Origin of the sequence: Ewingella sp. S1.OA.A_B6 (genome assembly GCF_049889095.1) — a bacterium.
In the GTDB taxonomy this organism is placed as follows: domain Bacteria; phylum Pseudomonadota; class Gammaproteobacteria; order Enterobacterales; family Enterobacteriaceae; genus Ewingella.
Genome location: NZ_JBLJFK010000003.1, coordinates 1 through 57239 on the forward strand (window position 1 = coordinate 1; position 57239 = coordinate 57239).

Sequence of the window (57239 nt, forward strand, 5' to 3'; positions counted from 1 at the left end):
CACGCACGCCGTAGTGGATGTAGTTACCGGCCAGATCGTCGCCCAGTGACTTCGAGCCAGACCACATAGTCAGGTTACTTGGCGCGAGGTCAGCAGAGCCGCCGAGGAATTCTGGCAACACTTTGCCAAAGACTTCCAGCGCATTCTGCGACGCTTTGCGGCTGGCGATATTGGCAGGATTAGCCTGCAATTCTTCGATAAATTTCTGTGAGTCAGCTTGCCAGTTAGCAGGCAGTTCACCGTTAACGCGGCGTTTGAACTCTTTTGCCAGCTCAGGGTGAGCCTTGGCGTAGGCTGCGAACTTCTCATCCCATGCCGCTTCTTTGGCCTTACCGGCTTCTTTCGCGTCCCACTGGGCATAAATGTCCTGTGGAATTTCAAACGGAGGATAGTTCCAGCCCAGCTGTTTGCGGGTTGCTGCCACTTCAGCATCACCCAGCGGTGCGCCGTGTGCTTCATGGGAGCCGGCTTTGTTTGGTGAACCAAAACCGATCACGGTTTTGCACATCAGCAAAGAAGGTTTGTCGGTAACCTTATGGGATTCTTCGATGGCAGCTTTAATAGAAGCTGCATCGTGGCCGTCAATGCCACGGATCACATGCCAGCCGTAGGCTTCGAAACGTGCGGCAGTGTCATCGGTGAACCAGCCTTCAACGTGGCCGTCGATGGAGATGCCGTTGTCATCATAAAACGCGGTCAGTTTGCCGAGCTTCATGGTGCCGGCCAGTGAGCAGACTTCGTGGGAGATGCCTTCCATCATGCAGCCGTCGCCCATAAAGGCGTAGGTGTGATGGTCGACAATGTCGTGACCAGGCTGATTAAACTGCGCGGCCAGCGTGCGTTCTGCAATAGCAAAACCCACGGCGTTAGCAACACCCTGACCAAGCGGACCGGTGGTGGTTTCCACGCCAGCCGTGTAACCGTATTCCGGATGGCCTGGGGTTTTAGAATGCAGCTGACGGAAGTTAGCCAGTTCGCTCATCGGCAGATCATAGCCGGTGAGGTGCAGCAGGCTATAAATCAGCATAGAACCATGACCATTTGACAGCACGAAGCGGTCGCGGTCAGCCCAGTGTGGGTTAGTTGGGTTGTGGTTCATATAGTCACGCCACAGGACTTCGGCAATGTCAGCCATGCCCATCGGGGCGCCAGGGTGGCCGGATTTCGCTTTCTGCACGGCGTCCATACTCAGTGCACGGATAGCGTTCGCAAGCTCTTTACGAGAGGACATGTTCTACTCCAGGTCGGATTAAAAAAGCAGTCAAGAAAGTCATTTTCTCAGACTAGGCATTAAAACGGCAAACTCTATTCGTGCGCGTGATGAACTTCACAGAATTGGCTTTTAAATCAGTGCGATTTTTAGGAGATCAACTATAGATCGGCAGACGCAAAAAACCTACCTTAACGCTATCCTTACCTTTAACGCCTTTTTACGGCTTTTTTCTGTGTTTAGCTTTTAACTTTTGGGAATCAAAACTGATGAAATTTAACCCCACGCTGTTGAGTCTGAGCGTTGTCGCTCTGCTATCTGGTTGCGCCAATCTGAATACTGATACCTTAATGCAGTCCGGCGCGCAGGCTTATCAGGCAGCAACGCTGTCAGATGCAGATGTCAAAACACTTAGCGTGCAGTCATGCGAAGAGATGGACAAAAAAAACCAGATAGCACCGGATAACAGCCAATACGCACAACGTCTGAAGAAAATCTCCGCCGCGCTTGGCGATAACATCAATGGGCAACCGGCGAACTACAAGGTGTACATGACCAAAGACGTCAATGCCTGGGCGATGGCTAACGGCTGCATCCGCGTTTATAGCGGCCTGATGGACATGATGAACGATAATGAAGTCGAAGGCGTGCTGGGTCATGAAATGGGCCATGTGGCGCTGGGTCACACCCGCAAAGCGATGCAGGTGGCCTACAGTGCAACGGCTGCCCGTTCGGCGGCATCTTCTTTAGGTGGCATCAGCGCAACGCTTTCTCAGTCACAACTTGCTGATCTTGGAGAGAAATACGTTAATGCACAGTTCTCGCAAAAGCAGGAATCTCAGGCAGATGACTATTCGTTCGATTTACTGAAAAAACGCGGTATCGACCCGACCGGCCTGGCCACCAGTTTCGAAAAACTGGCAACGCTGGATAAAGGCGGCAGCATTGGTTGGTTTAATGACCATCCATCCTCCGAGGCCCGCGCTAAACACATTCGCGAGCGTATTGCCGCCGGCAAGTAATATCAAATACGAAAAATTAAGAACCCGATTTTTCAATACCTAAAAAATAGATACAAAAGCCCGACATAAAGTCGGGCGATTGTTTCCGCTAAGCAACGAAAAGTCGCGTCAGGCCGATCAGCCCTTTTTGTACGCCTGAACGTACAGCATTTCCAGAGCCAGAGTGGCCGCTGCCAGCGCGGTTATTTCAGACTGGTCATAAGCAGGGGCAACCTCAACGATGTCCATACCGACGATATCCAGATCCAGATCTTTCAGGCCGCGCACCAGTTTGAGCGCACGATCAGAAGTCAGGCCGCCGATCACCGGCGTGCCGGTGCCGGGCGCATGCGCCGGATCCAGACAGTCGATATCGAAGCTTAGATAAACAGGCAGAGAACCCACGATCTGCTTAACCTGCGCCAGAATATCGTCAACAGTGCGGTCATTAACCTGCGCTGCATCAAGCACGGTGAAGCCCAAAGTTTTGTCAAATTCGGTACGAATACCAATCTGCACAGAATGGTTAGGGTCAATCAGGCCTTCGTTCGGCGCATGGAAGAACATGGTGCCATGGTCGAATTTGCTGCCGTTGGAATAGGTGTCGGTGTGCGCATCGAAATGCACCAGCGCCATCTTACCGAAGTGCTTGGCGTGCGCACGCAGCAGCGGCAGGGTGACAAAGTGGTCGCCGCCAAAAGAGAGCATGCGTTTGCCGGAAGCCAGTACTTTTTCAGCATGCTGTTGCAGTTTGTCGGTCAAGTCCTGTGCATCACCAAAGTTGTACACCACATCGCCGCAGTCGATCACTTTCAGGCGATCACGCAGATCGAAATCCCACGGCCAGCGTTGACCTTCCCATGCCAGATTTACCGACACCTGACGAATAGCTGCCGGGCCCAGGCGCGCGCCTGAACGGCCAGACGTTGCCATGTCGAAAGGAATGCCGGTGATCACCCAGTCAGCATCTGCATCGTATGGCTGGAAATTCAGCGGGAAGCGCAGGAAACCAAAAGCGTTGGAAACCAGCGAATTATCAGGTTGATGGCCCAATGTGCTCATAAAACGATCCTCTTTTGACGTCAGCGCAAAGGCGACGCGATTATTTACCTTAATCCGACCAACTTTAGGCCGGATTATTGCGCGAAATTATTCGTCTTCTTCCAGATAGGTATAACCGTACAGGCCAGACTCAAACTCTTCGACAAACTGCGCCTGAAGGTCTGCATCCAGATCGGTTTCTTTTACCTGATCGCGGAAGCGGCTGAGCAGCACGTTAGGATCCAGCTGCACATATTCCAACATGTCGGCAACCGTGTCGCCTTCATCGGATTGCTGCACTTCGATACTGCCGTCAGGGAAGACGAATACGTCTACCGCAGCGGTATCACCGAACAAGTTGTGCATATTGCCGAGAATTTCCTGATACGCACCGACCATAAAGAAGCCTAGTACCGGCGGATCTTCAGGGTCATACGGAGGCATTGGCATGGTGGTCGCCACGCCGTCACCGTCGATATAGTGATCGATAGTGCCGTCAGAATCGCAGGTAATATCCAGTAGTACTGCGCGACCCACCGGCGGTTTATCAAGACCTTCCAGCGGCAGAACCGGGAACAGCTGGTCAATACCCCAGGCATCCGGCATCGACTGGAACAGCGAGAAGTTGACGTACAGTTTATCCGCCATGCGCTCTTGCAGTTCGTCGATGATCGGACGGTGCGCACGATTACTTGGATCCAGCTGATCCTGAATCTTATTACAGATATTCAGGTAGATATCTTCCGCCCAGGCGCGCTGCGTCAGGTCCAGAATACCGTGTGCGTATTGTGAATGGACGTCGTGCAGATCCATCTGGCTATCGTGCAGCCATTCCCGCAGCGAGCGGCGATTCTCTGGATCATGCATTTCGTTCCAGGTGTCCCACATGCTGCCGAGCGCGCGCGGCGCATCATCAGCCGGAGCAATCGGATCGCGGAATTCATTGCGTTCTACGCCAATGATATTAGAGACCAGTACGGTATGGTGCGCGGTCACGGCACGGCCAGATTCAGTGATCACTGTTGGATGTGGCAAGCCATGTTCATTACAGGCATCGCCGATCCCCCAGATCACGTTGTTGGCGTATTCGTTCAGGCCATAGTTCACCGAACAGTCAGACTGCGAACGTGTTCCTTCGTAGTCAACGCCCAAACCTCCGCCAACATCGAAGCACTGAATATTAACGCCCAGTTTGTGCAGCTCAACGTAGAAACGCGCAGACTCGCGCACGCCGGTGGAGATATCACGGATATTGGAGAGCTGCGAACCCAGGTGGAAGTGCAGCAGTTGCAAGCTATCCAGACGGTTCGCTTCACGCAGCATTTCCACCAGTTGCAGAACCTGCGAGGCCGCCAGACCAAATTTGGACTTTTCGCCGCCGCTGGACTGCCACTTGCCGGAGCCCTGAGACGAAAGACGCGCACGCACGCCGAGACGCGGAGTCACGTTCAAGCGTTCCGCCTCTTCCAGCACCAGTTTTATCTCCGTCATCTTCTCGATAACCAGGTAGACCTTATGGCCGAGCTTCTCGCCAATCAGCGCCAGACGGATGTATTCGCGGTCTTTATAGCCGTTACAGACAATCACCGAGCGGGTCATACCAGCATGCGCCAGTACGGCCATGAGTTCTGCTTTAGAACCGGCTTCCAGACCCAGTGGTTCACCGGATTCAACCAGTGACTCAATCACGCGGCGATGCTGGTTAACCTTAATAGGGTAGACCAGGAAGTAATCACCCTCGTAGCCAAACGACTCGCGCGCGCGTTTGAACGCGGCGTTAATCGAACGTAGACGGTGTTGCAGAATTTGTGGGAAGCAGAACAGCGCTGGCAGACGTTGACCGTCCTGCGCGCGCATGTCTTTCACCAGTTGCGCCAGATCCACGCGGGCCGACGGAACGTCAGGATCGGGGCAAACACTGATGTGGCCCAGTTCGTTGACGTCATAATAATTGTTACCCCAATAGGCAACGTTGTAAGTGCGCAGCATTTTGCTGGCATCACGATCGTTCACGGCAACCTCCTGCATGGAGCGCAAAGAAACCGAATCGCCCGCATGTGACGGACGGTGGGAATGGATGTTATCAGACATAGGTAAATCCTCTTTCTACACTGACAACATGGCCAGCCACTATCGCAGTAACAACAAGTGAGAACAACCCGAACGAATGGCTTTCAGACAGGATGAAATCCTGCGCACCATGGTTCGCAAACTGTTTTTCACTCATGTGATTATAAAATTCATCATTAGACTCCGTGGAACGGGTCAGGAGAAACCTATAGGAATAACGCTCTAAGGTTGCAGGCTACGTCAGTTTTACGGGGAAGGCGTTGTTAACCGGCCCGATGTGCCTGAGTAGCGCTCAGATGTTGCAGACTGAGCTGTCTATAGCCAAGCGGCATAAACGCGGCTGTCCGGCGGACAAGCTGTTTATAACATCGGATTGATGACAGAAATTTTTCAGAAAGGCGTGCAGCAGCAATTAACAATCTCTGCCGGGGATGCTGTTGAAATGTAACAATCGGTAAAAAGTGGGTCATTAACCTAACCACCTCCACACGTGCCACGCATCACCCGCGGGCATTCGAGCTGAGAAAACAGTAATTACTGGGATACGCTGGCGTAGATGTAAAAAAAGTACCGGGCGCGCGCCGTTTATACCGGCAACCTGCTGTAAATGCAAAATGAAAATGCGCCAGAGATTGTTTCCGAGCGTGGATATGACTGCAAAGTCGCACAATAACGCCATATTCATCACAGAAATGACTGGCTTTCGTAACACTTGCTATCCTAAAATAGCCGTCCAGATGTTAATCCGTCTATTTGGATTGACTGTCAAACTGCTTCAAGGCTTTGCCTTATGGGGACATGCAGGACGCAGTGCGACAATGACGAGCTCCGCTCATCATCTGCCAGTCTCCCCAGTGCTATGCAGTGATATCTAACCCGTTGTATAAAGGTAAAGAACATAATGGCTAAACATCTCTTCACATCCGAATCTGTTTCAGAAGGACATCCAGATAAAATCGCCGACCAGATTTCTGATGCCATACTGGACGCGATTTTAGAGCAAGACCCGAAAGCACGTGTTGCATGTGAAACTTATGTTAAAACCGGCATGGTCCTCGTTGGCGGTGAAATTACCACCAGTGCCTGGGTCGACGTAGAAGAAATCACTCGCCAGACTATTCGTGAGATTGGCTACGTCAACTCTCAAATGGGCTTCGACGCCAACTCTTGCGCCGTACTCAGCGCTATCGGTAAACAGTCCCCGGACATCAACCAAGGTGTTGACCGCCTTGACCCGCTGGAACAAGGCGCAGGCGACCAAGGCCTGATGTTTGGCTACGCAACCAATGAAACCGAGGTGCTGATGCCAGCACCGATCACCTACGCACACCGTCTGGTACAGCGTCAGGCAGAAGTTCGCAAAGCAGGTACCCTGTCGTGGTTGCGTCCTGATGCGAAAAGCCAGGTCACTTTCCAGTATGACGAAGGAAAAATCGTCGGTATTGATGCTGTCGTACTGTCAACTCAGCACGCTGAAGATATCGCGCTGAAAGATCTGCAGGAAGCGGTGATGGAAGAGATTATTAAACCTGTGCTACCCGCAGAATGGCTGCACGCCGGGACTAAATACCATATTAACCCGACTGGCCGTTTCGTGATCGGCGGTCCAATGGGTGACTGTGGTCTGACTGGCCGTAAAATCATCGTGGATACCTACGGCGGCATGGCCCGTCACGGCGGTGGTGCGTTCTCCGGTAAAGATCCTTCTAAAGTTGACCGTTCGGCGGCCTATGCAGCACGTTACGTGGCGAAAAACATTGTGGCAGCCGGTTTGGCCGATCGTTGTGAGATCCAGGTCTCTTATGCTATCGGCGTGGCTGAACCGACTTCTATCATGGTAGAAACCTTCGGTACCGGTAAAATCTCCAACGAGCAGTTAACTCTGCTGGTGCGCGAGTTCTTCGATCTGCGTCCTCACGGCCTGATTCAGATGATGGATCTGCTGCATCCAATCTACAAAGAAACCGCCGCATACGGCCACTTTGGTCGCGAACATTTCCCTTGGGAAAAAACCGACAAAGCCGCTCAGTTGCGTGAAGCTGCCGGCGTGTAATTTGCAGAACGAGGTTTATTAAACCCCCGCCATTTTATGGCGGGGGTTTTTATTCCTGGCTATTAAACAGCGAAACTCGAGTGAGAACAATCCGATTAGTGGGAACGATTACAAAAAATAATTCCTTTAAAATCAAAAAATTAAATCAATTAATGATTCTGACATGTCAACATTTGATTGATATAAGTCAAGTATTTGCGTATTACTCTGTGAAATCGTCCCCTTCCCGATTACCACGTCTCATAAAAGCCTCTCACACCTGATAAGAGATCGAACCAATAAGTGTAAGCGATTACAACACTGTGATCTGGCGCACTTTTAGTCAGGGCAAGGGCAAATAACATAACAAGCTAAGCATTATTGCTATCTTTTGGAGGCAGTATGAGTAACTCAACATATGGCAAAAAGAAGCGCTCGAATAAAAGCGTCACGTTCTTTGTCTGTTTTCTGGCCGCACTGGCAGGCCTGCTGTTCGGGCTTGATATCGGCGTCATCGCCGGTGCCCTTCCCTTCATCAGTAATGAATTCCAGATAACCAGCCATCAGCAAGAGTGGGTGGTCAGCTCAATGATGTTCGGTGCTGCGGTTGGGGCTATCGGTAGTGGTTGGCTCAACTTTCGTCTGGGGCGTAAATACAGTCTGATGATTGGCGCCGTTTTATTCGTGGTCGGCTCACTCTTTTCAGCCTTTGCGCCAAATACCGAAGTTCTGATCATCGCACGCATCCTGTTGGGTCTGGCCGTCGGTATCGCCTCTTACACCGCGCCTGTTTATCTGTCGGAAATTGCACCGGAGAAAATCCGCGGCAGTATGATTTCAATGTATCAGTTGATGATCACCATCGGTATTCTGGCTGCCTATCTTTCAGACACCGGCTTCAGTTACACCGGCGCATGGCGCTGGATGCTCGGGGTTATCACTATCCCTGCGCTGTTGCTGTTAGTTGGTGTGTTCTTCTTGCCTGATAGCCCACGCTGGCTGGCAGCCCGGGGCAACGACGATAAAGCGCGCCGGGTGTTGGAAAGATTGCGCGACTCTACGGCTCAGGCCAAAAAAGAGCTGGATGAGATACGCGAAAGTCTGAAAATTAAACAGAGTGGCTGGGGTCTGTTTACCAGCAACAAAAACTTCCGTCGCGCGGTCTACCTCGGCATCCTCTTACAGGTCATGCAGCAGTTCACCGGTATGAACGTCATCATGTATTACGCACCGAAAATCTTCGGTATTGCCGGGTTTGCCAGCACCTCGCAACAAATGTGGGGCACGGTCATTGTGGGTGTCGTCAACGTACTCGCCACTTTCATTGCCATTGGTCTGGTCGACCGTTGGGGTCGTAAACCAACCCTAAAACTAGGCTTCATGGTAATGGCTGTCGGTATGGGCGTATTAGGCACCATGCTGCACATTGGCGTTGAATCAGAAGTGGCGAAATACTTCTCCGTCGCCATGTTACTGATGTTCATCGTCGGTTTCGCCATGAGTGCCGGTCCGTTGATTTGGGTACTCTGTTCTGAAATTCAGCCGCTGCGCGGCCGTGATTTTGGTATCACCGTTTCCACAACAACTAACTGGATCGCCAACATGATTGTCGGCGCGACCTTCCTGACCATGCTCGACACGCTCGGCAACGCCAACACCTTCTGGGTCTATGCCGCACTGAACGTTGTGTTCATCTTCATCACTATTGCGTTGATTCCCGAGACCAAAAACGTCTCTCTGGAACACATTGAACGTAATCTGATGAGCGGTGAAGCCCTGCGTGACATCGGTAAGTAAAGCGTCTTTAGCTTCCTCCCCTGCGAAGGAGAGGAAGCTAAAAATTAGAACTATTTGCATCTCTCTCTTCCCAGATTTATCCTTCGCCAGATGAAAACCTCACGACTCCCAATCGCCCTGCAACAAGCTGTAATGCGCTGCCTGCGGGAAAAACTCCAATTGGCGAACACCCATTTCGGCACGGATCATCCTGAGCCAGAAATCAGTTATCTGCAGCGCGGCACCAGCGCGGGCAGTGCTTACCTGCAACACTGGCAGATCCGCCTGAATCAGGTGCTATTAGTCGAGAATCAACAGCCTTTTGTCGATGAGGTTGTACCTCACGAACTGGCGCACCTGCTGGTTTACCGGCATTTTGGCCGCACCGCAGCGCCGCACGGCAAGGAGTGGCGCTGGATGATGGAGCACGTGCTTGGTGTCAGTGCCAGCCGTACCCACAAATTCGAAACTGCCTCGGTACAAAGTAAAACATATCCCTATTTGTGCGCCTGCCAGGACCACCAACTCACCGTGCGCCGCCATAACCGGGTGATGCGTAAAGAGGCTGAATATCGCTGTCGTCATTGCGGTGAATTGTTACGATTCAACGTCAAAGGCAGCGGTTAATCGTTTGATTATTCAACAATAAAAATCATCATTCGCTGATTGTCAGCTCACCCTGTATCCGCTACCCTGCCCACTTTTCGCATCAGGTATTTTTGGAATATGTTTCGCAAAATTGTTGTAACTGTTGTTGTTCTCGCCGCGTTAGCCTCTTTTTCCACGCTCAGCAAAGGCATTAATAACTTCACTCAGGCCAAAGCCGAAGCGGTAAAAATCAATCAGGGTGCAGCGACATTTTACTGCGGCTGTGACATTAACTGGCAGGGCAAAAAGGGGACGCCGGATCTGCAATCCTGTGGCTATCAGGTACGGAAAAGTGAATTACGCGCGAATCGAATTGAGTGGGAACACGTGATGCCGGCCTGGCAGTTTGGTCATTTACGCCAGTGCTGGCAGGACGGCGGACGCAAAAGTTGTGCGAAGGATGAGGGCTATCGCCAGATTGAAACCGACCTCCACAACCTGCAGCCTTCGATTGGTGAAGTGAACGGCGACCGTAATAATTTCATGTACGGCCAGTGGAATGGCGGAGAAGGCCAGTACGGACGCTGCGAGATGAAAGTCGATTTTAAAGCCAAAGCAGCAGAGCCACCGGCCCGTGCGCGCGGCGCTATCGCGCGCACCTATTTTTATATGCGCGACCGCTATCAGCTGAATTTATCCCGCCAGCAGACGCAGTTATTTACCGCCTGGAGCAAGCAATATCCGGTCACTCGTTGGGAATGCGAACGCGACGAGCGTATTGCACAAGTTCAGGGGAATCATAATCCTTACGTTCAGCAGGCTTGCGTACAACGAAAAAGCTAACTTAGTATTAAACACGTCCCAAGAGCACATTAGCCCGCGACAACGCGGGCTAATGTCGCCAAAATAGCCCACTTAAACACTTTAAGGACAGCAGCCTCACATGCGCATACCTCGCATTTATCACCCGGAACCCCTGAACGCTCACAGCGAAATTGCGCTCTGCGAAGATGCTGCTAACCACGTTGGGCGCGTGCTGCGGATGCAACCCGGCCACTTGATTCAATTATTTGATGGCAGTAATCAGGTCTTTGAGGCCAGTATCACTCAGGTTGATAAAAAAAGTGTGCGTGTCAGCCTGAGCGAAGGCGTGTTGTCTGACAACGAATCTCCGCTCAATCTGCATCTCGGGCAGGTGATCTCACGCGGTGAGAAGATGGAGTTCACCATTCAGAAATCCATCGAGTTAGGTGCCAACACCATTACTCCGCTGTTTTCAGATCGTTGCGGCGTAAAGCTTGATGGCGAACGGCTGGAGAAGAAGTTGCAACAGTGGCAGAAAATCGCTATTGCCGCGTGCGAGCAGTGCGGCCGTAACCGTATTCCAACAATTCGCCCAGCGATGCAGCTGGAAGCCTGGTGTGCAGAGCAGGATGACAGCCTGAAGCTGAATCTGCATCCGCGCGCCAGCCACAGCATTAATACCCTGCCGCTGCCGGTGAACCACGTTCGCCTGCTGATCGGCCCCGAAGGCGGCCTGTCCGCCGAAGAAATTGCAATGACCTCCGGCTACGGATTTACTGATATCCTGCTGGGACCCCGTGTTCTGCGTACAGAAACTACAGCACTCACCGCGATAACGGCCTTACAGGTTCGTTTCGGCGATCTGGGTTAAGAGGAGACCAAATGATTAAGCTTGGCATCGTAATGGACCCTATTTCGTCCATTAACATCAAAAAAGACACCAGCTTCGCGATGTTGCTGGAAGCACAAAGCCGTGGTTATGAACTGCATTATATGGAGATGAACTCTCTGTATCTTCGCGGTGGTGAAGGCCGTGCCTTGACACGTAAACTAAATGTTAAGCAGGATTACGACGGCTGGTATGAATTCGGCACCGAGCAAGATATCGCCCTGCAGGAGCTCGACGTGATCCTGATGCGTAAGGATCCGCCGTTTGATACCGAATTTATCTATGCCACTTACATCCTTGAACGCGCTGAAGAAAAAGGCACGCTGATCGTTAACAAACCGCAGAGTCTGCGTGACTGTAACGAAAAACTGTTTACTGCCTGGTTCCCGGAACTGACCCCCGATACGCTGGTCACCCGCAATGCAGCGCAGTTAAAAGCTTTCCATCAGGAGCACACCGACGTCATCCTCAAGCCGCTCGACGGCATGGGAGGCGCATCGATTTTCCGCCTGAAACCGGAAGATGCTAACGTGTCAGTGATCATCGAAACACTGACTGAACACGGTAGCCGTTTCTGCATGGCGCAGAACTATTTGCCGGCGATCAAGGACGGCGACAAGCGCGTTTTGGTTGTCGATGGTGAACCGGTGCCCTACTGCCTGGCGCGCATTCCGGCTAAGGGTGAAACCCGTGGCAATCTGGCTGCCGGTGGTCGTGGTGAAGCACGTCCACTGACCGAGAGCGACTGGGCCATTGCCCGTAAAGTGGCTCCCGTGCTGAAAGAAAAAGGGCTGATTTTTGTCGGTCTGGACATCATTGGCGACCGCCTGACTGAAATCAACGTTACCAGCCCGACCTGTGCTCGTGAAATCGAAGCCGCCTTTCCGATTTCCGTCACCGGTATGCTGATGGACGCGATCGAAAAGCGCTTAGAAGCACAATGACATTACCCTTCATATACTCTAAATAATTCGAGTTGCAGGAAGGCGGCAAGTGAGGAAGTCCCGATGAGCTTACTCAAGTTAGTGATTCGGGTGACTGAACGTAGCGAACGCACCTGCAACTTGAAGTATGGCGGGTAAAATGGCGTAATTTACTTATGCCAACATTCTCTGAGGTTAACCATCCTGCATACCATGAATCTACAACATCACTTTCTTATTGCGATGCCTGGGCTGGATGAACCCCAGTTCAAACGTTCTGTTGTGTATATCTGCGAACACAATGAAGAAGGTGCAATGGGTCTGGTGATTAATAAGCTGGTCGAAGACTTCACCGTCGAAAACGTGCTCGATAAGTTGGAGATCTCCCCTACCCCACGCGATCCGGCTATCCGTCTCGATCGCCCGGTGTTTTCCGGCGGCCCGCTGTCAGACGACCGCGGCTTTATTTTGCACACACCGCGCAACGGCTTTGGCTCCAGCATTCAGATTTCTGACACCACCATGATCACGACATCCAAAGATGTGCTGGAAACGCTTGGCACCCCAGAACAGCCTAAAGACGTGCTGGTCGCGCTGGGCTATGCCGCATGGGAGCAAGGCCAGCTGGAAAGAGAGTTGCTGGATAACACCTGGCTGACCATCGAAGCCAACAGCGATATATTGTTCCGCACACCGATCGCTGACCGCTGGCGCGAAGCTGCAAAAATGATCGGCATCGATGTCGGCCAACTCGCCACCCACGCAGGTCACGCATAATGGCTAACCGCACCGTATTTGCCTTTGATTTTGGTACCAAGAGTATCGGTCTGGCCATCGGACAAGAGGTCACAGGCACCGCACGACCGCTGACATCCTTCAAAGCCCAGGACGGCACACCAGACTGGCAGAAGATAGAGAAACTACTCAAAGAGTGGCTGCCTGACGTAGTGGTGGTTGGCCTGCCGCTGAATATGGACGGCACTGAACAGCCGCTGACAGTCCGCGCACGCAAGTTTGCCAACCGTCTACATGGTCGCTTTGGTGTTCTGGTTGAATTGCATGATGAACGGCTGAGTACCGTCGAAGCACGCGCTGACCTGTTTGATCGCGGCGGTTTCCGCGCACTCGACAAAGGCAGCGTGGATGCAGCCTCTGCGGTGATCATTCTGGAAAGCTGGTTTGAGAAACAGTGGAGCCAGCCAGCGTCGGACTAATAAGCCCGCTGGCCATGCGCTGTAACCGGCTCTGTTCAAAGGTTTGCATGCCAACCTTTGAACAGGTTTGTAAAATATCCACCAACTGATGCGTCTTGCCTTCGCGGATCAAATTCCCCACCGCAGGCGTAGAGGTCAGAACTTCAAACAGCGCTACCCTGGCACCATTGCTTCCTGCCATCAGTTTCTGCGCAATGACACCGCGCAGGCTGCCTGCCAACTGTGCGCGGACAAACCCTTTCTCTTCAGCCGGAAATACGTCCACCAGACGGTCGACCGCCTGCGTCGCGTTACGCGTATGCAGCGTCGCCAGCACCAGATGTCCGGTTTCCGCGGCAGTCAGTGCCAGCCGGATGCTGTCGGCATCACGCAACTCGCCTAGCAGCAAAACATCCGGATCTTCGCGCAGTGCGCCGCGAACGGCGTCGGTGAAAGAGTGCGTATGGCGCCCAAGCTCCCGCTGCTGAATAAGGCACCGCTGGCTGCTGTGAATAAATTCAATCGGGTCTTCCAGCGTAATAATATGCCGGGCGCAGGTGTGGTTGAGGTGGTCAATCATCGCCGCCAGCGTGGTGGATTTCCCGCTGCCGGTGGCACCGGTCACCAGTATCAATCCGTCTTCACACTCAGTAAGGCTTGCTACTATCTCTGGCACATGAAGCTGCTGCAGCTTCGGACACCTTGCCGGCACACGGCGCAGTGCGGCGGAGAGTCCATGCAATTGTCTGAAGAAATTCACCCGCAGCCGTAAGCCATTCTCCAGTGTAATAGCGCCATCAGTCTGGCCTTTACTTTGTAATTCGGCGTGCTGTGAGGGTTCCAGCCACTTATTGCTTAGCCACTGCATATTTTCAACAGTGATTTTCGCCATATTTCCCAGTGGCCTTAATTCTCCGTGGCTTCGTAACATCGGCTGATGGCCGGCACAAAGGTGCAGATCGGAGGCATTTTGCTTTACACTACGCTCCACAAATTCATCGATATCCATTTTGAAATCTCCTGAGTCACTATGAGCCTTAGTCATCCACAAACGATTGGTCAAAACTTACAGGATGTTCGTGAGCAAATCGCTGCGGCTGTGCAGCGCTGCGAGCGGTCTCTGGAAGAAATTACGCTGCTTGCAGTAAGCAAAACCAAACCTGCGAGCGCGGTCGAAGAAGCGATCGCAGCCGGCCAGCTGACGTTCGGTGAAAACTACGTTCAGGAGGGTGTGGAGAAGATCGCGCACTTTGCCGGGCATCAACCTGCGCTGACCTGGCATTTCATCGGGCCGTTGCAGTCGAACAAAAGCCGCCTCGTTGCAGAGAATTTTGACTGGTGCCATACGGTTGATCGGCTGAAAATCGCTCAGCGCCTGAACGAACAGCGTCCGGCAGACTTACCGCCGTTACAGGTTTTGATTCAGGTAAACATCAGCGATGAGGCCAGTAAATCCGGCATTCCCGTGGGTGAAGTGGCTGAGCTGGCAACGCAAATCATGGCGATGCCCAACCTGATGCTGCGTGGCCTGATGGCGATCCCTGCCGCAGAAAAAGACCACACGCGGCAGTTGGCGGTTTTCAGCCAGATGCATGACGCACTGAAAACCTTGCAGGCGATCTGCCCGCAGGCAGATACGTTGTCGATGGGCATGACAGACGATATGCCCGCTGCCATTGCGGCAGGCAGTACGATGGTACGTATTGGTACCGCAATATTTGGTACACGTGATAACAGCGCAAAACAGTAACCGGTGTCGAGCAGGAAACTGTTTTAATACTCAAGAATCATCCCCTGTTTTTAATAGCGAGGAGCACCATGCAGCATCGCAAATTATGTTTTATTGGCGCCGGTAACATGGCGGGTGCGATCATTTCCGGCCTGGTCGACAGCGGCTATCCGGCAAATTTGATCAGCGTTTGTGCACCTTCAGGCAAGAATCGTGATTCGCTGGCATCCAAATATGGCGTGAAAAGCAGTGATGACAACATTACCTGTGCGCAGGAAGCGGATGTGGTGGTGCTGGCGGTGAAACCGCAACTGATGGCCGACGTATGTAAATCACTGCAAAAAGAGGTGGATTTCAGCGGTAAACTGGTACTGTCGATCGCCGCAGGTATCAACATCGCGCGTTTCCGCAGCCTGCTTGGTGAGCAGCTTAATATTGTACGCATCATGCCAAATACCCCGTCGTTAGTGGGTAAAGGCATGAGCGGTCTCTATGCGCCAAAAGAAGTGGGCCCGCAGGACAGAAAGTACAGTAGTGATTTGATGGGCGCAGTCGGCAAGGTATGCTGGGTTGATACCGAAGAAGGCATCAACCATATCATTGCCGCTGCAGGCAGCGCGCCTGCGTATTTCTTCCTCTTCATGGAAGCTATGCAAGCCGAAGCCGAACGTTTAGGATTCAGTGCAGAAACGGCGCGTATGCTGGTAGAGCAAGCCGCCAGCGGCGCTACGGCGCTGGTTGCCGCCAGCCCTGACACGCCACTGTCACAGCTGCGTGAGAACGTGACCTCCAAAGGAGGCACCACGTTTGAAGCGCTAAAAGTCTTTAACCAGCAGAAGTTACCGGAAATTGTCTCCGAAGCCATGCAAGCCGCCATTATTCGTGCGCAGGAAATGGAAAAACTTTTCTAATTTTTTAAAATTAAAAAAACACAACATTACCCAAAATCATTCGGGTTGCGTCAAGGCGGCAAGCGAGCGAATCTCCAGGAGCTTACATCAGTAAATGACTGGGGTGAACGAGTGCAGCCAACGCTGGAGCAGCCCGAAGGATGAAGGGAAAAGGGGATTTATGTTAACGCTGACTTTCCTGGTCAAAACACTGATTGACCTCTACGTCATGGTTTTACTGCTGCGTATCTGGATGCAGTGGGCGCGCACCGATTTTTACAATCCGTTCTCGCAGTTTGTGGTGAAAATCACTCAGCCAATTATCGGCCCATTGCGCCGGATTATTCCTCCGCTGGGGCCGGTTGATAGCGCATCGCTGTTGTTGGCCTTCCTGCTGATGACCGTCAAATATCCGCTGCTGCTGCTGATTCAGGGCGGAGGTGTATCGCTTAGTCCTTATAACCTGCTGTTCGGCCTGATTTCGCTGCTGAAGTCCGCAGGGTATCTGGTGTTCTGGCTAATTATTATCCGCTCGCTGATGAGCTGGGTGAGTCAGGGCCGCGGACCGATGGATTACGTTCTGATGCAGCTGACTGAGCCACTGATGTCACCTATCCGTCGTTTTTTGCCTGCGATGGGCGGTATCGACTTCTCGGCGATGGTGGTGATCCTTATCCTTTATATGCTGAATTATTTGGGCATGGATCTGCTGGGTGAGCTGTGGTTCCTGCTCTGAGTCCAGTTTTTTGGCAGGCTGACGCGCTGGTGTTGCGGCTGGTTATCCAGCCCAAGGCCAGCCGGGACAGTTTGGTGGGCTTGCATGGCGACGAATTTAAAGTCGCCATCACTGCACCGCCGGTGGACGGTCAGGCTAACTCGCATCTGGTGAAATATCTCGCCAAACAGTTTAAAGTCGCCAAAAGTCAGGTTTGTATTGAAAAGGGCGAGCTGGGCCGCCATAAACAAGTCCGCATTACGAATCCGCAAAATATCCCGACCGAGGTCGCGGTACTGCTCGCAGAATAAAAAAACACGCTCAATTCAATCAGGATTTTACCCCATGAATAAAGTCGTATTAGCTACCGGTAATGCTGGTAAAGTCCGTGAACTCGCCCATCTGCTGGCAGATTTCGGTCTGGACGTCGTGGCTCAAACGGAAATGGGCGTCGAATCTGCCGAAGAAACCGGCCTGACGTTTATTGAAAACGCCATTCTGAAAGCGCGTCATGCCGCAGCGATCACCGGCCTGCCCGCCATTGCCGATGACTCAGGTCTGGCCGTTGACGTGCTGGGTGGCGCACCGGGAATTTATTCCGCACGCTACGCCGGTGTCGATGCCAGCGACCAGCAGAACCTCGACAAATTGCTGGTGACGCTAAAAGATGTCCCGCAGGGCCAGCGCAGCGCGCAATTCCATTGTGTACTGGTCTATATGCGCCATGCTGAGGATCCGACGCCAATCGTCTGTCACGGTAGTTGGGACGGCGAAATTCTGTTTGCTGAAGCGGGAAAAGGCGGTTTTGGTTATGACCCTATCTTCCACGCTCCGGCGCTAGGTAAATCCGCCGCCGAACTGACGCGGGAAGAAAAAAGTGCCGTGTCGCATCGGGGCCAGGCCCTGAAATTATTGCTCGGCGCGATGAAAGAGAAAACACTGAAGAATGCGTGTCCTGAAAAATGAATAGCTTACCGCCGCTGAGCCTTTATATCCACATCCCGTGGTGCGTGCAGAAATGCCCGTACTGCGACTTCAATTCACATGCGCTAAAAGGCGAAGTGCCCCACGACGATTATGTCGCGCACTTGCTGGCCGATCTTGATGCTGACCTGCATCTGACCGCTGGCCGCGAGGTGAAGACGATTTTCATCGGCGGTGGTACTCCGAGTCTGCTCAGCGCAGCAGCGATGCAAAATCTGCTCGATGGCGTGCGTGCGCGCCTGCCGTTGGCGGCCGATGCTGAAATTACTATGGAAGCCAATCCAGGCACCGTCGAAGCAGACCGCTTCAGCGCTTATCAGCGCGCCGGCGTGAACCGTATCTCCATTGGTGTACAAAGTTTCAGTGCGCAGAAACTGGAGCGTCTGGGGCGTATTCACGGCCCGCAAGAAGCCAAACGTGCCGCGTATCTGGCGACCGGCCTAAATCTGCGCAGTTTTAATCTCGATTTAATGCACGGATTACCCGACCAGACGCTCGAAGAGGCGCTGGACGATTTGCGTCAGGCCATTGCGCTCAATCCGCCGCATCTGTCGTGGTATCAGCTGACCATTGAGCCCAATACGATGTATGCCTCGCGCCCGCCAAAATTACCAGATGACGATGCGCTGTGGGACATTTTCGAACAGGGCGACCAACTGCTAACCGCTGCCGGATACCAGCAATATGAAACCTCAGCCTATGCAAAGCCGGGTTACCAGTGCCAACACAATCTCAACTACTGGCGTTTCGGTGATTATCTTGGGATCGGCTGCGGCGCACACGGTAAGCTGACGCAGCCCGATGGGCCGATCCTGCGAACGGTGAAAACCAAGCACCCTCGCGGTTATATGCAGGGCCGCTACATGGACAAACAGCATGAGGTGGAAACCAGGGAGCTGCCGTTTGAGTTCTTTATGAACCGTTTCCGTCTGCTGGAAGCGGCGCCGCGTGAAGAGTTTGCGGTTTATACCGGTCTGGCTGAGTCGGTGATCCGTCCACAGCTGGATGACGCCATCGCGAAAAACTATTTGCTGGAAACGAATTTACACTGGCAGATAACCCAACATGGCAAGCTGTTCCTTAACTCCCTGCTGGAATTGTTTCTGGACGAATAGTGACAATAAAAAAAGCGCAGCCTTCACAAGCTGCGCCCTGCTCTATTTTGCATTCTGCGGAGATTTATTTAAGATCTGCCAGCAGCGTCTTATGCTGTTTATCAAGTTTTTTCACACGGTTGCAGACATCATCGCCGAAAACGTTGAACTCCTGCTCCTGTTTGCTCCATTCGTTCTGTACCGCCTGTTGCAGACCACCCAGATTACCCATTACCGCCTGTAGCGGGTTACCGCCGCTGGTCGCCTGTTTGATCCCCATTTCATTCAGGCTGTCTTGCATCACGCCGCCCATGCTTTGTTCCAGAATACGTCGGCCATCCTGTTTAACCTGCTCAACCGCCTGATGGTGGAAGGTCAGGCCATCTGTACGATGTTCGAGAATGCGATTCATCTGCTGCTTCAACTGCGTATTGAGCGTCGTCAGACGGTTACGTACGTTGCTTTCGCTACCGAGCTGCTGAACGATAACTCGGTCCATCGCCACGCGCCCCTTCTCAAGATGCGCCGTTGCCCCCTGATCGATCCACGGTAGATCACGGCGGAGTGAGGCCTGATAATCGATCGCTTCCTGACGCTGTTTGGCGCTCAGGCTGACATCTTTGCCATTTTTTGACACGTCTCCATTAGGGGTGATCAGCAAGCTCCCGCTGGCACCAATCACCTGAACATTTTGCGGTTTGATCACCACGTCGTCCTGCGGGTTCACGTCACACTGGTAATCCGCCTGTGCACTCCATGTCGTCATTGCCAGCAGTGCAGCAACGCCCAGTTTAGATACCGTTTTGAATTCCATGTTCTCTCCCTTGAGACAGCAAACAATTAAAATATTGAACGGCCAATTCGTTGCGCCAGTTTTTCTAAGGCAGCGGTTCCGGCCAAAGAGTTCCCTGCGGCGTCAAGTTCAGGTGACCAGACGGCGATACACATCTCGCCCGGTACGATGGCGATGATGCCACCACCCACCCCGGATTTACCCGGCATCCCGACGCGGTAGGCGAACTCACCGGCACCGTCGTACATGCCGCTGGTGACCATCAACGCGTTAATCTGCCGCGCCTGACGTGGCTCAAGCAGTGCGTCGTCGGTGTCAAGCGGCTGGCCTTTATTCGCCAAATAAACGAAGGTGCGGGCCAGCTCTGCACAACTCATCCGCAGCGCACAATAATGAAAATAAGTTTGGAGAACGGTGATAACGTCATTGTCGAAATTACCGAAAGATTTCATTAAATAGGCGATGGCCGCATTGCGGTCAGAATGCTCGAACTCTGAACGCGCTACGTCGCGATCGTAGTTGATATCTGGCATTCCAGCCAGTTGACGCACCACTTCCAGCATTCTTTGCCGCGGTGCCGTCAGGCGGGTTTGCAGTAAATCACACACCACCAACGCACCGGGATTGATAAAGGGGTTACGAGGCTTACCCTGCTCCAGCTCAAGCTGGACCAGTGAATTGAAAGGCTGGCCCGACGGCTCTTTGCCGACGCGCTGCCAAATTTCGCTCTCCTCATAACGGGTCAGCGCCAGCGTCAGGCTTAGCACTTTGGAGATCGACTGAATAGAAAAACGGCTGTCGGCATCACCGGCGCGGAACGTTTCACCCGACGTGGTGCATACCGCAATGCCCAGATTATCAGGGCTGACGTCAGCCAGTGCAGGAATGTATCCCGCGACTTTGCCGCAACCAATCAGCGGACGAACCTGGGTCAGAATATCTTCCAGTAAACTGTTATCGAGTTCAGTGCCCAACGTCCTGCCTCCGGATATAACAAAGGTGCCGGAAAGGCACCTTTGATTTTTTAGCGATCCTGCTGGATCTGCCTAAATCATTCGAGTTGTATTAAGGCGGCAACTTAACTTATCCCCGGGAGCTTACACAAGTAAGTGACTGGGGTAAGTTAACGCGGCCAACGCAGAGGTGGCTCGAAGGATGACAGCAGATTTAATCCCACCAGATGTCGAAGACATCAGAAACCTCAACATCTTCCATCTTATGGTCTTCCAACCATTTTTTAACCAGTGCACGGTGCTCATCGGTGCAATGACCGATATCTTGCAGGCAAATTAAACCTTCCCACTGCAGATAACCGCTGCCGTCAAAGGCCAGTTTGTTCGGCTCGATCGCGCCTTCGATGAACGCGTCCAGCTGCTCGTCGATGGTTTCAACCGGGGTACCTTCCGGGAAACGCCATTTTACCGAAAAGCCCAGTTCCTGGAACTCGGCAATGTGTAACTTCTTACGTAAACGACGACTACGATTCGTGGCCATTATTGCTTCCTCTCAAACATCAGATCCCATACACCGTGGCCTAAACGTTGGCCACGCATTTCGAACTTGGTTACCGGGCGCGACTCAGGGCGCGGTACATAATTATTTTCCTGCGACAGGTTATTCCAGTTTTCAAGGCTGGTCATCACCTCAAGCATATGTTCGGCGTAAGGTTCCCAGTCGGTTGCCATGTGGAATACACCGCCCACTTTCAATTTACTGCGCAGCAGCTCAACAAAGATCGGTTGAACGATACGGCGCTTATTATGACGCGCTTTGTGCCACGGGTCAGGAAAGAATAGCTGCACCATGTCCAGCGAGCCATCAGGGATCATCTTTTCCAGCACTTCCACCGCATCGTGACACATCACGCGCAGGTTGCTGACATCCTCTTCCTGCGCCGTTGCCAGACAAGCACCCACACCCGGCGAGTGAACCTCAATACCGATGAAGTTCTGCGCAGGCTTTTGTGCTGCCATGGTCACCAGCGACGCACCCATGCCAAAACCGATCTCCAGCACGACGGGCGCGGTACGGCCAAATAGCGCGTCAATGTCTAACGGTTGAGCCTGATATTCAACGCCCATCACCGGCCAGAGAGTGTCGAGCGCGTGTTGCTGACCTTTGGTCAGACGGCCCTGACGGCGAACAAAACTGCGGATACGACGCATAGCGCGACCGTTCTCATCGAACTCCGGGGAAACGACGTCGTTTTTCATAGGGCTTTCACTCTATTGGGCAGTGCTGTTCTCAGCATTGCGCGGTTGGGCAGTAGCGGTTAGGCAACAAATCAAGGAATGGCGCATTATCCAAACCTATGCCCGATAAGCAAGCCTTGCGGACAGAAACAGTCCGGAAAGTTCCGGTTTACACCCTCAGGCGTCTGTGATGTGATCCGCTCCTGACTTTTAACCCTGCCGGATTTGCCACTCACTCATGATACAGAACTTCGCGCCCCTGGTGCTGGACTGGTACCAACGCTATGGCCGTAAAACGCTGCCGTGGCAGCTCGAAAAAACGCCCTACAAAGTGTGGCTCTCTGAGGTGATGTTGCAACAAACGCAGGTTGCAACCGTCATTCCCTATTTTGAACGCTTTATGGCACGTTTTCCTACCGTCAATGATCTTGCCGTCGCCCCACAGGATGAAGTTCTGCATCTGTGGACCGGTCTCGGTTATTACGCCCGTGCGCGCAATTTGCATAAAGCTGCGCAGACCATTACCGCTGAGCATGGTGGCATTTTCCCGACCGATTTCGACGTGGTTAACGCCCTGCCAGGCATTGGCCGCTCTACGGCGGGCGCGGTGCTGTCGCTCTCTTTGGGGCAACATCATCCGATCCTCGACGGCAATGTAAAACGCGTGCTGTCACGCTGCTATGCCGTTGATGGTTGGCCAGGTGAAAAAAAGGTCGAGAACCGTCTGTGGCAAATCGCCGAACAGGTCACACCGGCCAAGGGCGTTGAGCAGTTTAATCAGGCGATGATGGATCTGGGGGCGATGGTGTGTACCCGTTCTAAACCCAAGTGTGCGCTTTGCCCACTGAATACCCAATGTGAAGCCTATGCGCACAACAGCTGGGAGAAATATCCGGGTAAAAAACCGAAGAAGACTTTACCGGAAAAAACCGCATTTATGCTGATGATTCAGCAAGATGATGGCGTCTGGCTGGAGCAGCGTCCGCCGGTCGGCCTGTGGGGTGGTTTATTCTGCTTCCCACAGTTTGCCAGTTTCGATGAGCTAGACCGTGGCGTGAAAAAATATGGCGTTACCCTTGATCAGTTGCAACAGCAGACTGCTTTTCGTCACACTTTCAGCCATTTTCATCTGGATATCGTCCCTATGTGGCTAAATCTGCGCTCAGCGCCGGGTTGCATGGATGAAGGTACGGGTCTCTGGTATAACTTAGCGCAGCCGCAATCCGTCGGGCTGGCAGCACCGGTTGAACGTTTATTAACTCAGTTGGCAAAAGAGCACTCCCTACCTAAAGAATAAGGAATTAGCATGAGCAGAACGATTTTTTGCACTTTTTTAAAGCGTGATGCGGAAGGTCAGGACTTCCAGCTTTATCCAGGCGAGATAGGCAAACGAATCTTTAATGAGATTTCGAAAGAAGCCTGGTCGCAGTGGATGAGCAAGCAAACAATGCTGATCAATGAGAAAAAACTCAGCATGATGAATCCCGATGACCGTAAGTTGCTGGAGCAGGAGATGGTGAATTTCCTATTTGAAGGTCAGGACGTGCATATCGAAGGCTATACGCCGCCGTCGAAATAATCATTTTTTAACTCTGCTGGCTGCGTTTTATGTCACGTTTGCCCGTCATCTTTCGTCACGATACGGTTTTAAGATGAAGAAAATTTTAGCTTTGCTGGTTATCGCCCCGATGTTGATCTCCTGCTCGGGCAGCAAGAAGAACTCGTTTGATGAAGCCTATGTCAAGGATACCAACGGCTTCGATATTTTGATGGGCCAATTCGCCCACAACATCGAGAACATCTGGGGGCTGAATGAAGTCCTGATCGCCGGACCTAAAGACTACGTAAAATACAGCGATCAATACTATACGCGCAGCCACATTAACTTTGATGCGGGTACCATCACCATCGAAACCATCGCCGGTACCAATCCGGCGGCGAACCTGCGTCAAGCGATCATCAGTACGTTGTTGATCGGTGAAGATCCGGGCAACGTTGACCTTTATTCAGACGCCAACGACATTGAGATCAGCCGTGAGCCAATGCTCTTCGGGCAAGTACTGGACAATACCGGGCAAGCTATCCGCTGGCAGGGCCGCGCCGCCAGCTTCGCCGATTATCTGGTACAGAACAAATTGCAGCGCCGTCAGTCAGGTCTGCACATTATCTATTCCGTCACGATTCAGATGGTGCCAAACCACCTGAACAAGCGTGCGCATAAATATTTGCCGATGGTGCGTGAAGCATCCGCCAAATATGGCGTGGATCAGTCACTGATACTGGCGATCATGCAGACCGAATCTGCCTTCAACCCCTATGCAGTGAGTAATGCAGATGCCCTGGGTTTGATGCAGGTCGTGCAGCATAGCGCCGGTGTTGACGTGTTTAAATCAGAAGGGAAATGGGGCAAGCCAAGCCGCAGCTATCTGTTTGATCCACAGAATAATATCAATACAGGTACCGCCTATCTGGCCATGTTGCAGAACGTTTATCTGGGCAATATTACTAACCCGACGTCTAAACGTTATGCGGTGATCACCGCCTACAATGGTGGCGCTGGCAGCGTATTACGCGTGTTTAATAGTAATAAAACGCAGGCGTTTAATATTATCAACAATATGGCACCAGGCGATGTTTACACTACGCTGACCACCAGGCATCCGTCTGGCGAATCACGGCGCTATCTGTATAAAGTGAATAATACCCAGAAGAGTTACCGTCGCATCGACTAACCCGCAACGGCGATGACCCGCAATTAAAAGCGGAGGCTCCTGAGCCTCCGCTTTTAATATGTTTACGCAAAACTTTTGTGCCGAAAATGACAGGCGTTATGCTGCAATCACATATCCCATAATACGTTTCCAGCCGACCATTTTTTTCTCAACGTAAACGCCCTGCAACTCTGGCGAAAATCCTGGCAACAGGTTGATGCCTTCTTCCAGCGCCATAAAGTAACGCTGTACCGCGCCGCCCCATACTTCACCCGGTACAACGCACAGGACTCCCGGAGGATATGGCAGAGCACCTTCAGCAGCAATGCGACCCTCGGCGTCGCCAATGGCCACCAACTCGACGTTGTCACGAATAAACTCGCTGTGGGCGTCCTGAGCATTCATCGCTACCTGTGGGAAGCTGGCCTGGCGGAACATCTCTTTCTGCAACTCTTTCACGTCAAAACTGACGTATAGATTATGCATCTCCTGACACAACTGACGGATGGTGTAATTGCGATATCTGTCTTCGTTTTTACGGTACACCGTCGGCAGGACTTCACTCAGTGGCGCATCTTCTTCGATATAGCGCTCAAAGCGAGCGATTTCTTCAATCAGTAACTGCATCTTCGCCGGCGTCTCGGCAGGCGTCAGCAGGAACAGAATCGAGTTGAGGTCGCACTTTTCAGGCACGATGCCGTTCTCACGCAGGAAGTTGGCAAGAATGGCAGCAGGGATGCCGAACTCGGTATACTTTCCGCTCTCTGCGTCGATGCCCGGCGTGGTCAGCAACAGTTTGCATGGATCGACAAAGTACTGCTTATCAGCGTAACCCTCAAAGGCATGCCAGCGTTCGCCAGGCACAAAATCGAAGAAGCGCACATCATTGGCCATTTTTTCGGTGTCATGATTCTGCCACGGCGCGCCATCAACTGCTGGCGGTACAAACGGCAGGATCATCGAGCACTGGTCGAGCAACATTTTGCGTGCTTCGATACCGAGCTTTACGCACTCCATCCACATATGCTTGCCGCTACCACCAGCATGAATACGCGCATTGACGTCCAGCGCAGCAAACAACGGATAAAACGGACTGGTTGAGGCATGCATCATAAAAGCGTTGTTAAGCTTCTTATGACTGCAATGACGCTTCTGCCCTTTGATGTGGTTGTCTTTTTTGTGGATTTGCGAGGTCTGCGAGAACCCGGCCTGCTGCTTGTGAACTGATTGTGTAACGATAATCCCAGGGTCGTTCTCATTGAGATCGAGCAACAGCGGTGAGCACTGTTGCATCATCGGGATGAACTGCTCATAACCGACCCACGCGGAGTCAAACAGGATGTAATCACACAAATGGCCAATTTTATCCACCACCTGACGGGCGTTATAAATGGTACCGTCGTAAGTGCCGAGCTGAATAATCGCCAGACGGAACGGACGTTTTTCACCCGCGCGTTCAGGGGCGACCTGTTTGATCTGCTTGCGCAGGTAATTTTCGTCAAAGCAGTCGGCATCAATACCGCCGATAAAGCCGAACGGATTACGCGCTGTTTCCAGATAAACCGGTGTCGCACCTGCCTGCAACAGCGCGCCGTGATGGTTGGATTTATGATTATTGCGGTCAAACAGCACCAAATCATCACGGGTTAACAGCGCATTGGTCACCACTTTGTTGGCAGCCGAGGTTCCGTTCAATACAAAATAGGTTTTGTCCGCGCTGAACACTTTAGCGGCATATTTTTGCGCATCTTTCGCCGAGCCTTCATGGATCAGTAGGTCACCCAGTTTGACGTCGGCATTACACATGTCGGAGCGGAAAATGTTCGGCCCATAAAAGTCATAGAACTGACGCCCGGCAGGATGACGACGGAAAAACTCACCGCCCTGATGGCCGGGACAGGCAAAGGTCGAATTCTCCATCTCAACATATTTTTTCAATGTGTCGAAAAAGGGTGGGAACAGCGCCTCTTCGTAGGCCTGCGCGGCGGACTCAATCTGCGCAGCATAGAATGCCTGATTAGCATCAGACAGTGCGATCACGCCTTTCAGCACAGGCAAATAATCTGGGGAAACCTGCTCGGCTCCCTGTACTGCAACAAACGCCGGAATACCGAATCCCAGCGCATCTATTCCTGCCAGCCGGCCACTGTTTAAATCTCCCACGGAGATAATAATGGCGGCAATATCGGCATAATCGGCACGACGTAGATCCACGACCACGCGGTGTGACTCAATATAAGGAGCCACGGAGGCGCTTGCTGCAATTTTCAAAAGTTTCATCAAGACTCTCAAACAATTAAGTAAGAGGGTGTGCCAATTAGCACGGCAATGAGCGGGATTGTACGTCGTGAAATGAAAGCGCACAGATCCAGCCCGGCAAAGTGACGTTGGCTGTAAGCGTGATGTCGAGTGTGGAAGCACAATGCCAACTGGCAAAGGGGATACGAATCGAGATTCAGGCTCAGCAACGTCTGATAGACATCAGTAAAATCAGAGAGCGCTCTGTTTTTAATCATGTCTAACAGCAAGCAAGATAGCCTTACCGCATGGAAGAAACCGCAAAGGAAGAAAAACAGGAAATGCGACGTTCACAACACCCGGAGGAAATCATCAGCGATGTTTTACGCTTACCGAAAGCGCGATGTGATAAACCGGTCATGCCGCACCCTTCTTGAGCTGTTGCGAGAAAAAGGAGATATCTCAGTCAATAAATCGCCGCAATAATGGCATCATTCGCCCCAGGGTACAAGCCTGCGAAATCGCCATTTTGCTAACAAAATGCTACATTTTTAACCTATTAATTTGACGGGATTTTCCAGATATTTGACGATTGAGCACCGCCCTTTCGGGATCGTTGCCCTGCCCATTGTGTTAAAAAACACCATTCGGGCAACCCGATACGGGCTGATAGAAAAAAGCCATTGACGACACACAGCCAATACGGTTTAATGCGCCCCGTTGCCCGGATAGCTCAGTCGGTAGAGCAAGGGATTGAAAATCCCTGTGTCCTTGGTTCGATTCCGAGTCCGGGCACCACTTTCACTTCTATGTACGTCTCCCAAACTCCACAAAACTCAAGTATAATCACTGCCATATATCATTTTCTAACATCACGAACTCCACTGACCTCAACCCAACTCTCTCTAAATCAAGTTGCATCTGGGGCTTTTCAGAGGGCTCATTGTGTTCAATGAAAATTGAGACCCCCATATGGCACTGACAGCCCGGCAGGTCGAGACCGCAAAGCCTAAAGAGAAGGACTATAAACTTTCCGACGAACGTGGCCTTTTTCTCCTGATAACCACTACCGGCAAGCGCTACTGGCGGATGAAATACCGCATCGCCGGTAAAGAGAAAAAGTTATCTATCGATGTTTATCCTGAGATTTCTCTGGCGGAAGCCCGAGTCAAACGCGATGAAGCCAGAAAGGTGATTGCTGATGGTGGCGATCCGAGTGAGAAAAAGCAGCTCGAAAAACTCGCCAAAAAGATATCCGTCGCCAATACCTTCAGGGCGCTCGCTGTGGAGTGGTATAAGCAAAGAGTATCCCATGGTCAATAAGCTATGCAGAGAGCGTTCAGGAAGCGCTGGAGAAGGGTATCTTTCCGTATGTGGGCAAACGCCCTGCCGCGGAGATCCTGCCTCTGGAAATGCTGGAAGTTCTACGCCTGATTGAAAAACGTGGTTCACTGGAAAAATTACGTAAGGTCAGACAGTTCTGTAATCAGATCTTCCGCTACGCCATCGCAACAGGACGTGCAACGATTAATCCAGCAGCAGAACTAACCGGTACGCTGACCGCACCAAAGACCGAGCACTTCCCTCACCTTCAGGCATCTGAATTACCCGCGTTCCTTTCCAGTCTGGCTGATTACCACGGTAACCATGAACACCTGAGAGCGCCCTGAGCAACTGGCAATTCCTTGCCGCATCAGTGACATGCCAAGAAGAACGTGAGCTGGCGCGTATTGCTCTGAGCGAAATTGGAAGTAGGTTGCCACAGATGCTGGCAGTACTGCTGGCTGAAAACATTAGCCCGGAAACGTTGCACGTGATGCTGGCATCGGTTCTGAATATCCTGCCGGGTCCTGGTGATGCTGTGGCTGTACCCGTTGCAGAGCAACCGGCAGTACCTTTCGACCCAGTATCAGGTAGAACTGCTTAAGGATGCTGATCTCCCCGGGAGTCCAGGCTTGTGCTCTTCTTAACCCTAATTTGTTCGCCTGTGCCGAAATAGCGCTTTTGGAACGATGGGGCAATAACGTATGAATGGCATCCAGGTTCCCTGAGTCACCATAATTCTCGATCACTGCCGCGTTTTCCTCACGGGTCCATTTCCTCAGCCGCATTTTCCCAAGCTTCAGAATATTTGCCCTATTCCTCACAGCACTGACACTTTTGTTAAGGGCGGCAGCAACCTCCTCAACAGGCATATGACCATAATGCTTTATCAGGAATGCGATGACGTCAGGATCCCATTCCCGTACATCGGTGAGACCCGCCTTTCCCGCCTGTTTCCTGATAGAGTCCTTATCATGGTGTGGCAGCAATGCCCTCACCATGGCGATACCTTCACCATGAGAGTAATATTTTTTCACTACGCCAATTTCCCACGGCTCCCAGGGTTTAGCTCCCGAACGACCGACGCCAACTTTTAGCGCCATCGCTCTGACTGCAGTAACACCTCTTCCCTGGGGGATGGCTATCTCCTTTGCCGGGAGTTTGCCATAGTGCTTTTCAAGAAAGGCGATTTCAGTTAGCGTCCAGTGAGTGGCATGATTACGGTTTTTTTTAGTGTTCCCGACCATGCCAGTATCCGCTGACAATTTATTCGGTTTCTTTCTCATTATTCGGTCACTGAGTCCGTATGGGTCATCAGCGCGTAACGGTTCATCAGTTGCTGAAGATGTTGCTCAGCCGCCGCCTGATTGTGGCCCGCTTGTTTTTGTAGCGCCAACTGTCGCAACTGTTCTTCCACCGGCACATTCCGGCTCAGGGTCTGCGTGATGGCAAACACCGAAGACTTTAGCTCTGAGACCGTCAGGTATTTCCCCCGCTGCATATCGGTGCTGTTGAGTTTGTCCGTCAGCGACTGCAACTGTGCCATCGCCTGATGCCAGCCCAGCAGACGGGCCTCCGGCATCGCATTCGCCTCCACCTGCTGCTGCCACTGTTTCGCCAGTATGGCTGTATCAGGCTGATGCGGCCACAGGCGCTGCGTCTGCGCCACCAGCGCAAACCCGTAATCCTGCGCCCAGACCGGAGAAAGCTGCGCCACCGCCCCTAGTTGGCGGAGCGTGCGCTGTGTGATAGCTCGCCCCTGCGACTGCAGCGCGGCGGCGTTGTCTTCAATCATCGCTTCCTGTTCGGATGTAGAGAGTATCACCGGTAATGACGAGAGCGAGGCGTTAATCAGTGCGTCTGGCTGGTTGTCGTGCCAGTGCTGCCAGCCCCAGATGCTCAACGACGTCACCATCAGCGTTGCCACGACACCTCCGGCAAAGCCGGCCCATACCCCACGACGATGACGTTTCAGGAGGGAGGTCTGCGTTAGCAATGCCCCCTCGTTCCATAACGGACGATAAATCTTCATAGGCCTCCCAGCCTTGTCTCTTACGACTTCGCCTTCGGCATCTGCGATACCAGAGACAAATTCACGTCCATGCCTTCCACCTGGAAGTGTGGTACCGCGTACAGTTTCACGCGGAAGAAGCCCGGATTGTCTTCGATGTCTTCTACGGTCACTTTCGCATCGCGCAGCGGGTGAGACGCCTGCAGGTCGTCGCCAGGATCGGTCATTTCGGTGACCAGACTGCGAACCCAGGTATTGAGTTCAAGCTCCAGCAGGCGACGGTCTTTGGTCGTACCGATGTTTTCACGCTGAATAAGCTTCAGGTAATGCGCGATACGCGACAGCAGGAAGATATACGGCAGGCGTGAATTGATGCGGCTGTTGGCGGTGGCATCGGCAGTGTCGTACAGCGCCGGTTTTTGCGTCGAGTTGGCGGAGAAAAAGCAGGAGTAATCTCTGTTTTTATAGTAACTTAGTGGAATAAAGCCTAAGTTCGCGAACTCAAACTCGCGGGTTTCAGGGATCATCACCTCTGACGGGATTTTCACCTGATTGCCGGTACCCAGGTCATACAGGTGGATAGGCAGGTCTTTCACTGCGCCACCGGCCTGCGGGCCACGGATTTGTACGCACCAGCCGTTGTTGATAAAGCTGCGCACCATGTTGGCGGCAAACGCAAAGGAAGCGTTGGTCCACAGGTATTTATCGTGGTCCGGGCCTTTCACTTCTTCGACGTAGTTGAAGCTGCGCACCGGCACGGTGTCCGGGCCGTACGGCAGGCGACCGAGCACGCGCGGCATCACCAGGCCGATGTAGCGGGAATCATCCGTCTCGCGGAAGCTCTTCCACTTGATGTATTCAGCGCGGTCGAAGTAGTTGCCGATATCTTTAATGGCCGCGACGTCTTCCATAGAATCTTTCAGGAAGAATTTCGGACCCGCCGAGCCGATAAACGGCATGTGCGCTGCGGCTGACACTTTCGAAATATTGCGCAACAGCGCCACGTCCTGCGCGGAAGCGTCAAACTCGTAAGCAGAAATCAGCGCCGCAATCGGCTCTCCGCCCGGGCTGTCGTACTCTGCCGTGTACGTGTGCTGGTATAATCCGCTCTGAATAATCTCCGGCGCGTCTTCAAAATCCTGACGCAAATCGTCCTTCGACAGGTCCAGCAGTTCGATTTTGACGTTCTGACGGAAATCGGTTTTATCGACTAATGACTTCAGCCCACACCACAGACTCTCTACTGCCTGAAAACCCTCATGATGCATCACGGCATCCAGCTGGCGACTAATCTGATGGTCCAGTTCAGCGATATGGTGGTCAATCAGCGTCTTGTCGAGCTTTTCGACTTTTGAGCCCGCTTTGCTCAGGCACTCCAGAAACACCTGCATCCCGGCGGTCAGACGCTCATCGGCGGTCGCATCTGACATCGCCAGGCTGTCCTGCCAGATATCCAGCGCACTCAGCTCAGAGACCGGATTCAGATTGATTTTTTCAAACAGAGACGCATACACCCCACCTGCCGCAGGACGTTCCAGTACCACACTCTCACCGACGGCAGCAGCGTTTTCATTTTTTACAGACATCAGCATTCCTTAATTAATCCGTTAAATCATCGCGGCCGTTATGGCTGTTTGAGTGCCAGAGCAGAGAGTTAGCTGCGCAGCTCGGCGCTGAGTGCGGGGTCAACCAGAATTTTCTCCAGCTCTTTACGGAAGGCCTGGTTATCCAGCAGATTGGCTTTGAGGTCACGAAGCAGGTTGCGCATGGCGAGCATCGCCTTCAACTGCGGTATCCGCGCCGCTACCTGTTCCAGCTCGAAGTCTTTCATACTCTGGAATGTCAGGCTGATGTTGTCTTCACTGCCGTCGCTGGCCAGGGTGTTTTCTACAGACAGGTTCACGGAAGGAGAGAATTCGGATAACACGTTGTCAAAATTGTTTTTATTGACGTTGACCTTTTCACGCTCAGATACAAGACGTTGTTCAGCGCCGTTACTGTAATTTCCCACAGCAACCAGTTTCAGGGGCAATTCAACTTTTTTCTGGGCGCCCCCAGTGTGCAGGCTTAATTGGATGTTAACGCGGGCCTTGGGGATCTCAGACTGATAGGAGTTAGACATGGCTGTCCCTGTTCTATGGAGTAATAGAAATGGTCAATGCCACTGAGAAATTAATAAGAAAGGCTAATCCTGCCAGACAAAATCCCCACTCACGCCACCCGACGATACAGACAAAACCGGAGCTAAAAGCGGAAACATTCCATTCACCAGCGAACATGACACGTGTTTTTAAGGATTTGTCTGAAATTGAAAGTTTCGGATAAACACCTATAAGCGGAGTGTAGAAACGTTAGACAGGTGATTGGAAATTAAATTATGTAACATAGTTTTACAAATAAAGGGTTTAACAAAAATAGAACATCTCGCTGATTTATAAGAATTTTCTCAACTACGTCTTGCGAGCCTTAAGGAGCAAGGGTGTACAACAAATAATCAATTTGAGTTATTGATTGTCATTGAACAAAACATAACCCACCATGTTAAAAATCTGGTTTTAGACTTTTTATCAGAAAATGAGAGACTGCGCGTTACTGAGCAAAATGAAAGATAACTATCGGCCCTATCATCAAGGATTTTTATCTTTCAGTTAAATGAAGCTTATTGATCTTCGCCGAAGTAAACATCTACGTGGCTACGATGCCTGCCCACAGCACCATCCACTTCGACGCATTCTCTGAACTTCTGCCCGGCTTTGACACCTTCGATTGGTGATCGCCATACGCATAAACGCCAACCCACTGCGGCTGGCAGGGTAAAGGTCAAAAACGCAATCAGCAGGAAAATTACTCGAATCATGGCGTACTTTTTTAACAAATAGCAGGAAGGGTGTGTGGTGAATGTAAAACATTGGCGTTGAAAAACAACGGCAAAGAATAGCAGACGGGACTGGGTCCACATGTATCTATAGATTTCTTGTCGTTATTACCGCCAGATAACGTGAGACCGTCTCACAGTTTTCTTGCTTGGTCTGAAAACCAGAAACGGATAAGCTATGGCAAATTTCCGACACTGAGAAAATTCATTCCCATGGCCAAGAAACCAGACGCTGCACCTTCCGTATTTGATCATCTGAAAGATGATGACAGTTTTGATCTGTGGGGCCGTTCGGGTCTCAGTAGCGCACTTAACAAAGCCAAACCTAAAGCGCCGGATAACGACGCCATAGCCGCAGCCCGTAAACTGATTCAGGGCAGTAAAGGTCAGACCAGGTAAATAGCTTTGTAGGCTATCCAGCGTAATGAAGAACCAGCGTAAAGGCTGGTTTTTTGCATAATGATCACCAGCAGCTGCCGCATTCGCACGATAAGCATAGTCACTTCCAGTGCTGGACATCCATACGTCCAAAACGTAATCTGAATTTCTATTGCCAATTCATTCACTCACGCTGTGTAAGGAAAACTCCGCCCATGCGCACACCCGTTATTGCTTTTACCCTGCTTGCTGCCACGCTATTTTCTGCGGTTTCCCATGCGGGTACCACACTGGACCGCGTGATGAAAACCGGCGTGCTGCATAATGTCATCGTTAACGACTACCCACCGTTTGGTTTTATTGATGACAACAACCAACTGGCCGGTTTTGATGTCGACGTGGCGAAAGCCGTGGCGCAGCGCATGGGCGTGAAGCTGGAGGTGACCGCACCGGGCTGGGAAACCATTATCGGTGGCAACTGGCGCGGCCGCTGGGATACCTGTATCTGTTCAATGACCCCCAACGTCGAGCGTGCCAAAGTACTGAACTTTGTCGCCCCCTATTACAGCTCCCCGGCCGTATTGGTGGTCAATAAAAATGATGAACGTATCAAGTCTGCTGCCGATCTCAGCAACAAAAAAGTCGGCATTGGCATGGGCTCAAGTTACGAAACCTACCTGCAAAAAACGCTGGTGATCCCCGGCACTAAACCGATTGCCTTCCCGTTTGACAACGTACAGGCCATTCCAAGCGATGAAGAAGTGGCATTCCAGAATCTGGCTCTCGGCCCCGGCGTGCGCCTGGATGCCATCGTCTCTGATCTAGCCACTGCCAACGCACGCATCAAGCGTAATCCAGTGTTTAAAATTGTCGCCGAGCTGTATGCCGAACCGAACTGGGTTGCCACCGATAAGGGCGATGCCGAATGGGACAAGAAAGTCGCGGATACCATCAAATCCCTGCGCGATGACGGCACACTAGCCAAGATTTCCCAACACTGGTTGGGTGAAGACATTACCAAAGAGGCACCGTAACGGATGGCCCAGCTTCCTGAGATGAAGACAACGCCGCAGGATAACGCCGCGACGCCGCCTCCTAGTGCTGGCGTTTTCTCCAGCCCGCTAGCGTTTAGAATGAAAACGCTACTCACCTGGGTTACTTTGCTCAGCTTACTGCTGGGGACCTTCAGTAAAATGGGGCTGCAATGGGATCTCATCGGGCAGAAACTGCCGTTCCTGCTGGGCCTGCGACTGTCGCCGGACGGTTTTATTCAGGGCGCGGCGCTGACGATTCTAATCACCGCCTGTTCGATGTTTTTCTGCCTGTTATTGGGTCTTATCACCGCATTAGGCCGCATGTCCGACAATGCGCTGGCCTTTGGCTGCGCCACCTTTTATGCTTCCCTGTTTCGCGGTACGCCACTGTTGGTGCAGGTGCTGATTATCTATCTGGCGCTGCCACAAGCGGGCATTGTGCTGGGTGCCCTGAGTTCAGGCATTATTGCGCTATCGCTTAATTACGGTGCGTACCTGGCGGAAACCATCCGCAGCGGCGTCATATCCGTGCCTCGCGGGCAGAAAGAAGCGGCAATGGCGCTTGGCCTCTCCTCATGGACAGTCGCCATACACGTCACCGCGCCGCAGGCTTTACGTATTATCATTCCGCCTGCGGGTTCGATGTTTATTTCCATGTTGAAAGATTCATCGCTGGTGTCGCTGATGGGCCTGTGGGAACTTAACTTTTTGGCGCAATCTTACGGGCGCAGCACCTACCGCTATATGGAAATGCTGGCCACCGCCGCCGCCATATATTGGATTATGTCCATTGTGCTGGAACTGTTCCAAAGTCGCCTGGAGCGTCGTTTTGGACAGGGTTATCGTCGTTAATCACTTGCTGAATAAGTCACAGGTATGCCATGTCCTTTCCACAAGATTTCCGCTTGATCTCCTATTTATCGAAACTGGAACACGCAGTGCGCTTTCCGCTGTCGTCATCGTATCCAGAATCGATGAACATCGATACGCTGTTTGAACTGGCCGGTGTTCAACATCGTCAGCCGTTTATGCAGGCGATGCTTGACTATCCGCCGCTGCGCGGAACGCCTGAGCTATTGGAGGCGATTGCCGGGACTTATGACAATATCAGCACCGGGCAAATTATCAGTTTTGCCGGCGCTGACGAAGCTATTTACGCCAGTTTTCTCGCCTTACTCGAAAGCAGCGATCACGCAATTGTCATCACCCCCAATTATCAGTCGTTGGAGAGCGTACCGTTGTCGCGGTGCGAAGTGACAGGTGTGGCGCTGGAGGCCGAAAACGGCTGGGCGCTGGAGGTAGAAAAAGTCCGTGCGGCGATGCGTACTAATACCAAAGTGTTGGTGATCAACTTCCCGCACAATCCGACCGGTGCGCTGATAAGTCATACACAACTTAATGAACTCGTGTCAATGTGCCGCGAACGTGGCGTGTGGATTTTCTCGGATGAAGTCTACCGGCAGACTGAGTTCAACCCCGCCGACCGTCTGCCGCAGCTGGCTGATATTTACGAACGTGGCATCTCATTGAATGTCACGTCAAAAGCCTACGGCCTGCCCGGGCTACGCATCGGCTGGGTTGCTTGTCAGGACAGCGCATGGCTTTTGAAGCTGGAACGAATGAAGCAATATCTGTCGATCTGTAACTCCATACCCGGCGAGATACTGACTACCCTGGCGCTCAATGCGCGTGAAACCATTCTCGAACGGGTGATGGATCGTTCCCGAGCTAACCTGCAACGTCTGAACGACTTCCTTGCGCGCTATCCGCAGCATTTCGAATTAACTCAGCCAAAAGCCGGCGTGCTGGCTTTTGTTCGCTATAAAGGCGCGGAAGGTGCCGAAGCTTTTGCTACAAGGCTGGTAGAGGGATCCGGCGTGATGGTTATCCCGTCCGTGGTGTACGCATCGGCGCTGACGACAGTATCGGAAGACTTTCTGCGCATCGGTTTTGGGCGGGCTAATCTTGGTGAAGCGCTGGAAGTGCTGGGGTCTTGGCTGGAAACGTATTGATTTATATCATGCCAGGCAAAAGCCCGCCAATATTGGCGGGCCGTGGTGAAGCACTCATACACAGGAGACCATACCGGTCAGTGATTATTGGCTCGCCGCGTCTTTTTTCATCGTACCTTTCGACATACTGTCTTTACTCATGCTGTCTTTTTTCATGTGGTCTTTAGACATTTTATCTTTCGACATACAGTCTTTACTCATCGCGTCTTTACCCATTTTGTCTTTGCTCATACTGTCTTTTTTCATGCAGTCATGAGACATCTTGCCCATAGAGTCTTTAGACATAGAATCAGCGGCCTGAGTTACGCCAGCAAAACCCATCAGTGCGGTAGAGAACATCATCACAGCCATTAGCTTTTTCATGGTATTTCCTTTATTTAAATTAGGTTGTACAGTTGTACAGGTAATGTATTTGCAGCCTTTTTTCAGCTGCCGCCGAACCAGTTATAACCTTGATCCTCCCAGTAACCTCCGGTGTATTTATTGGTAATTTCAATAACTTCAATATGCTTCGGATTCTTGTATCCGAGCTTAGTTGGCATACGCAGTTTCATCGGGAAGCCGTATTTACGCGGCAGAATTTGTCCGTCGTAGGTCAATGCCAGCAAAGTTTGCGGATGCAGCGCCGTGGCCATATCAATGCTGGTGTAATACTGGTCAGCACATTTGAAGCTGACGTATTCAGCCGTCAAATCAGCACCAATCAACCGCAAAAAGTCGCCGAACGGCACACCGCCCCACTTACCAATTGCGCTCCAGCCTTCGACGCAAATATGCCGGGTAACCTGGCTGACCTGCGCCATTTTGTAGAGTGTCTCCAGCGACCATTCGCGTTTATCCAGTGCCAACCCGGCAATCTTCAACCGGTAATCGTTGCCGTTCACCTCTGGCGCCTCATCCTCAGAGTAAAAGGCGTTAAACGGGAAGGGTCGGGTCATCATTGACTCCGCATACACCGGCGCTAAACGGGTTGAGCCAAATAACCAGCCCTGTACGCGATCGTTAAAGCCGGAGACTTTTACCAGTGCTTTCTCGACGCTTTCGTTATCGCTGATATCGCAACCGGTGAGCATTGCCATGCCTCCGAGGGTAAGTCCTCGTTGCAAAAAACGACGGCGTGACGGCGCGTCAAGATGACGAATAATCTGCTGTTGCGCTTCTTGCACGATCACTTGGCGGTCTGAGGTGCTGAATAACTGACTGATGTTTTTTTTAATGATGTCCTTCATGGCTATTCCTTAGCGTCCGCGCAGCATGGCCAGCAGGGTTTTCGGCACCAGCGCCACCATCACCAGATGCAGGACGACAAAACCCACCAGTGAAACCATCGCCAAGAAGTGTACGTAGCGTGCGGTATCGAAACCGCCCAGCAGCTCACGCAGCAGCGGAAACTGTACCGACTTCCACACCACCAGCCCGGACAACACCAGAATAATGCCGTCGAACATGACGAAAACGTAAGCTGCACGCTGCACCATGTTGTAATGACGTAAATCGGCGTGGGCCAGCTTACCGCGCAGTGCGGCGCTTAAATCGCGCAGGATGCCGCCCGGGGTGAGCGGCCAGAATTTACGTTTCATCCGCCCGGTAAAAATATTCATCAGCAGATAGAACAAACCATTGATACCGAACAGCCACATCCCGGCGAAGTGCCACTGGATGCCGCCGCCCAGCCATCCACCCAGAGTCAGGCTGCTGGAGAAGCTGAAATCAAACAGCGGCGATGCGTTATAAATCTGCCAGCCGCTGGTCACCATAATCAGTACCGCCAGCGCATTGAGCCAGTGAGTCAGACGCAGCCACAGCGGATGCACCACTTGCGGTTTACTTTGTTGTTGCTGAGAAAAATCGGTATGTAATGTCATGTTGTTTTCTCCGCCCTCTGCCCTGTCGATGTCGTCACTATGGAGCAGATGTGTTCCCCAAGACCTCACGCAGAGTTAAATTAAATGTGATAACTCTGGCGAAGGCGCTTGTGTAGACTGCAAGTATTCATCTTTTCAATCGCAGACTCAGGAATGGCGGATATGACTAAAAAGATTTTGATCGTGGAAGACGACAGCCATATCGCCGAGTTGCTAAGTCTGCATCTGCGCGACGAAGGTTTTGAGATAACCCATGCCGCTGACGGCAATCTGGGCGTCGCACAGCTGGAGAAAGGTGGCTGGGATGCGTTGATCCTCGACCTGATGCTGCCGGGTGTTGACGGGCTGGAGATCTGCCGCCGGGCGCGCAACATGACACGCTATACGCCAATCATTATCATCAGTGCGCGTTCGAGCGAGGTACACCGGGTACTCGGCCTGGAGCTGGGGGCCGACGACTATCTGGCAAAACCTTTTTCAATGCTGGAACTGGTTGCGAGAGTTAAAGCGCTGTTTCGCCGTCAGGAAGCCATGAGCCGTAACATGAAAATGGATGCCGGTACCTTGAGTTTTGCCGGGCTGGTGATTGACCCGATTGCTCGCGAAGTGATGCTCAATCACCAGCAGGTCGATCTCACCCCGCGCGAATTCGACCTGCTGTACTTCTTCGCCAAACATCCGGGTAAGGTCTTTTCGCGGCTCAGCCTGTTAAATCAGGTGTGGGGTTATCAGCACGAAGGCTATGAGCACACGGTGAACACCCATATCAACCGGCTGCGGATCAAGATTGAGATCAACCCGGCCGAGCCGGAACGCATTCTGACCGTATGGGGAATGGGCTATAAATTCACGTCGTCAGCGGAAGAGGCGTAAGGATAAATCATGAGAAAATTAACGCTCTCGCAACGGCTGACACTGGTATTTATCCTGTTGCTCGTCGCCTGTAGTCTGGCCTCAGGCTATATGCAAGTGCGCTCCAGCAACCAGTACAGCCAGGCAGTGATTCAGCGATTGTCGGCCAATCTGGCAACGCAAATCGCGGCCAATAATCCGCTGCTCAGCCAGAACGGGCTGAACCCGGATGCGGTGCATACCCTGTTCAACCAACTGATGGCGGTGAACCCCAGCGTCGAGGTCTACCTGCTTGATAAAGAAGGTAATATCGTTGGGAATGCTGCGCCGGTGGGGAAATTACAGCGTCAGAAAGTGGATTTACAGCCGGTGCAGGCATTACTTAACGGCGCACGAATGCCGGTCTATGGCGATAATCCGCGCGCGCCGGATGGGCGTCAGGTATTCAGCGCAGCGCCACTCAAAGCCGATGGCGTGATCCAGGGCTACGTTTACATCATCCTGCTCGGCGACGATTACACGGCGCTGGCCAGCAAGGCACAATATCAATCAGCCATCTATATGGCCCTGCGATCCATGGGGATGGTGGTGTTGTTCGGCCTGGTGGCCGGGGCGCTGGCGTTTCGCTGGGTAACCCGCCCGGTGCGTAGGCTGACGGCGCAAATCGCCAAACTCGACAGTGGCGGAATGGACGCCATTCAGGCTCTGGCAAAAAGTCCGGCGCCTGAAGGCCAGCCGCGCGATGAAGTCGCTCAATTGCAGCAGGCTTTTGTCAGCATGGCGAAGCGCATTGACCAACAGTGGCAAAGCCTGATGGCGCAAGATCAGCAGCGACGTGAATTCATCGCCAATATTTCCCATGACCTGCGTACGCCGCTGACCTCGCTGCATGGCTATCTGGAAACGCTGTCGATGAAATCCGACCATCTCAGCATCGAAGATCGCCAGCGCTACTTGAGTATTGCTATCACCCAGAGCCGTAAAGTCGGGCGTCTGGCGCAGGAGTTGTTCGAACTGGCACGGCTGGAATATGGCGTAGTGAAACCACAAAAAGAGCCGTTTTCACTCTGCGAATTGGTGCAGGATGTCTTTCAGAAATTTGAACTGGCGGCCGAAGCACGCCGTCAGAAACTCACCGCGGAGATCATGCCTGGCATCCCGTTAGTGAATGCTGATTTAGGCATGATTGAGCGGGTGTTGACCAACTTGCTGGACAACGCTATCCGCCATACGCCTGAGGGCGGCATTATTGCTGTCCGGTTGTGGAAAGAGCAACAGCAGGTGATGGTGGAATTGAATGACAGCGGGCCGGGCATCGCACCAGAACTGAAAGCCAATCTGTTCGAGCGGCCGTCAATCCTCAGTAACAGCAGACACCGTGCCGGCGGGCTGGGGCTGATGATCGTTCGGCGGATCCTGCAACTGCACGGCAGCGATATCCATCTGGTGGAACAACCGCATCAGGGTGCCTGTTTCCAGTTTTCGGTACCGGTCAGTTAGACCATGGAGACGGGAGGCATAGTCAATGTGGGCAGTATCCTGCCCACTTATCAGCGCCCTACTCCGGGGCTAATTTTCCCCGAGCTGCCTTACGCGTGGCGCTTCCGCCCCAGACCTCTTTGTACTCATAACCGGTCAGATCTTTGATGACTTTCTGGCACTCATGCGTGCAGTCTTCGAGGTCACCGCCTAGCTTCAGACGTGCGACTTCTTTGATCAACATTTTATGGGTCTCACGGGTCAGTTTGAATTTGAACGTCATGTAGAAACTGACCGACAGCAGTGCGGCGGTGGCGAAGATCATCAGTCCGATAATCGCATGCAGAGCGCTTATTGGTTGCACACCCTGCCCTTTAACGAAACCGCTCTCCTGCAACACGATCCCGATCAGCATGATCGCCAGCGCGACGGTACTTTTACGGGTCAGCACCATAACACCGGCAAATATCCCTTCGCGGCGTTTTTTAGTGACGATCTCATCGACATCAGGAATAAAGCTGTAGATGTTCCACGGAATATAATAAAGCCCGGCGCGGGCGAACCCAAATATGGCGAATATGGATGAGAACAACAGAATAGACACCGTCATTTCGGTAATGTAGATATAAAACAGGAATGCCAGCACACAGAAAATAATCCCATAAGCCAGACGCAGTGCACCGGAAGGGGTCATATTGAGTTTTTCAAGCAACATCATAAAGACGAAAGTAGAAGGAATAGACACAAATGCAGCGATGCTTAAATACCCTGAAACCGCAGACGCATTGAGATGTAATCCGTAGACCACGTAATAGGTAAATACAGCCCCAAAAACATCCAGCGCGGTAAAAGAGAAAATATAGATAATAATATGCTGGCGGAACATGCGAATTTTAAAGGAGGAAAAGAGATCGACTATCAGGCTTTTAAAATGATGCCACAGATTGCCGCTGGTTGCGCTAAGCGGTTCAGGCTCGAACTCTTCCCGCACATCTTTGGCTTCCCAGGTACACATCCATGTAGTCAGTACCGCTATGCAAAAAATACAGGCGAAAATAATCCCGGTGTAGGTGTATGTCATCGGGTTATTCTTGCCGGTGAACTGCATAAGCACACCGGGGATCGACACTGCCAGCAGCGCACCGAGCTGAGAACAAATCAAGCGCACGCCTGAAAGACGGGTGCGCTCACTGAAGCGGTTGGTCATTTCGGAAGAAAGCGTCTCCCAAGGCACCAATACCATGGCGGAAAGCAACTCGATAGAAAGATAGGTGCCGAGATAGTACCAGTAGCTCATGTCGGTCACCCAGACCAACGCATACAAGAACATCATCGGTGCGCCGATCAGCAGGAAAAACCGCCGGCGCCCAAATTTTTTGCCCAACCAGGTATTGGCAAAGTTATCGGTGACATAGCCCATGATCGGGCTTAATATCGCGTCGATAACGCGGGCGATAGCAAATATAGATCCGGCCTCTAAAATGGATAACCCGCAATATGTGGTGTAAAAGAATAATAGCCAGGTGCTGATAACGGCAAAGGCACCGCCACCAAATAAATCCGTCACGCCATAACCTATAGCCGTGCCGTAACCGACTCTGCGTTCAGTAGGTTTCATTTTTATTATCCTGTGAATGTAGGGTTATTATTAAAATTATTTATTCAAGCATTATCCATTGTCGTAATTGCGAGGAGCGGTAAATAGCCTCGACAATATTCAGAGAAATTTCAGCTTCAGATAAAGAGATATACTTTTTTTCTTCAGGATGTTGAACGGAATAGGTGAAATTTAAAATCGCCTGGCGATGGCTGTCACCCCAGTAGCTTTTGGTGTTGCCGTCAGGGCTTGCGTCATTCACCAGCAGTGTTTTACTTTCTCCATCGATAAGCCACAGCGCATTGTGATACAGCTGCAGCACTCCTTTCTCGCAGTGGATTTCCAGCAGCAGCGGCGAATCGGTGCTGTGGCCGTTGCTCGCATAAAATAATCCGCGTGCGCCGTTGGCCAGTTTCAGGCTGGCCATCGCGGTGTCTTCGTTCTCGATGATATCGGTCAGAAAATGGGTGTCGACCACGCCTTTTACCGCGTGAACACCGCCGCCAAGCCACTGCATCAGATCCAGGGTGTGGATCGCCTGATTGATCAGCAGGCTGCCGCCTTCGGTGGCAAAACGCCCGCGCCAGGGACTTTCGGTGTAGTAGGCTCCGCCGCGCGACCACGTCAGCACCGCTTTAATGCTCAACATTTTACCCAGTTCGCCGCTTTCCAGCAGCGCTTTAATCTTCTGGCTGGAAGGGTTGAGGCGGTTCTGATAACACACGCCAAGCAGTAAATCCGTGTGGCTGAGGGCCTGCTTTATCGCTTTCACCTCGGTAGAATTCAGCGCTACAGGCTTCTCGGTAAATACATGCTTTCCCGCCGCCAGCGCGGCGAGGATAGCAGCCTGATGCAGATGATGCGGCAGGCAAATATGCACAATGTCGATGTGCGGATCGCGCAGCATTTCATGGTAATCGCTATAAAAACTGCACTGATATTGCTGCGCCAGCGCCTGGCCTTTTACGACGTCACATTCGGCAATCGCCTGCAAACGACTGACAGGATTTTGCAGGATCGCCTCTGCATGGCACGTGTGAATTGAGCCACACCCGACGATCGCCGCATTGATGGTTTTCATGATGCGCCTCCCGGCCTATACCGCCTGATTCGCCAGCATCTGCGCCCGCACGCACAGCTCGGCGGCTTTAAACGCATGCTCCTGCGTCATGGCGTTTTCGGTGCGGTGCAGACAATCGAGGATCAACTGACCGAAGAACGGGAAGCCGACCTGACCTGACACCGGATAGCGGAACTCGCCCTGCTGATTCACCAGATACACCACGTCCTGCTCGCCGCGCGTGATATCCACGTATTTACGGATCTCGATATAGCCTTCGGTGCCCAGCAGCGTAAGGCGTCCGTCGCCCCAGGAGCTCAACCCTTCCGGCGTGAACCAGTCGCAGCGGAAATAACCGCGCGCGCCATTTTCGCCTTCAAGCATTGTGTCGCCAAAATCCTCAAAGCGCGGATAGTCCGGATGGTTGAAATTCAGCGCCTGCGCGGCAACCACGCGGGCGTTGCTATTGCCGGTATAAAACAGAAATTGTTCGATCTGATGGCTGCCGATGTCACACAGAATGCCGCCAAAACGCGCCCTGTCGTAAAACCAGTCCGGACGCCCTTCTCCTTCACGATGCGGCCCGGTGCCGAGCGTCTGAATCACCCGTCCAATCGCCCCTTCCTGCACCAGTTGTCCGGCAAACACCGCACTTTCCACATGCAACCGCTCACTGTAATACACGGCATACTTACGGCCGGTCGCTGCCGCTTTTTCTTTCGCAGCGGTCAGTTGTTCCAACGTGGTCAGCGGCGCTTTATCGGTGAAATAATCTTTTCCGGCGTCCATTACTTTCAGCCCCAGCGCGCAGCGCTCGGACGGGATCCCCGCGCCGGCCACCAGTTGAACATCTTTATCGCCGAGAATCGTTTCCAGCGAATCGGCCACAGCGACCTGCGGATAGTGACTGACAAATTTCGCAACCTTGGCCGGGTCCGGATCGTACACCCATTTCAGGCTGGCACCCGCTTCGATCAGCCCGTTGCACATGCCATAGATATGGCCGTGATCCAGCGCCGTTGCGGCAATCACGAATTCGCCCGGCTTGACCACCGGCTGCGGTTTGCCCACCGGGGCATAATTCATTCCGTCTTTGTTACTCATGTTCAGGCTCCTTTATCCATGTCTTTGCCCAGCGGGATCGCGTCTTCATTAGCGAAATTTTCCACTGACCCGGATTTCTCATAAAAGTGCGGTGCCAGCGAAACCAGACCACCGGTTTGGTAATAAGGATCCGACGGATCAATGGGCAGCGTCACAATGCTGCGGGTGATGGCCGATTTATATATGGCGGCGATAAGCTCCAGCGAGCGCTTACCCTGTATACCGTCAATCAGCGGCGCGGTGCCGGTCTCAAGTGCAGTGAGGAAATTTTCGATCTGACCAGCATGGAGCGTGTAAGTGAGTTTAGGGATGGACTGATAAATGTCGTCGAGGCGTTTTTCACGCGATGTATCGCGCTCCTCAACCGGGAATCCGTTCGGTGCAGAAATACTGGCGTACTTGTCCCAGGGTGCGGAAATCCGAGCTTTCTCACCCTGAATCACGATCTTCTGATCTTCACCGTGATGCACGACAGAAGCTGTCAGTTGGGTTAGCGCACCGGAGTCGTATTTGAAAATGGCTGCTGAGAGATCTTCTACTTCGGCGTTGTCGTGTGCAACGTTGGTGATCATCGACACCACCTCGGACGGGAAACCGAGCATCCACTGAATCGCGTCAATATGGTGAACAGCATGGTTAAGTGTGCAGCCGCCCGCCTCTTTTTCCCAGGTGCCACGCCACCACAAATCGTAATAAGAGTGGCCGCGCCACCAGAAAGAATCCACCTGTGCATGGCAAACCTTCCCCGCTTCGCCGGAATCAATGACCTTTTTAAGTCGCCAGAACGCGTCGGTAAAACGGTTTTGCGCAATAATAGAAAGTGTTTTACCGCTCTCCTGCGCAGCACAGATCATCGCATCGCACTCCTGTAACGATGCTGCCATCGGCTTTTCACACAGCACGTTCTTCCCGGCCTTCAGCGCATCAATCGAAATTTCAGCATGCACATAGGGCGGCGTGCAGATATCAAAAACGTCGATATCGGTATCATTGAGGATGTCCTGATGGCTGGCGTAAACCTTCGCATTCATCAGGCCATAATGACGTTTTTTCTCTTCTGCTTTCTCCGGATAAATATCGACGAGCGCGACAACCTGACAACGGTCAGCAAACTGCAAATATCCCTGAATATGATTATGTGAAATATTACCGGTACCAATGATCGCTATTTTAAGCATTATCTTGTTCCTGATTTAAAACCGATGAGCAGCCATTACCCTGCTGATTTAATGACTTACTTACGTGATAAGTCATTAAATCAGGCGCAGATAAATACCTTATTTCTTCGTCGAATCTTATTGAAGAGAGAATAGTAATGGCATTTTTTTCCAACAACCGGTATTTGTGACAGGAATTGCAGCGCAGCATTTCGGATTTGCTATGATGATGAATAGCTGATGAATTACAAAAAGTTAGCTGTGGCAATAAGTCCATAAGCTAATGAGGCTTTGATCACAAAATGACAGGAAAATTAAAAATCAGGCAAATAGCTGAGTTAACGGGGCTGTCACCCAGTACCGTTTCCCGGGTATTAGCAGGCAAAGCGAATGTCAGCCCGCAGGCAAAAGAAAAAGTATTTGCCCATGCAAGAAGCATGGGTATTTTGCGCGATATTCCGGCCAGCCGGTTGTTAATGAATTCTTTGTTAATTTGCGCGCCTCCCGCCGCCTTCTCTCCGTATGAAGATCTCTATTATTATGAAGCGATTAAAGAAATAGCGGCCGAAGTTGCCCGTTTCGATATTCACGTAAGCAAATGCGCGCTGGCGGTCAATGACCCGGATATCGCCGTTTTTATGCAGGCGCTTCATCAGCCGGATGTGGATGGCATCATTATCATCGGGATTGATGATGTCATGCTTTACCGCCTGGCGGCGGAATCGGGTAAACCGGTGGTGATGATCAACGCCAAAGACAGCGAAATGCGCCTCGACTGCGTGTCGGCTGACCATTATTCCATCGGTTACAGTGCGGCAAACTATCTGTTTCTCAAAGGCCACCGGCCAGTGTTGCTGTTCACCGATCTGCGGCGCGAAACGATGATGCAAAGGCTTGATGGCTTTAAACGCGCCTGTCTTGAACATCACATTGTTTTCGACGAAACCACGCATCTGCTGATTAATCATGGTAATGACAAAGAACAGGCGCGGGGAAATTTTGAGAAGTACCTCCGTGAGCACAAACGCGAATCGCTGCCCTCGGCCATTATTTGCGGCAGCACACCCATTGCGCATGCCACGCTGGAAGTGCTGACGGCGCAAGGTATTCAGATACCGGAAGATATTTCTGTCATCAGTATGGATTTCGAACACGAGCTGAAAACCGTGTCGCCCATGAATTTTACTTCGGTGCTTCTGCCCTGCCGTGAACTGGGAAGTGAGGCGGTCTATATCCTGCAAAGTCGCTTAACGCGGGCGACCGGTGCGAAGTTCAATCTGCTGTTGCAAGGGAAAATCCGCACCGGCGAGTCGGTAACAGATGTGAAATGGAAACGTAAAGGGCTTTATCCACCGCAGGCATAACCCTTAACGACCATCAACATATGCTGAGCACATTCTCAGCATATGTTGATGGTCGTGGCTGCTACACTTTTAGTCCTACATAGAAGCGGAGCATCCTCATGTCAGAACACTATCAGCCACCGAAAGTCTGGACCTGGAACAAAGACGAAGTCAGTAAGTTCTCGAACATCAACCGCCCGATAGCGGGCCCGACGCATGAGAAAGCACTGCCGGTGGGCAAACACTCTTTACAGCTGTATTCGCTCGGTACGCCGAATGGCCAGAAAGTGACGATCCTGCTGGAAGAGTTGCTGGCGCTGGGCGAAAGCGGTGCGGAATACGATGCTTTTATTATCCGCATCAACGAAGGCGATCAGTTCTCCAGCGGCTTCGTGGACGTGAACCCGAACTCCAAAATCCCTGCGCTGCTCGATAACTCTGTGACGCCGCCAATCCGCGTATTTGAATCAGGCAATATCCTGCTGTATCTGGCAGAAAAGTTCGGTAAGTTCTTGCCAAAAGATCTCGCCGGGCGCACCGAAACCCTGAACTGGCTGTTCTGGCTACAAGGCTCAGCGCCGTATCTCGGCGGCGGCTTCGGGCATTTCTACCATTACGCGCCGATGAAAATCGAATACGCCATCAACCGTTTCACTATGGAAGCCAAACGCCAACTCGACGTGCTTGATCGCCAGCTGGCAGAGCATCGCTTTATCGCCGGTGAAGAATATACCATTGCCGATATCGCCATCTTCACGTGGTACGGCAATCTGGCAAAAGGTGGCCTGTACGAATCGGGAGAGTTCCTCGACATCACGTCGTACAAGCATTTCCAGCGCTGGGCAGATGAAGTTGCAAACCGTCCGGCGGTTAAGCGCGGTAGCATTGTGAACCGCACCTGGGGCGAGCCGGACCAACAACTGGAAGAACGCCATAATGCGTCAGATTTCGATGACAAATTGAAATCGTAATGGGCTGTCGAATGCAAAAAGGGCGGGTTCATCTCCCGCCCTTTTCATTACTGGGCAACGGGGTTAAGACTTTACGCGTTAACCCAACAGCGTCTTTTCCATCAGAAAATCAATGAACACCCGCACTTTAGGCAGCATATGACGGCTGCTGGGCCAGACCACCGAAAACTTGCCATTATCGTCGAGATAATCCCCGAGCACGGACAGCAGTTCACCTTGTTGTAAGGCCTGACGCACCAAAAACTCAGGTACATAAGCCAACCCAACACCCTGCTGCACGGTCTGCAGCAAAGCCTCCAGATTGTTACTACTGAGCACTATCGGCAGATTGAGCGGTTGCGGGCTATTGACCGCCCAGGGCTGAAACTGTCCATTGGCCGGAAAGCGATAGCGCAGGCAGGCATGGTGTTGCAGATCCGTTGGCGTCAGCGGCGCAGGGTGGGTGCTGAAGTACGCCGGGCTACCAACAATCACAAAATGAAAAGGTCCCAATCGCCGGGACATCAATTGCGAGGTCGGCAGTTCGCCACTGCGCACGGCGACATCAATGCCTTCGGCAATCAAATCCACCATGCGATCGCTAAAATCCAGCTCCAGTTCTACCTGCGGGTAGCAGCGCATAAATTCTGCCAGATGCGGCAATAATATGCGGTAGCCGATAGCTGGCATGCTGACCCGTAGCTTGCCGCGTGGCTCCGCCGAGACCCGTGACAGCTCCTGCTCCGCCTCTTCCATTTGTGCCACGATCTGCTGGCAACGTTCGAAAAACAGCTGCCCTTCATCAGTCAGACTGATTCGCCTGGTACTGCGGTTAAAAAGCCGGACACCCAGTTTCTCCTCAAGCCGGGCGACGCTTTTGCCCACCGCCGAAGAGGAGATACCCATACGTTCTCCCGCAGCCGCAAAGCTATGAAGCTGTGCTGCCCGGACAAATGCCAGCATGCCGTTAAGATTTTCCATGATGATCACCGCCGAGTTTTTCAAACGCCATACGAGCTATTTTGTCCGTAATATTCGGACTGTAAGCCTATTTCGGCAATATTAAAGACATTTTATCATCTCAGTCACTTTCCTGTTTTATGGACACAACCATGACTCAACCCAAACCTCACTCCACGTCTCACATTTCAGGCCAACTCAGCGTGCTGTTCACCGTCTGCCTGGCGGGGATGATTATGCCGCTGAATTTTGTCAGCGGTGCGGTGGCGACACCTGCCATCGCCCGCGAATTAGGCGGCAGTGCCCAGGCACTGAGCTGGATAACCAACGCCTTTATGCTCACATTCGGCTGCTTCCTGATGGCCGCCGGTGCGCTGGCCGATGAATTTGGCCGTAAAAAAGTATTTATCTGCGGTGTGGCCGTTTTTGGTCTGCTTTCTCTGCTGCAAAGTTTCAGCTCTAGCCTGCTGGCAATTGACTTACTGCGCGGTGCGCAGGGTGTGGCAGCAGCAGCGGCACTGGCTGGGGGATCTGCTGCGTTGGCACAAGAGTTTGATGGTCAGGCGCGCACCCGCGCTTTTAGCCTGCTGGGTACCAGTTTTGGCGTCGGGCTGGCTTTCGGGCCCTTTATCGCCGGGTTGCTAATTGCCCATTTCGGCTGGCGTTCGGTGTTTCTCTCCTCCACCGTGATCGCCCTGCTTTCTTTGCTGACCGGTGCCTGGCGTATGCAGGAGTCGCGCAACCCTGACGCGGCAGGCATCGACTGGCCGGGCACCCTGAGTTTTACCACCATGCTGGCACTGCTGACCTGGGCGCTGATGAATATTCCACAGTACGGTCTGCAAAGTTTGCCGGTTCTGGCGATGCTCGGCGGCGCACTGCTGCTGGCGCTGTTTATCAGCGTGGAACTGCACGTGAAGCATCCAATGCTGGATTTGTCGCTGTTTCGTTTCCCGCGCTTTATCGGGGTGCAGGCTTTACCGCTGGCGACCGGTTTCTGCTTTGTGGTGCTGCTGGTGATCCTGCCGATGCAATTTATCGGCATTGCGGGTCTGAGCGAGCAACAGGCCGGGCTGATGATGATGGCGCTGTCATTACCGATGCTGGCCGTACCGCTGATTGCCGCATGGCTGACCCGCTGGATAAGCGCAGGCGTGCTTTGCACCTCGGGTTTAGTGATGGCGGCGCTGGGTTTATGGTGGCTGAGCGTGGCGGTCAATGTGCAGAATCTGAACCAGATGATTTTGCCGATGCTGCTCATTGGGCTGGGCACCGGCATGCCATGGGGTCTGATGGACGGGTTGTCGGTCAGCGTGGTGCCAAAAGAGCGGGCAGGTATGGCGACCGGTATTTTCAGTACCACGCGCGTGGCGGGGGAAGGTATTTCGCTGGCGATGGTCGGTGCGTTACTGGCAGCCTTTATGCACGGCGGCCTGGCAGCGCATTTCTCCGGCGCAGGGATCGCAGAAGCCAGCCAACGACTGGCGACCGGTGATTTGCAGCAGGCGCAACATTTGCTGTCTCAGGCCAGCCGTGAACAATTGCAGCAGATTTATGCTTCTTCATTGCACCATCTGTTGCTATGTCTGGTGGCGATCACTCTGGTGTCAGCGCTGGTAGTACTGCTTGCACTGGCAGGAAAAGAGACAGTGCCGGGCAACGCCGTGGTTCAGAAAGATCTGTCACCGTGATCGGCACTCAATAACGGTAAAATACAAGCATAGGTTGCGCTGGCTGAATAGTTAGCAAGTCGACTCAATGCTTATACTGACTTGGTTTTAAATGCTGCAAATGTTACATATTAAATTTTTAAAAACCGTAAATTTTAATTTATTAGAGTTAGTGTGTTTTTTATCAAAAGTGGCAAGTTATTTTTCTTAAGTTAAATTTATTAACTTATATTTAACTATGTCTCAAAGTCTCGTGATGCTGTTACTAAAAGGAAAACGGTGTACCTGAAAGGCTCGGACTGACAATGTCAGTGATCATTCCCCAAGGAAGGAGGGAAACAGACAAAGCGCAGCCTTCATCATGCGCACCCATTTTTACCGTTTAGCCGTTTTTAAAGTATTACCACCAGAGGATTTCCACATGCAGCGTTGGTTGCATGAATAAACAGCCTTAAACGTTGTCATTGGGAGTCATCATGGACGCAAAAAAACAATCATTATTCACCTTATTTACCACGGCTCTGCTGAGTCTTTCAGCAGGAGCTTACGCGGCAGGCACCCTGACCGGGCAGGTAGGGGTTCAACTTACCATCAGCACCGGTTGTACTGTCGGTAACGGCACCGCCGCAGGCGGCACCAACCAATGGGGTAATTTAAACTTCGGTAATTACGCTGATTTAACCAGCGTGATCAACGGGACAGTATTCGGTGCTGACGGCGCCAATGCGGTCACTATCACCTGCAGCACCGGACTTAGCCCAACGCTTTCGCTTAACGGCGGGCTGGCCGCTACCGGCGGCCTGCGTACCATGACATCAAGCGGCAATAGCATTCCCTACCGCCTTTACTCCGACACCTCCCGTACGACTGAAATAGCCATTAACACACCGGTTGCTTTAACGACGGGCACTACGGCTCAAAACATCCCGATTTATGGCCGCGTTCTGCCTGCTGATCAAACCAGCACAGCACCGGCTGCAGGCACTTATAACGATACCGTTGTCGCCACTCTTTCCTGGTAATACCTGAATATTTCAGGGCCGTTTACGGCCCTGAACTCACTATTATTCAGGAGGAAGGAAAGACCATGGATATTAAGGTGCTCTTGCTTTTTACCGTTCTCAGTACGCTGCTTGTTCTGGTTACTATTCCTGCCAGTCAGGCCGCGACACTGGGGGTTACCGCGACGCTGTTACCGGCCTGCACGGCGGGAACGACCACCTCGGGCAACACAACCTTCGGTACGCTTAATTTCGGTAACTACGCCACCACATCCAGCGTAATAAATGCCACCAGCACTCAGCTGGCGGGATCGATTCGCGTCAACTGTGTTAACGGCCTGAGTTATAAAATTTTGATGGATGGCGGTAAAAGCGGCAACGTGACCAGTCGCAGCATGGTCAATACCACTAATGCCGCGCTGAAAGTCCTTTATAACCTGTACACCAACGCAAATCGCACTGCACTGTGGGATAACACCACCGGCCTGAGTGATGTAGGTAATGGTGCAGACCAGTGGCATACGATTTATGGCCGTGTTCCGTCACAAACTCCCCCAGCTGCGGGGGTTTATCAGGATACGGTGAATGTTACCGTCAGCTGGTAGCAGGGAGTGACATGATGCCTGTGTGGTTGCTTATCCCGGTGTTCACCCTGCCGTTGCTGTTCTGTTCCGCACTCAACGCGGGCACAGCTACTAAGAATTTCACCGTCAGTGCCACCATTGTCAACGGCTGCGCATTTGGCAGTTCCGTGACCAACCCGACCACCAATCTCGGCACCCTCAATTTCGGCTCAGTCGCCTCCGTTCCAGGTAATCTCGATATGGTCAGCACCGCCGGAACAGGCAGCGTGGTGGTGACCTGCACACCCGGCGCGACCGTTAAAATCGCCATGGACTACGGCACCCATGGCGGCAGCGCCACACAGCGCTACATGGCCAACACTACGGCTGCTACACAAACGTTGGCCTATCAGCTCTATCAGGATCCAGCACGCAGCAAAGTATGGGGAAACGGCGCACTGGAAATGACGGTGCCCAGCTTTCCGGGCACCACACAAACCTATCCCGTCTACGCACGATTATTTGCAGTGACCACTTTACCCGCAGCGGGAACCTATACCGACACGGTTACTGTCACATTAACTTATTAACTCATCAGGATACGGATTATGTATCAAACTTTTATGCACATGGTTTTACGTCTTTTTTCACTCGGTCTGTTGTTCGGTTCCGTGACGGTAATGGCCGCAAGTTCGGTGCTGGTCTGGCCGGTCTATCAGATCATTGAGTCAGACCAAAACGGCTCAGCACTTTGGCTGGAGAACCGCGGAGCAGAACCCGTGTCGTTGCAGGTGCGCGTACTGGCCTGGAAGCAGGAGGATTTCAACGAGCGTTATGCCGACCAGACCGACGTTATCGCCAGCCCACCGTTTGCCACTGTCGCGCCAGGCCAACGTCAGTTGATCCGCATGATGCGTAACAAACCGGTTCCCGCCCACACCGAGAAAGCCTTCCGTATCATCATCGATGAGATCCCTTCTCCGCTGAACGCTAACGCTACCAGCAAAGACAAAACCGTGGTCGGCCTGCAGTTGCAGATGCGCTATCTGCTGCCGCTGTTTATGGAGGGTGAGGGGATTTGGACCCATGACCGCACCGATGTCAAACGCGACAGCGCCACAGCCACCAAACCGCTGTTGCAATGGAGCATTAGCACCGTAGGAGGAAAATCCTTCCTGAAAGTGCGTAATACCGGCCTGGTCCATGCGCGCCTGAGCAATGTGTTCTGGTCTAACAAAGGTGATGCTAAAAAAGGCGTGAAACCGATGGTCTCCGGCTTTATGGGCTATGTTTTGCCGCAGCAGGAGATGCGTTGGCCGATCCCGGCGGGCTTGCTGCCAGGCAGCCAGCTCAATGCGCAGATTGCTGATAACACTCAACCCATTATGATCCCTCGCGGCGAATAAAGGCAGGAGCCGCGACGTATGCCAACCAGACGTTTTACCCCGGGGAGGCGTTTTCTTCTTCGAGCCCACGTTCAGGGTTACCGGAGTCTGATTTATGCGGGCAGCCTGAGCCTGCTTGTCGCTTCTTGGCTGGTGCAGGCCGCTGAGTATAGCGATCTGCCGGACGCACCTCGTGCGGCTCCGGTGGTGACTGACGCGACCTACTATTTGTCGATAGTGGTGAATGGTCAGAGCGACAATCAGGTGGTGGCGGTGGTCTATCGCAATAACGCTTATTGGGTGGAGGCTGGGGTATTGGCCAAAAATCACGTACACCTGAATGGGCAGCAGCAGGGGCTGGTCAATATCACCCACCTTCCGCAGGTCACAGCTAATTACGTCCCCGAAACCCAACAGTTGGTCTTTCAGGTGCCGGACGACTGGTTGCCGAAGCAGAATATCAACAGCGACAACCTGTTGGGCTACACTCCGGCGCAAAGCAGCACAGGTCTGTTATTAAACTATGACACCTACTACGCCGACCCGCACTCCGGGCCGCGGACACTGGCTACCTTGATGGAGCAGCGCCTGTTCAGCAGCGGCGGCATTCTAACCAACACCGGCACCTGGCGTTACAATATCGAGAGTTCGCCCGGCAGTACTTCGCATGATGGCTATATCCGCTACGACACCTTCTGGCGCTACACCGACGAAGCCAACCTCGTCAGCTACCAGATGGGTGACTTTGTCAGCAACTCCCTGACATGGAGCAACTCGGCGCGTATGGGCGGGTTACGAATCAGTCGTAACTTCGGCGTCCGCCCAGACCTGGTGACCTACCCGTTACTGCAATACAGTGGCACAGCGGCGGTGCCAACCACGGTCGATCTGTTCCTCAACGGCTTTAAAGCCAGCAGCAACAATCTTAATTCTGGGCCTTTCACCCTCACCAATGTGCCTTACATCAACGGTGCCGGAGAAGCCACAGTAGTCACCACTGACGCCCTTGGGCGGCAGGTTTCCACCAGTGTGCCTTTTTACGTCTCCAATACCCTGCTGCGTAGCGGCCTGACTGACTTTGATCTGTCGCTTGGTGCGGTACGGAAAAATTATGGTATCGACAACGCCGACTACTCTGACGCGGCGTTCAGCGGTATTTACCGCTTCGGCATCACCAATTATCTGACGCTCTCCACCCACGGCGAAGCTACGCAGGGATTGGCGCTTGGCGGCCTCGGGGCAGATGTCGCCATTGGCCACTGGGGAACGCTCAGCGTATCGGGTAGCCAGAGTCAGGCTAACCATGCCCCGGCGACCCGTGGTGAATTCGATACAGATGTCAACAATGACAATAATATCAATAAATTACAAAATAACTCAATCAATGACCTGTCCGATACCAACAGCCTAACCAGCAATCAGCCAAACACCGACAGCGATACCAAAGAGAAGAACGGTAACCAGTACACGGTAGGGTATTCCTACTACTCCACCCGTTTCAGCATCTCGGCGCTGCGTTCATCGCGCACGCCGGGCTATCAAGACTTAACGTCCTATACCAGCAGCACCCGCCTTAGCCGTCAGGCCGATCAGATCACTTTCAGCACTTCGCCTTTTGGGACCTCGAACGGCACCATTGGCATCGGTTATTACGATGTCGAAGCCTATGACCAGAGCCACACCCGGCTGCTGAACTTCTCCTACAGCCGCTCGCTGTGGGGTCAGAGCAGCATGTTTGTGTCACTCAATAAAACACTGAGCGAAAACGGCTACAGCGCACAGCTGCAATTTATCATTCCGCTAGACGCAGGCATTAGCGTTAACGCTGGTGTACAGCGTAACAGCGCCGGAAATTATCATGAGCAGGTTGGCGCCAGTAAAACCACGCCAACCGACGGCGGGCTGGGCTGGAATCTTGCCTATAGCGGCGGCAGTGAACCGTATCAACAAGCCGATGCCACCTGGAAATCGCGTTATGCCACCGTTCAGGGCGGGGTATTCGGGCAGGCCGGCAAGTACACCAACTGGGCCGATCTCAGTGGTTCAGTGGTGTTTATGGACAATGACTTTTTCCTGGCGGACAAGATCAACGATGCCTTCATCGTGGTCGATACCGGCAGCTACGCCGAGGTGCCCGTGCTGTATGAGAACCAGAAACTCGGTAAGACCGATAAAAACGGCCATCTGCTGATCCCAAACGTCAGTTCCTATTACCCGGCGAAGGTGGATATCGATACCCTGCCGCTGCCCGTCGACGTGGTGGCAAACCGCGTGTCAGGCAATATTTCCGTACGCGAAGGCAGCGGCATGGTGGTGAAGTTCCCGGTCAAAAAAGTGCTTTCCGCAAGTATCAGACTCAACGATACCCAGGGCCAGCCGCTGAAGCTCGGCACGCTGGTTACCGAGGAAAACAGCCAGCAAACTACGGTCGTCGGCTACGACGGGTTGATGTATTTATCCAATCTGCAACAGCACAACATGTTAAGTATCCGTCAGGAGGACAATTCGGTGTGCCGGATTGGCTTTGACCTGAATACCAATCATCAGAGTGTTGAGCAGATCGGTCCGCTGGTTTGCCAGCCGGACGCGGCATCAGGAGAGCGAAAATGAATTTGTTGAGAATGGGGTCACGCGGGCTGGCCGCTTTGCTGTTATTTTGGGTTGGCTTACAGAGTGTTCAGGCGGACTGTACCAGTACATCTGGGTCGGGGAATTTTGGAACGCCCACCTCATTTACCGTCGCCAGTACGGCGCAGCAGGTCACCGCCACCAGTGGATTTACCTGTAGCGGCAGTCTGCTTGCGTTGGCAGCTACCAATACCGTCACTGCGAGAATAGCCTCCACCACCCATGCCATTGGCACCACGGCACGGCTGTTTAACGCCGCCAATAATCAATATCTGCCTTATATTATCTGTAGCGACAGCGCCTGCGCCATGCCGGTCAACGTTGGGGCTTCCTACACATGGAGCAGTACTTCGCTCCTTGGCCTGCTGGGACTGTTCAATGCCAGTGACGGCAGCATGCCGCTGTATCTGAAAACGGCGACAGGCGCCAATCTAAAGGCCGGGCTTTACAACGACAATATTACGATCAACTGGACCTACCATATCTGTTTCACCGGTGTACTGGGCGTCTGCGCGTATACCGACGGAACAGCGACCACGGTGATTGCCGCTAGCCTGGCGGTGACTAATTTCTGTTATATCGATAATGCGCCGAACGTCAGTTTTGGCTCAGCAGCCTTCCCGAGTGGCTTTGCCTCTGTGACCTCAAACTCGCTGAGCATCCGCTGTACACAAGGTGCGACCTACGGCGTGAAATTGGCCAGCAGCGTTGGCGGCAGTGGTCAATATCGGCAAATGTCATCACTCAATAATGGCGTAACCAGCTATTTGCAGTATCAGATCTTTAAGGGGGATGCATCGGTGTGGACGGCAGCAACCGACATGTCAATGACGGGTACCGGCGCTTCTCAGTCGATTGGTTATACCGCCACGGTCAACGCCAGCCAGGCCAATCCGCCGGCCGGAAGCTACAGCGATACGGTGCTGGTGACGGTGACGTATTAATCAGGAAGGAAAAACAGGCCGGTGCAGAGCAGTCAGCAAAAACTGTCACACCGGTGGACGCGCAGATCACAGCGCCTTGAGGATCTTAATGGTGTCATCAACATTAATTTCGTCTTCAGAGAAGATGAAGGTAGTATTTTGGAAGGTGGTCACCGCCAGTTTTTTCAGCGTGCGC

The 57239-nt window shown here is 52.5% G+C and carries 56 protein-coding genes, 1 tRNA gene and 1 pseudogene (1 of these 58 running past the window's edge); 35 read left to right on the plus strand and 23 right to left on the minus strand.

What is annotated here, in order from left to right; genetic code table 11:
* Positions 1 to 1231 (minus strand): transketolase family protein (locus ACMV8I_RS09760; RefSeq protein WP_498865037.1); only part of this gene is annotated, 1231 nt, incomplete at its 3' end.
* Between the two features lie 248 nt (positions 1232 to 1479).
* Between ACMV8I_RS09760 and loiP the strand changes: the two genes are divergently transcribed.
* Entirely contained in the window at positions 1480 to 2232 is a 753-nt protein-coding gene (loiP, locus tag ACMV8I_RS09765) for a metalloprotease LoiP (protein WP_498865038.1), read from the plus strand.
* 117 nt (positions 2233 to 2349) lie between these two features.
* Here loiP and speB read toward each other — a convergent pair whose 3' ends face one another.
* Positions 2350 to 3273: an agmatinase gene (speB, locus tag ACMV8I_RS09770; RefSeq protein ID WP_498865039.1), complete on the minus strand. Its 924-nt coding sequence runs from the start codon at positions 3271 to 3273 to the stop codon at positions 2350 to 2352.
* Between the two features lie 87 nt (positions 3274 to 3360).
* Positions 3361 to 5343 carry a biosynthetic arginine decarboxylase gene (gene speA / locus ACMV8I_RS09775; protein WP_498865040.1) on the minus strand — a complete coding sequence of 661 codons (1983 nt, stop codon included), beginning with the start codon at positions 5341 to 5343 and terminating at the stop codon, positions 3361 to 3363.
* Positions 5344 to 6223: 880 nt separating this feature from the next.
* On the opposite strand from speA, the gene metK reads away from it, so the two are divergent.
* The 8 genes from metK to ruvX all read left to right on the plus strand — a co-directional run bounded on the left by metK (position 6224) and on the right by ruvX (position 13548).
* Complete coding sequence (gene metK, locus ACMV8I_RS09780) at positions 6224 to 7375, plus strand: methionine adenosyltransferase (RefSeq protein WP_498865041.1); 1152 nt, start codon at positions 6224 to 6226, stop codon at positions 7373 to 7375.
* Between the two features lie 381 nt (positions 7376 to 7756).
* Positions 7757 to 9151, plus strand: coding sequence for a sugar porter family MFS transporter (locus ACMV8I_RS09785; protein ID WP_498865042.1), 1395 nt, complete (start codon positions 7757 to 7759; stop codon positions 9149 to 9151).
* Positions 9152 to 9241: 90 nt separating this feature from the next.
* Positions 9242 to 9757 carry a SprT family zinc-dependent metalloprotease gene (locus ACMV8I_RS09790; RefSeq protein ID WP_498865043.1) on the plus strand — a complete coding sequence of 172 codons (516 nt, stop codon included), beginning with the start codon at positions 9242 to 9244 and terminating at the stop codon, positions 9755 to 9757.
* Between the two features lie 99 nt (positions 9758 to 9856).
* Positions 9857 to 10561, plus strand: coding sequence for a deoxyribonuclease I (endA, locus tag ACMV8I_RS09795; RefSeq protein WP_498865044.1), 705 nt, complete (start codon positions 9857 to 9859; stop codon positions 10559 to 10561).
* 100 nt (positions 10562 to 10661) lie between these two features.
* A complete protein-coding gene (rsmE, locus tag ACMV8I_RS09800) occupies positions 10662 to 11393 on the plus strand; it encodes a 16S rRNA (uracil(1498)-N(3))-methyltransferase (RefSeq protein WP_498865045.1) in 732 nt (243 codons plus the stop codon).
* Positions 11394 to 11404: 11 nt separating this feature from the next.
* Positions 11405 to 12355: a glutathione synthase gene (gshB, locus tag ACMV8I_RS09805; RefSeq protein ID WP_498865046.1), complete on the plus strand. Its 951-nt coding sequence runs from the start codon at positions 11405 to 11407 to the stop codon at positions 12353 to 12355.
* Between the two features lie 192 nt (positions 12356 to 12547).
* Positions 12548 to 13111 (plus strand): YqgE/AlgH family protein, encoded by a 564-nt coding sequence (locus ACMV8I_RS09810; RefSeq protein WP_498865047.1) that lies wholly within the window; start codon positions 12548 to 12550, stop codon positions 13109 to 13111.
* Entirely contained in the window at positions 13111 to 13548 is a 438-nt protein-coding gene (gene ruvX, locus ACMV8I_RS09815; RefSeq protein WP_498865048.1) for a Holliday junction resolvase RuvX, read from the plus strand. The genes ACMV8I_RS09810 and ruvX overlap by 1 nt, the downstream gene beginning before the upstream one ends.
* Here the strand turns inward: ruvX and ACMV8I_RS09820 are convergent.
* Positions 13496 to 14572: a type IV pilus twitching motility protein PilT gene (locus tag ACMV8I_RS09820; protein ID WP_498865049.1), complete on the minus strand. Its 1077-nt coding sequence runs from the start codon at positions 14570 to 14572 to the stop codon at positions 13496 to 13498. The two genes, ruvX and ACMV8I_RS09820, sit on opposite strands and share 53 nt — an antisense overlap.
* On the opposite strand from ACMV8I_RS09820, the gene ACMV8I_RS09825 reads away from it, so the two are divergent.
* The 6 genes from ACMV8I_RS09825 (at position 14558) to hemW (ending at position 18960) form a co-directional block, all read left to right on the plus strand.
* Entirely contained in the window at positions 14558 to 15277 is a 720-nt protein-coding gene (locus tag ACMV8I_RS09825; RefSeq protein ID WP_498865050.1) for a YggS family pyridoxal phosphate-dependent enzyme, read from the plus strand. The two genes, ACMV8I_RS09820 and ACMV8I_RS09825, sit on opposite strands and share 15 nt — an antisense overlap.
* A gap of 68 nt (positions 15278 to 15345) precedes the next feature.
* Complete coding sequence (proC, locus tag ACMV8I_RS09830; protein ID WP_498865051.1) at positions 15346 to 16167, plus strand: pyrroline-5-carboxylate reductase; 822 nt, start codon at positions 15346 to 15348, stop codon at positions 16165 to 16167.
* A gap of 160 nt (positions 16168 to 16327) precedes the next feature.
* On the plus strand, positions 16328 to 16882 hold the full coding sequence (locus tag ACMV8I_RS09835) for a YggT family protein (RefSeq protein WP_498865279.1): 555 nt from the start codon (positions 16328 to 16330) through the stop codon (positions 16880 to 16882).
* Complete coding sequence (yggU, locus tag ACMV8I_RS09840; RefSeq protein ID WP_498865280.1) at positions 16879 to 17172, plus strand: DUF167 family protein YggU; 294 nt, start codon at positions 16879 to 16881, stop codon at positions 17170 to 17172. The genes ACMV8I_RS09835 and yggU overlap by 4 nt, the downstream gene beginning before the upstream one ends.
* Before the next feature lie 34 nt (positions 17173 to 17206).
* Positions 17207 to 17827 carry an RdgB/HAM1 family non-canonical purine NTP pyrophosphatase gene (gene rdgB / locus ACMV8I_RS09845; protein WP_498865052.1) on the plus strand — a complete coding sequence of 207 codons (621 nt, stop codon included), beginning with the start codon at positions 17207 to 17209 and terminating at the stop codon, positions 17825 to 17827.
* Complete coding sequence (hemW, locus tag ACMV8I_RS09850) at positions 17824 to 18960, plus strand: radical SAM family heme chaperone HemW (protein ID WP_498865053.1); 1137 nt, start codon at positions 17824 to 17826, stop codon at positions 18958 to 18960. The genes rdgB and hemW overlap by 4 nt, the downstream gene beginning before the upstream one ends.
* Before the next feature lie 64 nt (positions 18961 to 19024).
* On the opposite strand, the gene ACMV8I_RS09855 is transcribed toward hemW, so the two are convergent.
* The 4 genes from ACMV8I_RS09855 to trmB form a co-directional block, all read right to left on the minus strand.
* Entirely contained in the window at positions 19025 to 19753 is a 729-nt protein-coding gene (locus ACMV8I_RS09855) for a YggN family protein (RefSeq protein ID WP_498865054.1), read from the minus strand.
* A 26-nt stretch (positions 19754 to 19779) separates the two neighbouring features.
* Complete coding sequence (glsB, locus tag ACMV8I_RS09860; protein WP_498865055.1) at positions 19780 to 20706, minus strand: glutaminase B; 927 nt, start codon at positions 20704 to 20706, stop codon at positions 19780 to 19782.
* 193 nt (positions 20707 to 20899) lie between these two features.
* Positions 20900 to 21226 (minus strand): YggL family protein, encoded by a 327-nt coding sequence (locus tag ACMV8I_RS09865; RefSeq protein ID WP_498865056.1) that lies wholly within the window; start codon positions 21224 to 21226, stop codon positions 20900 to 20902.
* Complete coding sequence (gene trmB, locus ACMV8I_RS09870; RefSeq protein ID WP_498865057.1) at positions 21226 to 21945, minus strand: tRNA (guanosine(46)-N7)-methyltransferase TrmB; 720 nt, start codon at positions 21943 to 21945, stop codon at positions 21226 to 21228. Before trmB ends, ACMV8I_RS09865 begins: the two co-directional genes overlap by 1 nt.
* A 217-nt stretch (positions 21946 to 22162) precedes the next feature.
* Between trmB and mutY the strand changes: the two genes are divergently transcribed.
* From mutY to mltC, 3 genes are all read left to right on the plus strand, one after another.
* On the plus strand, positions 22163 to 23221 hold the full coding sequence (gene mutY, locus ACMV8I_RS09875; protein WP_498865058.1) for an A/G-specific adenine glycosylase: 1059 nt from the start codon (positions 22163 to 22165) through the stop codon (positions 23219 to 23221).
* 9 nt (positions 23222 to 23230) lie between these two features.
* On the plus strand, positions 23231 to 23503 hold the full coding sequence (locus ACMV8I_RS09880) for an oxidative damage protection protein (protein WP_140473560.1): 273 nt from the start codon (positions 23231 to 23233) through the stop codon (positions 23501 to 23503).
* A gap of 73 nt (positions 23504 to 23576) precedes the next feature.
* Positions 23577 to 24656 (plus strand): membrane-bound lytic murein transglycosylase MltC, encoded by a 1080-nt coding sequence (mltC, locus tag ACMV8I_RS09885; protein WP_498865059.1) that lies wholly within the window; start codon positions 23577 to 23579, stop codon positions 24654 to 24656.
* A 96-nt stretch (positions 24657 to 24752) separates the two neighbouring features.
* On the opposite strand, the gene speF is transcribed toward mltC, so the two are convergent.
* Complete coding sequence (speF, locus tag ACMV8I_RS09890; protein WP_498865060.1) at positions 24753 to 26915, minus strand: ornithine decarboxylase SpeF; 2163 nt, start codon at positions 26913 to 26915, stop codon at positions 24753 to 24755.
* A 680-nt stretch (positions 26916 to 27595) separates the two neighbouring features.
* Between speF and ACMV8I_RS09895 the strand changes: the two genes are divergently transcribed.
* Positions 27596 to 27671, plus strand: a tRNA-Phe gene (locus tag ACMV8I_RS09895).
* Positions 27672 to 27845: 174 nt separating this feature from the next.
* A pseudogene (locus tag ACMV8I_RS09900) lies at positions 27846 to 28519 on the plus strand (tyrosine-type recombinase/integrase); the annotation flags it as partial.
* Positions 28520 to 28666: 147 nt separating this feature from the next.
* On the opposite strand, the gene ACMV8I_RS09905 reads toward ACMV8I_RS09900, so the two are convergent.
* From ACMV8I_RS09905 to ACMV8I_RS09925, 5 genes are all read right to left on the minus strand, one after another.
* Positions 28667 to 29482, minus strand: coding sequence for a hypothetical protein (locus tag ACMV8I_RS09905; protein WP_498865061.1), 816 nt, complete (start codon positions 29480 to 29482; stop codon positions 28667 to 28669).
* Positions 29482 to 30228, minus strand: a complete 747-nt coding sequence (locus ACMV8I_RS09910) for a VasL domain-containing protein (RefSeq protein WP_498865062.1) — start codon at positions 30226 to 30228, stop codon at positions 29482 to 29484. The genes ACMV8I_RS09905 and ACMV8I_RS09910 overlap by 1 nt, the downstream gene beginning before the upstream one ends.
* Before the next feature lie 20 nt (positions 30229 to 30248).
* A complete protein-coding gene (gene tssC, locus ACMV8I_RS09915) occupies positions 30249 to 31799 on the minus strand; it encodes a type VI secretion system contractile sheath large subunit (protein WP_498865063.1) in 1551 nt (516 codons plus the stop codon).
* Positions 31800 to 31861: 62 nt separating this feature from the next.
* Positions 31862 to 32329, minus strand: a complete 468-nt coding sequence (gene tssB, locus ACMV8I_RS09920; protein ID WP_498865064.1) for a type VI secretion system contractile sheath small subunit — start codon at positions 32327 to 32329, stop codon at positions 31862 to 31864.
* 537 nt (positions 32330 to 32866) lie between these two features.
* Complete coding sequence (locus ACMV8I_RS09925) at positions 32867 to 33064, minus strand: hypothetical protein (protein WP_498865065.1); 198 nt, start codon at positions 33062 to 33064, stop codon at positions 32867 to 32869.
* 231 nt (positions 33065 to 33295) lie between these two features.
* Here ACMV8I_RS09925 and ACMV8I_RS09930 point away from each other — a divergent pair, with 231 nt between their 5' ends.
* The 4 genes from ACMV8I_RS09930 (at position 33296) to ACMV8I_RS09945 (ending at position 36506) form a co-directional block, all read left to right on the plus strand.
* Entirely contained in the window at positions 33296 to 33481 is a 186-nt protein-coding gene (locus ACMV8I_RS09930) for a hypothetical protein (protein WP_498865066.1), read from the plus strand.
* A 194-nt stretch (positions 33482 to 33675) separates the two neighbouring features.
* Positions 33676 to 34494: a transporter substrate-binding domain-containing protein gene (locus ACMV8I_RS09935; RefSeq protein ID WP_498865067.1), complete on the plus strand. Its 819-nt coding sequence runs from the start codon at positions 33676 to 33678 to the stop codon at positions 34492 to 34494.
* A gap of 3 nt (positions 34495 to 34497) precedes the next feature.
* Positions 34498 to 35346, plus strand: a complete 849-nt coding sequence (locus ACMV8I_RS09940; protein WP_498865068.1) for an amino acid ABC transporter permease — start codon at positions 34498 to 34500, stop codon at positions 35344 to 35346.
* A gap of 29 nt (positions 35347 to 35375) precedes the next feature.
* A complete protein-coding gene (locus ACMV8I_RS09945; protein WP_498865069.1) occupies positions 35376 to 36506 on the plus strand; it encodes an aminotransferase class I/II-fold pyridoxal phosphate-dependent enzyme in 1131 nt (376 codons plus the stop codon).
* A gap of 84 nt (positions 36507 to 36590) precedes the next feature.
* Here the strand turns inward: ACMV8I_RS09945 and ACMV8I_RS09950 are convergent, their stop codons facing one another.
* The 3 genes from ACMV8I_RS09950 to ACMV8I_RS09960 form a co-directional block, all read right to left on the minus strand.
* A complete protein-coding gene (locus tag ACMV8I_RS09950; protein WP_498865070.1) occupies positions 36591 to 36869 on the minus strand; it encodes a pentapeptide MXKDX repeat protein in 279 nt (92 codons plus the stop codon).
* A 62-nt stretch (positions 36870 to 36931) separates the two neighbouring features.
* Entirely contained in the window at positions 36932 to 37735 is an 804-nt protein-coding gene (locus tag ACMV8I_RS09955; RefSeq protein WP_498865071.1) for a molybdopterin-dependent oxidoreductase, read from the minus strand.
* A gap of 9 nt (positions 37736 to 37744) precedes the next feature.
* Positions 37745 to 38371: a cytochrome b/b6 domain-containing protein gene (locus ACMV8I_RS09960; protein WP_498865072.1), complete on the minus strand. Its 627-nt coding sequence runs from the start codon at positions 38369 to 38371 to the stop codon at positions 37745 to 37747.
* Positions 38372 to 38524: 153 nt separating this feature from the next.
* On the opposite strand from ACMV8I_RS09960, the gene ACMV8I_RS09965 reads away from it, so the two are divergent.
* A complete protein-coding gene (locus ACMV8I_RS09965) occupies positions 38525 to 39244 on the plus strand; it encodes a response regulator transcription factor (protein ID WP_498865073.1) in 720 nt (239 codons plus the stop codon).
* A 9-nt stretch (positions 39245 to 39253) separates the two neighbouring features.
* Entirely contained in the window at positions 39254 to 40723 is a 1470-nt protein-coding gene (locus ACMV8I_RS09970) for a sensor histidine kinase (RefSeq protein ID WP_498865074.1), read from the plus strand.
* Between the two features lie 58 nt (positions 40724 to 40781).
* Here the strand turns inward: ACMV8I_RS09970 and ACMV8I_RS09975 are convergent, their stop codons facing one another.
* The 4 genes from ACMV8I_RS09975 to ACMV8I_RS09990 are packed head-to-tail and all read right to left on the minus strand — an operon-like array spanning position 40782 to position 45641.
* Positions 40782 to 42320 carry an MFS transporter gene (locus ACMV8I_RS09975; protein ID WP_498865075.1) on the minus strand — a complete coding sequence of 513 codons (1539 nt, stop codon included), beginning with the start codon at positions 42318 to 42320 and terminating at the stop codon, positions 40782 to 40784.
* 40 nt (positions 42321 to 42360) lie between these two features.
* Positions 42361 to 43380 (minus strand): Gfo/Idh/MocA family protein, encoded by a 1020-nt coding sequence (locus ACMV8I_RS09980; RefSeq protein ID WP_498865076.1) that lies wholly within the window; start codon positions 43378 to 43380, stop codon positions 42361 to 42363.
* Positions 43381 to 43395: 15 nt separating this feature from the next.
* Positions 43396 to 44463 carry a Gfo/Idh/MocA family protein gene (locus ACMV8I_RS09985; RefSeq protein WP_498865077.1) on the minus strand — a complete coding sequence of 356 codons (1068 nt, stop codon included), beginning with the start codon at positions 44461 to 44463 and terminating at the stop codon, positions 43396 to 43398.
* A 2-nt stretch (positions 44464 to 44465) separates the two neighbouring features.
* A complete protein-coding gene (locus ACMV8I_RS09990; protein WP_498865078.1) occupies positions 44466 to 45641 on the minus strand; it encodes a Gfo/Idh/MocA family protein in 1176 nt (391 codons plus the stop codon).
* Positions 45642 to 45922: 281 nt separating this feature from the next.
* Here ACMV8I_RS09990 and ACMV8I_RS09995 point away from each other — a divergent pair, with 281 nt between their 5' ends.
* On the plus strand, positions 45923 to 46984 hold the full coding sequence (locus ACMV8I_RS09995; protein ID WP_498865079.1) for a LacI family DNA-binding transcriptional regulator: 1062 nt from the start codon (positions 45923 to 45925) through the stop codon (positions 46982 to 46984).
* A gap of 98 nt (positions 46985 to 47082) precedes the next feature.
* Positions 47083 to 47934, plus strand: a complete 852-nt coding sequence (yghU, locus tag ACMV8I_RS10000; protein WP_498865080.1) for a glutathione-dependent disulfide-bond oxidoreductase — start codon at positions 47083 to 47085, stop codon at positions 47932 to 47934.
* A 78-nt stretch (positions 47935 to 48012) separates the two neighbouring features.
* Here the strand turns inward: yghU and ACMV8I_RS10005 are convergent, their stop codons facing one another.
* On the minus strand, positions 48013 to 48894 hold the full coding sequence (locus tag ACMV8I_RS10005; RefSeq protein WP_498865081.1) for a LysR family transcriptional regulator: 882 nt from the start codon (positions 48892 to 48894) through the stop codon (positions 48013 to 48015).
* Positions 48895 to 49025: 131 nt separating this feature from the next.
* On the opposite strand from ACMV8I_RS10005, the gene ACMV8I_RS10010 reads away from it, so the two are divergent.
* From ACMV8I_RS10010 to ACMV8I_RS10040, 7 genes are all read left to right on the plus strand, one after another.
* Positions 49026 to 50564: an MFS transporter gene (locus ACMV8I_RS10010; RefSeq protein WP_498865082.1), complete on the plus strand. Its 1539-nt coding sequence runs from the start codon at positions 49026 to 49028 to the stop codon at positions 50562 to 50564.
* A 455-nt stretch (positions 50565 to 51019) separates the two neighbouring features.
* A complete protein-coding gene (locus ACMV8I_RS10015; RefSeq protein ID WP_498865083.1) occupies positions 51020 to 51565 on the plus strand; it encodes a Csu type fimbrial protein in 546 nt (181 codons plus the stop codon).
* Between the two features lie 65 nt (positions 51566 to 51630).
* Complete coding sequence (locus ACMV8I_RS10020) at positions 51631 to 52149, plus strand: Csu type fimbrial protein (protein ID WP_498865084.1); 519 nt, start codon at positions 51631 to 51633, stop codon at positions 52147 to 52149.
* Between the two features lie 11 nt (positions 52150 to 52160).
* Positions 52161 to 52697, plus strand: a complete 537-nt coding sequence (locus tag ACMV8I_RS10025) for a Csu type fimbrial protein (RefSeq protein ID WP_498865085.1) — start codon at positions 52161 to 52163, stop codon at positions 52695 to 52697.
* Positions 52698 to 52730: 33 nt separating this feature from the next.
* Positions 52731 to 53513 (plus strand): fimbrial biogenesis chaperone, encoded by a 783-nt coding sequence (locus ACMV8I_RS10030; RefSeq protein ID WP_498865281.1) that lies wholly within the window; start codon positions 52731 to 52733, stop codon positions 53511 to 53513.
* Between the two features lie 18 nt (positions 53514 to 53531).
* The gene (locus ACMV8I_RS10035) at positions 53532 to 56102 is read left to right on the plus strand and encodes a fimbria/pilus outer membrane usher protein (protein WP_498865086.1); all 2571 of its coding nucleotides are present in this window, start codon (positions 53532 to 53534) and stop codon (positions 56100 to 56102) included.
* Positions 56099 to 57064, plus strand: a complete 966-nt coding sequence (locus ACMV8I_RS10040; RefSeq protein WP_498865087.1) for a Csu type fimbrial protein — start codon at positions 56099 to 56101, stop codon at positions 57062 to 57064. The genes ACMV8I_RS10035 and ACMV8I_RS10040 overlap by 4 nt, the downstream gene beginning before the upstream one ends.
* Before the next feature lie 66 nt (positions 57065 to 57130).
* Here ACMV8I_RS10040 and ACMV8I_RS10045 read toward each other — a convergent pair whose 3' ends face one another.
* Positions 57131 to 57239, minus strand: partial view of a cold-shock protein gene (locus tag ACMV8I_RS10045; protein ID WP_498865088.1) — the 3' portion only. 374 nt of this gene lie beyond the right edge of the window; the window shows 109 of its 483 coding nt (coding positions 375-483); the start codon falls outside the window, past its right edge; its stop codon occupies positions 57131 to 57133.

Coding starts and splice junctions, on each gene's coding strand:
- ACMV8I_RS09950 (WP_498865070.1), bottom strand. CDS start 36,869: ATGAAAAAGCTAATGGCTGTGATGATGTTCTCTACCGCACTGATGGGT.
- ACMV8I_RS09935 (WP_498865067.1), top strand. CDS start 33,676: ATGCGCACACCCGTTATTGCTTTTACCCTGCTTGCTGCCACGCTATTT.
- ACMV8I_RS09965 (WP_498865073.1), top strand. CDS start 38,525: ATGGCGGATATGACTAAAAAGATTTTGATCGTGGAAGACGACAGCCAT.
- ACMV8I_RS09905 (WP_498865061.1), bottom strand. CDS start 29,482: ATGAGAAAGAAACCGAATAAATTGTCAGCGGATACTGGCATGGTCGGG.
- ACMV8I_RS09925 (WP_498865065.1), bottom strand. CDS start 33,064: ATGATTCGAGTAATTTTCCTGCTGATTGCGTTTTTGACCTTTACCCTG.
- ruvX (WP_498865048.1), top strand. CDS start 13,111: ATGGCTAACCGCACCGTATTTGCCTTTGATTTTGGTACCAAGAGTATC.
- ACMV8I_RS09820 (WP_498865049.1), bottom strand. CDS start 14,572: ATGACTAAGGCTCATAGTGACTCAGGAGATTTCAAAATGGATATCGAT.
- ACMV8I_RS09970 (WP_498865074.1), top strand. CDS start 39,254: ATGAGAAAATTAACGCTCTCGCAACGGCTGACACTGGTATTTATCCTG.
- tssC (WP_498865063.1), bottom strand. CDS start 31,799: ATGCTGATGTCTGTAAAAAATGAAAACGCTGCTGCCGTCGGTGAGAGT.
- ACMV8I_RS09955 (WP_498865071.1), bottom strand. CDS start 37,735: ATGAAGGACATCATTAAAAAAAACATCAGTCAGTTATTCAGCACCTCA.
- ACMV8I_RS09960 (WP_498865072.1), bottom strand. CDS start 38,371: ATGACATTACATACCGATTTTTCTCAGCAACAACAAAGTAAACCGCAA.
- speB (WP_498865039.1), bottom strand. CDS start 3,273: ATGAGCACATTGGGCCATCAACCTGATAATTCGCTGGTTTCCAACGCT.
- speA (WP_498865040.1), bottom strand. CDS start 5,343: ATGTCTGATAACATCCATTCCCACCGTCCGTCACATGCGGGCGATTCG.
- ACMV8I_RS10020 (WP_498865084.1), top strand. CDS start 51,631: ATGGATATTAAGGTGCTCTTGCTTTTTACCGTTCTCAGTACGCTGCTT.
- ACMV8I_RS10035 (WP_498865086.1), top strand. CDS start 53,532: ATGCCAACCAGACGTTTTACCCCGGGGAGGCGTTTTCTTCTTCGAGCC.
- trmB (WP_498865057.1), bottom strand. CDS start 21,945: ATGAAAAACGACGTCGTTTCCCCGGAGTTCGATGAGAACGGTCGCGCT.
- rsmE (WP_498865045.1), top strand. CDS start 10,662: ATGCGCATACCTCGCATTTATCACCCGGAACCCCTGAACGCTCACAGC.
- ACMV8I_RS10015 (WP_498865083.1), top strand. CDS start 51,020: ATGGACGCAAAAAAACAATCATTATTCACCTTATTTACCACGGCTCTG.
- yghU (WP_498865080.1), top strand. CDS start 47,083: ATGTCAGAACACTATCAGCCACCGAAAGTCTGGACCTGGAACAAAGAC.
- rdgB (WP_498865052.1), top strand. CDS start 17,207: ATGAATAAAGTCGTATTAGCTACCGGTAATGCTGGTAAAGTCCGTGAA.
- speF (WP_498865060.1), bottom strand. CDS start 26,915: ATGAAACTTTTGAAAATTGCAGCAAGCGCCTCCGTGGCTCCTTATATT.
- ACMV8I_RS09985 (WP_498865077.1), bottom strand. CDS start 44,463: ATGAGTAACAAAGACGGAATGAATTATGCCCCGGTGGGCAAACCGCAG.
- ACMV8I_RS09790 (WP_498865043.1), top strand. CDS start 9,242: ATGAAAACCTCACGACTCCCAATCGCCCTGCAACAAGCTGTAATGCGC.
- hemW (WP_498865053.1), top strand. CDS start 17,824: ATGAATAGCTTACCGCCGCTGAGCCTTTATATCCACATCCCGTGGTGC.
- ACMV8I_RS09865 (WP_498865056.1), bottom strand. CDS start 21,226: ATGGCCACGAATCGTAGTCGTCGTTTACGTAAGAAGTTACACATTGCC.
- ACMV8I_RS10010 (WP_498865082.1), top strand. CDS start 49,026: ATGACTCAACCCAAACCTCACTCCACGTCTCACATTTCAGGCCAACTC.
- ACMV8I_RS09910 (WP_498865062.1), bottom strand. CDS start 30,228: ATGAAGATTTATCGTCCGTTATGGAACGAGGGGGCATTGCTAACGCAG.
- ACMV8I_RS09825 (WP_498865050.1), top strand. CDS start 14,558: ATGAGCCTTAGTCATCCACAAACGATTGGTCAAAACTTACAGGATGTT.
- mutY (WP_498865058.1), top strand. CDS start 22,163: ATGATACAGAACTTCGCGCCCCTGGTGCTGGACTGGTACCAACGCTAT.
- ACMV8I_RS09835 (WP_498865279.1), top strand. CDS start 16,328: ATGTTAACGCTGACTTTCCTGGTCAAAACACTGATTGACCTCTACGTC.
- ACMV8I_RS10005 (WP_498865081.1), bottom strand. CDS start 48,894: ATGGAAAATCTTAACGGCATGCTGGCATTTGTCCGGGCAGCACAGCTT.
- endA (WP_498865044.1), top strand. CDS start 9,857: ATGTTTCGCAAAATTGTTGTAACTGTTGTTGTTCTCGCCGCGTTAGCC.
- ACMV8I_RS10040 (WP_498865087.1), top strand. CDS start 56,099: ATGAATTTGTTGAGAATGGGGTCACGCGGGCTGGCCGCTTTGCTGTTA.
- mltC (WP_498865059.1), top strand. CDS start 23,577: ATGAAGAAAATTTTAGCTTTGCTGGTTATCGCCCCGATGTTGATCTCC.
- tssB (WP_498865064.1), bottom strand. CDS start 32,329: ATGTCTAACTCCTATCAGTCTGAGATCCCCAAGGCCCGCGTTAACATC.
- ACMV8I_RS09785 (WP_498865042.1), top strand. CDS start 7,757: ATGAGTAACTCAACATATGGCAAAAAGAAGCGCTCGAATAAAAGCGTC.
- ACMV8I_RS09930 (WP_498865066.1), top strand. CDS start 33,296: ATGGCCAAGAAACCAGACGCTGCACCTTCCGTATTTGATCATCTGAAA.
- ACMV8I_RS09975 (WP_498865075.1), bottom strand. CDS start 42,320: ATGAAACCTACTGAACGCAGAGTCGGTTACGGCACGGCTATAGGTTAT.
- ACMV8I_RS10025 (WP_498865085.1), top strand. CDS start 52,161: ATGATGCCTGTGTGGTTGCTTATCCCGGTGTTCACCCTGCCGTTGCTG.
- ACMV8I_RS09995 (WP_498865079.1), top strand. CDS start 45,923: ATGACAGGAAAATTAAAAATCAGGCAAATAGCTGAGTTAACGGGGCTG.
- ACMV8I_RS09990 (WP_498865078.1), bottom strand. CDS start 45,641: ATGCTTAAAATAGCGATCATTGGTACCGGTAATATTTCACATAATCAT.
- metK (WP_498865041.1), top strand. CDS start 6,224: ATGGCTAAACATCTCTTCACATCCGAATCTGTTTCAGAAGGACATCCA.
- ACMV8I_RS09945 (WP_498865069.1), top strand. CDS start 35,376: ATGTCCTTTCCACAAGATTTCCGCTTGATCTCCTATTTATCGAAACTG.
- proC (WP_498865051.1), top strand. CDS start 15,346: ATGCAGCATCGCAAATTATGTTTTATTGGCGCCGGTAACATGGCGGGT.
- ACMV8I_RS09810 (WP_498865047.1), top strand. CDS start 12,548: ATGAATCTACAACATCACTTTCTTATTGCGATGCCTGGGCTGGATGAA.
- ACMV8I_RS10030 (WP_498865281.1), top strand. CDS start 52,731: ATGCACATGGTTTTACGTCTTTTTTCACTCGGTCTGTTGTTCGGTTCC.
- ACMV8I_RS09980 (WP_498865076.1), bottom strand. CDS start 43,380: ATGAAAACCATCAATGCGGCGATCGTCGGGTGTGGCTCAATTCACACG.
- loiP (WP_498865038.1), top strand. CDS start 1,480: ATGAAATTTAACCCCACGCTGTTGAGTCTGAGCGTTGTCGCTCTGCTA.
- ACMV8I_RS09880 (WP_140473560.1), top strand. CDS start 23,231: ATGAGCAGAACGATTTTTTGCACTTTTTTAAAGCGTGATGCGGAAGGT.
- ACMV8I_RS09940 (WP_498865068.1), top strand. CDS start 34,498: ATGGCCCAGCTTCCTGAGATGAAGACAACGCCGCAGGATAACGCCGCG.
- gshB (WP_498865046.1), top strand. CDS start 11,405: ATGATTAAGCTTGGCATCGTAATGGACCCTATTTCGTCCATTAACATC.
- ACMV8I_RS09855 (WP_498865054.1), bottom strand. CDS start 19,753: ATGGAATTCAAAACGGTATCTAAACTGGGCGTTGCTGCACTGCTGGCA.